The 56,480-nt window shown below is 73.2% G+C and carries 50 protein-coding genes, 1 tRNA gene, 1 pseudogene and 1 riboswitch (1 of these 53 running past the window's edge); of the genes and pseudogenes, 24 read left to right on the top strand and 28 right to left on the bottom strand.

The annotated features are described in order from the left end of the window. The 4 genes in view from sufC to ACZ61E_RS24610 are tightly spaced (at most 11 nt apart) and all read left to right on the top strand, a layout consistent with a single transcriptional unit that may run on beyond the window. Window positions 1–432: the 3' portion of a Fe-S cluster assembly ATPase SufC gene (gene sufC, locus ACZ61E_RS24625; protein ID WP_469702020.1), read on the top strand. The gene continues 333 nt to the left of window position 1, outside the view; the window shows 432 of its 765 coding nt (coding positions 334–765); the start codon falls outside the window, past its left edge; its stop codon occupies window positions 430–432. Beyond that, on the top strand, window positions 429–1,703 hold the full coding sequence (locus ACZ61E_RS24620) for a cysteine desulfurase (protein WP_469702019.1): 1,275 nt from the start codon (window positions 429–431) through the stop codon (window positions 1,701–1,703). Before sufC ends, ACZ61E_RS24620 begins: the two co-directional genes overlap by 4 nt. A gap of 11 nt (window positions 1,704–1,714) precedes the next feature. Beyond that, window positions 1,715–2,179, top strand: coding sequence for a Fe-S cluster assembly sulfur transfer protein SufU (gene sufU, locus ACZ61E_RS24615; protein WP_469702018.1), 465 nt, complete (start codon window positions 1,715–1,717; stop codon window positions 2,177–2,179). Further along, window positions 2,176–2,514 carry a metal-sulfur cluster assembly factor gene (locus ACZ61E_RS24610; RefSeq protein ID WP_078077928.1) on the top strand — a complete coding sequence of 113 codons (339 nt, stop codon included), beginning with the start codon at window positions 2,176–2,178 and terminating at the stop codon, window positions 2,512–2,514. The genes sufU and ACZ61E_RS24610 overlap by 4 nt, the downstream gene beginning before the upstream one ends. A 78-nt stretch (window positions 2,515–2,592) precedes the next feature. Here the strand turns inward: ACZ61E_RS24610 and ACZ61E_RS24605 are convergent, their stop codons facing one another. Continuing rightward, window positions 2,593–3,603: a DUF7847 domain-containing protein gene (locus ACZ61E_RS24605; RefSeq protein WP_469702017.1), complete on the bottom strand. Its 1,011-nt coding sequence runs from the start codon at window positions 3,601–3,603 to the stop codon at window positions 2,593–2,595. A 329-nt stretch (window positions 3,604–3,932) separates the two neighbouring features. Here ACZ61E_RS24605 and ACZ61E_RS24600 point away from each other — a divergent pair, with 329 nt between their 5' ends. From ACZ61E_RS24600 to ACZ61E_RS24570, 7 genes are all read left to right on the top strand, one after another. Continuing rightward, window positions 3,933–4,259, top strand: coding sequence for a DMT family transporter (locus tag ACZ61E_RS24600; RefSeq protein ID WP_469702016.1), 327 nt, complete (start codon window positions 3,933–3,935; stop codon window positions 4,257–4,259). Then, window positions 4,259–4,873 carry a TetR/AcrR family transcriptional regulator gene (locus ACZ61E_RS24595; RefSeq protein WP_469702015.1) on the top strand — a complete coding sequence of 205 codons (615 nt, stop codon included), beginning with the start codon at window positions 4,259–4,261 and terminating at the stop codon, window positions 4,871–4,873. Before ACZ61E_RS24600 ends, ACZ61E_RS24595 begins: the two co-directional genes overlap by 1 nt. Before the next feature lie 4 nt (window positions 4,874–4,877). Then, on the top strand, window positions 4,878–5,123 hold the full coding sequence (locus ACZ61E_RS24590; RefSeq protein ID WP_469702014.1) for a hypothetical protein: 246 nt from the start codon (window positions 4,878–4,880) through the stop codon (window positions 5,121–5,123). Between the two features lie 87 nt (window positions 5,124–5,210). Beyond that, a complete protein-coding gene (dapD, locus tag ACZ61E_RS24585; protein ID WP_469702013.1) occupies window positions 5,211–6,200 on the top strand; it encodes a 2,3,4,5-tetrahydropyridine-2,6-dicarboxylate N-succinyltransferase in 990 nt (329 codons plus the stop codon). A 64-nt stretch (window positions 6,201–6,264) separates the two neighbouring features. Next, window positions 6,265–6,912, top strand: coding sequence for a DUF4232 domain-containing protein (locus tag ACZ61E_RS24580; RefSeq protein ID WP_469702012.1), 648 nt, complete (start codon window positions 6,265–6,267; stop codon window positions 6,910–6,912). A 13-nt stretch (window positions 6,913–6,925) separates the two neighbouring features. Continuing rightward, entirely contained in the window at window positions 6,926–7,447 is a 522-nt protein-coding gene (locus ACZ61E_RS24575; RefSeq protein ID WP_469702011.1) for an SMI1/KNR4 family protein, read from the top strand. A gap of 75 nt (window positions 7,448–7,522) precedes the next feature. Then, entirely contained in the window at window positions 7,523–8,224 is a 702-nt protein-coding gene (locus ACZ61E_RS24570) for an antibiotic biosynthesis monooxygenase (RefSeq protein ID WP_469702010.1), read from the top strand. A 151-nt stretch (window positions 8,225–8,375) separates the two neighbouring features. Here ACZ61E_RS24570 and ACZ61E_RS24565 read toward each other — a convergent pair whose 3' ends face one another. Next, entirely contained in the window at window positions 8,376–10,202 is a 1,827-nt protein-coding gene (locus tag ACZ61E_RS24565) for an endonuclease/exonuclease/phosphatase family protein (protein ID WP_469702009.1), read from the bottom strand. A gap of 221 nt (window positions 10,203–10,423) precedes the next feature. Between ACZ61E_RS24565 and ACZ61E_RS24560 the strand changes: the two genes are divergently transcribed. Further along, entirely contained in the window at window positions 10,424–11,965 is a 1,542-nt protein-coding gene (locus ACZ61E_RS24560) for a hypothetical protein (protein ID WP_469702008.1), read from the top strand. Window positions 11,966–12,031: 66 nt separating this feature from the next. On the opposite strand, the gene ACZ61E_RS24555 is transcribed toward ACZ61E_RS24560, so the two are convergent. Then, on the bottom strand, window positions 12,032–12,799 hold the full coding sequence (locus tag ACZ61E_RS24555; RefSeq protein ID WP_469702007.1) for an SDR family NAD(P)-dependent oxidoreductase: 768 nt from the start codon (window positions 12,797–12,799) through the stop codon (window positions 12,032–12,034). 356 nt (window positions 12,800–13,155) lie between these two features. On the opposite strand from ACZ61E_RS24555, the gene ACZ61E_RS24550 reads away from it, so the two are divergent. The 3 genes from ACZ61E_RS24550 to ACZ61E_RS24540 all read left to right on the top strand — a co-directional run bounded on the left by ACZ61E_RS24550 (window position 13,156) and on the right by ACZ61E_RS24540 (window position 15,244). Next, window positions 13,156–13,225: transfer RNA gene (locus ACZ61E_RS24550), tRNA-Lys, on the top strand. A 94-nt stretch (window positions 13,226–13,319) separates the two neighbouring features. Next, window positions 13,320–14,900: a TROVE domain-containing protein gene (locus ACZ61E_RS24545; protein ID WP_469702006.1), complete on the top strand. Its 1,581-nt coding sequence runs from the start codon at window positions 13,320–13,322 to the stop codon at window positions 14,898–14,900. Between the two features lie 116 nt (window positions 14,901–15,016). Beyond that, window positions 15,017–15,244, top strand: a complete 228-nt coding sequence (locus tag ACZ61E_RS24540; protein ID WP_469702005.1) for a hypothetical protein — start codon at window positions 15,017–15,019, stop codon at window positions 15,242–15,244. A gap of 89 nt (window positions 15,245–15,333) precedes the next feature. Here the strand turns inward: ACZ61E_RS24540 and ACZ61E_RS24535 are convergent, their stop codons facing one another. Then, on the bottom strand, window positions 15,334–16,605 hold the full coding sequence (locus tag ACZ61E_RS24535; RefSeq protein WP_469702004.1) for a TerD family protein: 1,272 nt from the start codon (window positions 16,603–16,605) through the stop codon (window positions 15,334–15,336). 91 nt (window positions 16,606–16,696) lie between these two features. After that, a complete protein-coding gene (locus tag ACZ61E_RS24530; RefSeq protein WP_469702003.1) occupies window positions 16,697–17,521 on the bottom strand; it encodes an NAD-dependent epimerase/dehydratase family protein in 825 nt (274 codons plus the stop codon). 251 nt (window positions 17,522–17,772) lie between these two features. Here ACZ61E_RS24530 and ACZ61E_RS24525 point away from each other — a divergent pair, with 251 nt between their 5' ends. Both ACZ61E_RS24525 and ACZ61E_RS24520 read left to right on the top strand, forming a co-directional pair. Then, a complete protein-coding gene (locus ACZ61E_RS24525; protein WP_469702002.1) occupies window positions 17,773–18,780 on the top strand; it encodes a 5-dehydro-4-deoxyglucarate dehydratase in 1,008 nt (335 codons plus the stop codon). Continuing rightward, window positions 18,777–19,961 carry a hypothetical protein gene (locus tag ACZ61E_RS24520; RefSeq protein WP_469702001.1) on the top strand — a complete coding sequence of 395 codons (1,185 nt, stop codon included), beginning with the start codon at window positions 18,777–18,779 and terminating at the stop codon, window positions 19,959–19,961. The genes ACZ61E_RS24525 and ACZ61E_RS24520 overlap by 4 nt, the downstream gene beginning before the upstream one ends. Here the strand turns inward: ACZ61E_RS24520 and ACZ61E_RS24515 are convergent. The 5 genes from ACZ61E_RS24515 to ACZ61E_RS24495 all read right to left on the bottom strand — a co-directional run bounded on the left by ACZ61E_RS24515 (window position 19,947) and on the right by ACZ61E_RS24495 (window position 25,370). Next, on the bottom strand, window positions 19,947–21,176 hold the full coding sequence (locus ACZ61E_RS24515) for an MFS transporter (protein ID WP_469702000.1): 1,230 nt from the start codon (window positions 21,174–21,176) through the stop codon (window positions 19,947–19,949). The genes ACZ61E_RS24520 and ACZ61E_RS24515 overlap by 15 nt on opposite strands. Before the next feature lie 289 nt (window positions 21,177–21,465). Beyond that, window positions 21,466–22,116 carry a response regulator transcription factor gene (locus ACZ61E_RS24510; RefSeq protein WP_469702040.1) on the bottom strand — a complete coding sequence of 217 codons (651 nt, stop codon included), beginning with the start codon at window positions 22,114–22,116 and terminating at the stop codon, window positions 21,466–21,468. A gap of 35 nt (window positions 22,117–22,151) precedes the next feature. Beyond that, window positions 22,152–23,456 carry a sensor histidine kinase gene (locus ACZ61E_RS24505; RefSeq protein WP_469701999.1) on the bottom strand — a complete coding sequence of 435 codons (1,305 nt, stop codon included), beginning with the start codon at window positions 23,454–23,456 and terminating at the stop codon, window positions 22,152–22,154. After that, a complete protein-coding gene (locus ACZ61E_RS24500) occupies window positions 23,453–24,487 on the bottom strand; it encodes a hypothetical protein (RefSeq protein ID WP_469701998.1) in 1,035 nt (344 codons plus the stop codon). The genes ACZ61E_RS24505 and ACZ61E_RS24500 overlap by 4 nt, the downstream gene beginning before the upstream one ends. A gap of 112 nt (window positions 24,488–24,599) precedes the next feature. Then, the gene (locus tag ACZ61E_RS24495) at window positions 24,600–25,370 is read right to left on the bottom strand and encodes an IclR family transcriptional regulator (protein WP_469701997.1); all 771 of its coding nucleotides are present in this window, start codon (window positions 25,368–25,370) and stop codon (window positions 24,600–24,602) included. Between the two features lie 150 nt (window positions 25,371–25,520). Between ACZ61E_RS24495 and ACZ61E_RS24490 the strand changes: the two genes are divergently transcribed. The 4 genes and pseudogenes from ACZ61E_RS24490 (at window position 25,521) to ACZ61E_RS24475 (ending at window position 29,645) form a co-directional block, all read left to right on the top strand. After that, complete coding sequence (locus ACZ61E_RS24490; protein WP_469701996.1) at window positions 25,521–27,062, top strand: aldehyde dehydrogenase (NADP(+)); 1,542 nt, start codon at window positions 25,521–25,523, stop codon at window positions 27,060–27,062. Window positions 27,063–27,231: 169 nt separating this feature from the next. Then, window positions 27,232–27,501, top strand: a pseudogene (locus tag ACZ61E_RS24485) (GTP-binding protein); the annotation flags it as partial. Between the two features lie 280 nt (window positions 27,502–27,781). Beyond that, window positions 27,782–28,516 carry a DsbA family oxidoreductase gene (locus ACZ61E_RS24480; protein ID WP_469701995.1) on the top strand — a complete coding sequence of 245 codons (735 nt, stop codon included), beginning with the start codon at window positions 27,782–27,784 and terminating at the stop codon, window positions 28,514–28,516. Between the two features lie 70 nt (window positions 28,517–28,586). Further along, window positions 28,587–29,645 carry an aminotransferase class V-fold PLP-dependent enzyme gene (locus tag ACZ61E_RS24475; protein ID WP_469701994.1) on the top strand — a complete coding sequence of 353 codons (1,059 nt, stop codon included), beginning with the start codon at window positions 28,587–28,589 and terminating at the stop codon, window positions 29,643–29,645. 70 nt (window positions 29,646–29,715) lie between these two features. Here ACZ61E_RS24475 and thpD read toward each other — a convergent pair whose 3' ends face one another. The 5 genes from thpD to ACZ61E_RS24450 form a co-directional block, all read right to left on the bottom strand. Further along, on the bottom strand, window positions 29,716–30,612 hold the full coding sequence (gene thpD, locus ACZ61E_RS24470; RefSeq protein ID WP_469701993.1) for an ectoine hydroxylase: 897 nt from the start codon (window positions 30,610–30,612) through the stop codon (window positions 29,716–29,718). Window positions 30,613–30,618: 6 nt separating this feature from the next. Beyond that, the gene (locus tag ACZ61E_RS24465) at window positions 30,619–31,017 is read right to left on the bottom strand and encodes an ectoine synthase (protein ID WP_469701992.1); all 399 of its coding nucleotides are present in this window, start codon (window positions 31,015–31,017) and stop codon (window positions 30,619–30,621) included. A gap of 165 nt (window positions 31,018–31,182) precedes the next feature. Beyond that, entirely contained in the window at window positions 31,183–32,451 is a 1,269-nt protein-coding gene (ectB, locus tag ACZ61E_RS24460) for a diaminobutyrate--2-oxoglutarate transaminase (protein WP_469701991.1), read from the bottom strand. Between the two features lie 60 nt (window positions 32,452–32,511). Next, window positions 32,512–33,105, bottom strand: a complete 594-nt coding sequence (gene ectA, locus ACZ61E_RS24455; RefSeq protein ID WP_469701990.1) for a diaminobutyrate acetyltransferase — start codon at window positions 33,103–33,105, stop codon at window positions 32,512–32,514. A gap of 323 nt (window positions 33,106–33,428) precedes the next feature. Further along, window positions 33,429–34,541 carry a pyridoxal-phosphate-dependent aminotransferase family protein gene (locus tag ACZ61E_RS24450; protein ID WP_469701989.1) on the bottom strand — a complete coding sequence of 371 codons (1,113 nt, stop codon included), beginning with the start codon at window positions 34,539–34,541 and terminating at the stop codon, window positions 33,429–33,431. A gap of 145 nt (window positions 34,542–34,686) precedes the next feature. Between ACZ61E_RS24450 and ACZ61E_RS24445 the strand changes: the two genes are divergently transcribed. Beyond that, window positions 34,687–35,778 carry an amidohydrolase family protein gene (locus ACZ61E_RS24445; protein WP_469701988.1) on the top strand — a complete coding sequence of 364 codons (1,092 nt, stop codon included), beginning with the start codon at window positions 34,687–34,689 and terminating at the stop codon, window positions 35,776–35,778. A 315-nt stretch (window positions 35,779–36,093) separates the two neighbouring features. After that, a complete protein-coding gene (locus ACZ61E_RS24440; protein WP_469701987.1) occupies window positions 36,094–36,999 on the top strand; it encodes an SCO1860 family LAETG-anchored protein in 906 nt (301 codons plus the stop codon). Between the two features lie 273 nt (window positions 37,000–37,272). On the opposite strand, the gene cobC is transcribed toward ACZ61E_RS24440, so the two are convergent. The 6 genes from cobC to cobM are packed head-to-tail and all read right to left on the bottom strand — an operon-like array spanning window position 37,273 to window position 43,731. Further along, a complete protein-coding gene (gene cobC / locus ACZ61E_RS24435) occupies window positions 37,273–38,379 on the bottom strand; it encodes an Rv2231c family pyridoxal phosphate-dependent protein CobC (RefSeq protein WP_469701986.1) in 1,107 nt (368 codons plus the stop codon). Beyond that, window positions 38,330–39,280: a sirohydrochlorin chelatase gene (locus tag ACZ61E_RS24430; protein WP_469701985.1), complete on the bottom strand. Its 951-nt coding sequence runs from the start codon at window positions 39,278–39,280 to the stop codon at window positions 38,330–38,332. The genes cobC and ACZ61E_RS24430 overlap by 50 nt, the downstream gene beginning before the upstream one ends. Continuing rightward, complete coding sequence (locus ACZ61E_RS24425) at window positions 39,277–39,891, bottom strand: precorrin-8X methylmutase (protein ID WP_469701984.1); 615 nt, start codon at window positions 39,889–39,891, stop codon at window positions 39,277–39,279. The genes ACZ61E_RS24430 and ACZ61E_RS24425 overlap by 4 nt, the downstream gene beginning before the upstream one ends. Continuing rightward, entirely contained in the window at window positions 39,888–41,651 is a 1,764-nt protein-coding gene (gene cobJ, locus ACZ61E_RS24420; RefSeq protein ID WP_469701983.1) for a precorrin-3B C(17)-methyltransferase, read from the bottom strand. Before cobJ ends, ACZ61E_RS24425 begins: the two co-directional genes overlap by 4 nt. After that, window positions 41,648–42,931, bottom strand: coding sequence for a precorrin-6y C5,15-methyltransferase (decarboxylating) subunit CbiE (cbiE, locus tag ACZ61E_RS24415; RefSeq protein WP_469701982.1), 1,284 nt, complete (start codon window positions 42,929–42,931; stop codon window positions 41,648–41,650). Before cbiE ends, cobJ begins: the two co-directional genes overlap by 4 nt. Further along, a complete protein-coding gene (gene cobM, locus ACZ61E_RS24410; RefSeq protein WP_469702039.1) occupies window positions 42,928–43,731 on the bottom strand; it encodes a precorrin-4 C(11)-methyltransferase in 804 nt (267 codons plus the stop codon). Before cobM ends, cbiE begins: the two co-directional genes overlap by 4 nt. A 185-nt stretch (window positions 43,732–43,916) precedes the next feature. Between cobM and ACZ61E_RS24405 the strand changes: the two genes are divergently transcribed. Further along, the gene (locus tag ACZ61E_RS24405) at window positions 43,917–44,681 is read left to right on the top strand and encodes a ZIP family metal transporter (RefSeq protein ID WP_469701981.1); all 765 of its coding nucleotides are present in this window, start codon (window positions 43,917–43,919) and stop codon (window positions 44,679–44,681) included. Window positions 44,682–44,707: 26 nt separating this feature from the next. Here ACZ61E_RS24405 and cobI read toward each other — a convergent pair whose 3' ends face one another. The 7 genes from cobI to ACZ61E_RS24370 form a co-directional block, all read right to left on the bottom strand. After that, window positions 44,708–45,463 carry a precorrin-2 C(20)-methyltransferase gene (cobI, locus tag ACZ61E_RS24400; protein ID WP_469701980.1) on the bottom strand — a complete coding sequence of 252 codons (756 nt, stop codon included), beginning with the start codon at window positions 45,461–45,463 and terminating at the stop codon, window positions 44,708–44,710. Continuing rightward, entirely contained in the window at window positions 45,460–46,923 is a 1,464-nt protein-coding gene (locus ACZ61E_RS24395) for a cobyrinate a,c-diamide synthase (RefSeq protein ID WP_469702038.1), read from the bottom strand. The genes cobI and ACZ61E_RS24395 overlap by 4 nt, the downstream gene beginning before the upstream one ends. Before the next feature lie 32 nt (window positions 46,924–46,955). Next, window positions 46,956–47,555, bottom strand: coding sequence for a cob(I)yrinic acid a,c-diamide adenosyltransferase (gene cobO / locus ACZ61E_RS24390; protein ID WP_469701979.1), 600 nt, complete (start codon window positions 47,553–47,555; stop codon window positions 46,956–46,958). Continuing rightward, window positions 47,555–49,615, bottom strand: a complete 2,061-nt coding sequence (locus tag ACZ61E_RS24385) for a putative cobaltochelatase (RefSeq protein WP_469701978.1) — start codon at window positions 49,613–49,615, stop codon at window positions 47,555–47,557. The genes cobO and ACZ61E_RS24385 overlap by 1 nt, the downstream gene beginning before the upstream one ends. A 76-nt stretch (window positions 49,616–49,691) precedes the next feature. Then, window positions 49,692–53,414: a cobaltochelatase subunit CobN gene (cobN, locus tag ACZ61E_RS24380; RefSeq protein WP_469701977.1), complete on the bottom strand. Its 3,723-nt coding sequence runs from the start codon at window positions 53,412–53,414 to the stop codon at window positions 49,692–49,694. Beyond that, entirely contained in the window at window positions 53,411–55,024 is a 1,614-nt protein-coding gene (locus ACZ61E_RS24375) for a cobyric acid synthase (protein ID WP_469701976.1), read from the bottom strand. Before ACZ61E_RS24375 ends, cobN begins: the two co-directional genes overlap by 4 nt. Beyond that, window positions 55,021–56,007, bottom strand: coding sequence for a cobalamin biosynthesis protein (locus tag ACZ61E_RS24370; RefSeq protein WP_469701975.1), 987 nt, complete (start codon window positions 56,005–56,007; stop codon window positions 55,021–55,023). Before ACZ61E_RS24370 ends, ACZ61E_RS24375 begins: the two co-directional genes overlap by 4 nt. 120 nt (window positions 56,008–56,127) lie before the next feature. Beyond that, window positions 56,128–56,274: riboswitch (cobalamin riboswitch) on the bottom strand. Window positions 56,275–56,480: the final 206 nt, after the last annotated feature.

Below are 56,480 nucleotides of genomic sequence, written 5' to 3'. Positions count from 1 at the left end.
ATGCGCGGCGAGGCACCCAAGCTGCGTACCTGGGTGAAGGAGGTCAAGACCGCGATGGAACAGCTCCAGATGGACCCCGCGTTCGCCGAGCGCAACGTCAACGAGGGCTTCTCCGGCGGTGAGAAGAAGCGCCACGAGATCCTTCAGCTCGAACTGCTCAAGCCCAAGGTCGCGATCCTCGACGAGACGGACTCCGGTCTGGACGTCGACGCGCTGCGGGTGGTCTCCGAGGGCGTCAACCGCGTCCGGGAGAGCGGAGAGGTCGGCACGCTGCTGATCACGCACTACACGCGGATCCTCCGCTACATCAAGCCCGACTTCGTGCATGTCTTCGCGCAGGGCCGTATCGCCGAGTCCGGCGGTGCCGAACTCGCGGACAAGCTGGAGAACGAGGGCTACGAGGCGTACGTGAAGGGTGGCGTATCCGCGTGACACAGCCGTCAGGCCTCCTCACCGGGCCGGACCGACTGCTCGACGAGGCGGTCCGCAAGGACTTCCCCCTGCTGGACCGGCTGGTCCACGACGGGAAGAAGATCGTCTACCTGGACAACGCGGCGACGTCCCAGAAACCGCGCCAGGTACTCGACGCCCTCAACGGGTACTACGAGCAGCACAACGCCAACGTGCACCGCGGCGTCCACGTGCTCGCCGAGGAGGCCACGGCGCTGTACGAAGGGGCGCGCGACAAGGTCGCGGCCTTCATCAACGCGCCCAGCCGCGACGAGGTGATATTCACCAAGAACGCCTCCGAGTCGCTCAATCTCGTGGCGAACATGCTGGGCTGGGCCGACGAGCCCTACCGGGTGGATCACGAGACCGAGATCGTCATCACGGAGATGGAGCACCACTCCAACATCGTGCCGTGGCAGCTGCTCGCGCAGCGCACCGGAGCGAAGCTGAAGTGGTTCGGCCTCACCGACGACGGCCGGCTCGACCTGTCGAACATCGACGAGGTCATCACCGAGAAGACGAAGATCGTCTCCTTCGTGCTGATCTCGAACATCCTGGGCACGGTCAACCCGGTCGAGGCGATCGTCCGCCGCGCGCAGGAGGTCGGCGCGCTGGTGCTGATCGACGCCTCGCAGGCGGCCCCGCACGTCGCGGTGGACGTACAGGCGCTCCAGGCCGACTTCGTGGCCTTCACGGGTCACAAGATGTGCGGCCCGACCGGTATCGGTGTCCTGTGGGGCCGCCAGGAGCTGCTGGAGGACCTTCCGCCGTTCCTCGGCGGCGGCGAGATGATCGAGACCGTGTCGATGCACTCCTCCACGTACGCCCCGGCGCCGCACAAATTCGAGGCGGGGACGCCCCCGATCGCCCAGGCGGTCGGCCTCGGCGCGGCCGTGGACTATCTGAGCGCGATCGGCATGGACAGGATCGCCGCGCACGAGCACGCCATCACCGAGTACGCGGTACGGCGGCTGCTGGAGGTCCCCTCCCTGCGGATCATCGGCCCGTCCACGGCCGAGGAGCGCGGTGCCACGATCTCCTTCACACTGGGGGACATCCACCCGCACGACGTGGGGCAGGTGCTGGACGAGCAGGGCATCGCCGTCCGGGTCGGTCACCACTGCGCGCGGCCGGTCTGCCTGCGGTACGGAATTCCGGCGACCACGCGGGCGTCGTTCTATCTGTACTCCACACCGTCCGAGGTCGACGCCCTGGTCGACGGGCTGGAGCACGTCCGTAATTTCTTCGGATGAGGGACTGACCGGTGAAGCTGGATTCCATGTACCAGGAAGTCATCCTGGATCACTACAAGCACCCCCACGGGCGCGGTCTGCGGGACGGCGACGCCGAGGTGCACCACGTCAATCCGACGTGCGGTGACGAGATCACGCTCCGCGTGAAGTACGACGGCTCGCGCATCGCCGACGTGTCGTACGAGGGCCAGGGCTGCTCCATCAGCCAGGCCAGCGCGTCCGTCCTGAACGACCTGCTGGTCGGCAAGGAGCTGGCGGACGCGCAGAAGATCCAGAGCACCTTCCTGGAACTGATGCAGTCCAAGGGAAAGATCGAACCCGACGACGCGATGGAGGAGGTGCTGGAGGACGCCGTGGCGTTCGCCGGCGTCTCCAAGTACCCCGCCCGGGTGAAGTGCGCGCTGCTGAGCTGGATGGCGTGGAAGGACGCGACGGCCCAGGCACTGGGCGACACCGCGCAGAAGGAGAGGGCATGAGCGAGAACGAGACCGTGACGATGAAGCCGGCCTCCGAGGAGGAGGTCCGCGAGGCGCTGTACGACGTCGTCGACCCCGAGCTGGGGATCGATGTCGTCAATCTGGGCCTGATCTACGGCGTCCACATCGACGAGTCCAACGTCGCCACCCTCGACATGACACTGACGTCGGCGGCCTGTCCGCTGACCGACGTGATCGAGGACCAGGCGAAGTCGGCGACGGAGGGCATCGTCAACGAGCTGAAGATCAACTGGGTCTGGATGCCGCCGTGGGGTCCCGACAAGATCACGGACGACGGCCGCGAGCAGCTGCGCGCGCTGGGCTTCAACGTCTGAGCCGACGGCCACACCGAACGGTGCGAGCGGGCCCCACGATCCCGGTGATCGTGGGGCCCGCTCGTCGTGCGCGGGGGTTCAGGGGCCGACGGGGGGAGCGGCGGGCGCGGCCGCCGCCGCCGCGATCAGCTCCGGCGCCAGGTCCTCCTTACGGATGCGCTGGTCGACGTAGAGGAGACCGAGCACCAGCTGGGGGAAGGTCGTCGAGAAGATCTGGCCGACGAGCCGGCCGACCAGCGCCAGGACCAGATAGCCGCTCACGGCGACGAAGACCTGGCCGAAGGTCGGCTCGTCACCGAAGTCTCCCGTGTCGAACGCGCCGGGGAAGAGCCTCGTCACGTTGAACACCTGCTGGAGCGCCAGACCCGCGACCGAGGCGATCACCGAGGCCAGCAGCGAGATGCCGCAGATCCGCCACCAGGCGCCGCGGACCAGTCCGGCCGAGCGGCGCAGCGCGCCGACCGGGCCCCGCGACTCTATGACGACGACCGCCGGGGCGAGACTGAACAGCACCCACAGCCAGACCGCCGGGGGGCCGACCACCAGAGCGCCCGCGAAGGCCAGCGGGATCAGCAGGCCGGCCGGGTCCCAGCCGCCCGTGGCGACGACCGTGACCATGGTGGACACGACGCCGGTGATGAACAGCAGCACCGGGATCACCATGATCAGCCCGCTGACGAAGACCGTTCCGATGACGGCGGGCACCCGCGACAGTGCCCGCAGCAGGACCGCGCCCACCCGGACCGGCCTGCCGAGCACCGCCTCCTGGACGATCGCCGGGCAGCAGGTCTGCATCATCGCCGTCGCCAGCAGCATCACCGCCGTCACCACGATCCAGACACCGGCGAAGGCTACGATCAGCGGCCGCACGTCGTCCCAGGAGGGTGCGGAGTGCCCGGGGTCTCCGGCGACGGCGGACAGTCGGTCGCCGACGGCGGCGTACGCGACGGCCAGCGCCCCGCAGGCCACCAGCAGCGCGACCCCGTACACGGCCACGGCGACACCGAGCAGTTGCCGCCAGTAGCGGCCCAGCGTGGAGAACGCGCCGCCGAGTATCTCGCCGAGGTCGAGCGGGCTCAGCGGTATCACGCCCGGCTTCGGCCCCCGGGGGCGCGGCCGGCCGCCCCCGCCGGGCGGGCCGCTTCCGTACGGAGGCGGTCCCCAGCCCTGCGGAGGCTGCCCTCCGTACGGAGGCGGTCCACCGCCGTACGGTCCGTGTCCGCCCGGCGGCCCGCCGTCCCCCGCGCCGCCGCCCCACCCCTGGTCCCGCTCCACCGATCAGCTCCGATGTGTGTCCGACTTCCGGCCGGGACACGGTAGCCGCTCCACCGGTTCCACCGGCTCGGTTCCACCGGCTCCACCAGGACTCCGGCCATTTCTGTGTACGGGTGTACGCAACCATACGTACACTCGTACACATGGGACTGGGACACGGATTGCTCGCCGTCGCCATCGCGGCGGAGGTGGCCGCCACGACGGCCATGAAATACAGCGAGGGCTTCACCCGGCTCTGGCCCTCACTGGGCGCCGTCGCCGGCTACGTCCTGGCCTTCGCCCTGCTCGCCCAGACGCTGAAGACCCTCTCCGTCGGCACCGCGTACGCGATCTGGGCCGGTGTCGGCACCGCCGCCGTCGCCGCCATCGGCATGGTGTTCCTGAGCGAGGCGGCCACCCCCGCGAAGCTCGCCGGTATCACGCTCGTCATCGCCGGTGTCGTACTCCTGAACGTCGGCGGGGCCCACTGATGGCCCGGCGGTACGACCCCGAGCGGCGGCAGCGCATCATCGACGCGGCGATCCGGGTCGTCGGGCGCGGCGGGATCGCCGGGCTGAGCCACCGCACCGTCGCCGCCGAGGCCGATGTGCCGCTCGGCTCCACGACGTACCACTTCGCCTCCCTGGACGAGCTGCTGGTCGCCGCGCTGCGGCAGGCCAACGAGGGCTTCGCCACCGTCGTCAGGGAGAGCGACGGCCTCGCCCGCCCCGACTGCGACATCGCGGACGAGCTGGCCCGGATCACCGGGCGCTGGCTGGCGGCGGACCGCACCGGCGTCGAGCTGGAGTACGAGCTGTACCTCGCCGCCCTGCGCCGCCCCGCGCTGCGCCCGGTGGCCGCCGAGTGGTGCGACGGGGTCATGAGGATCCTCGCGGACCGCGTCGACACCGTGACCGCCCGCGCGCTGGTCGCGCTGATCGACGGCGTCTGCCTCCAAGTGCTGCTCACCGGCGGGCAGTACGACATCGGCTACACACGGGAGATGCTCGGCCGGATCCTCGCCCGGTCGTCGCCGCCGCTGTCCCCTCCGCCGTTCACTCCGTCCTCGGCGGCGGCCGGCGCGCGGGCGGCCCCGGTAGATTGACCGCATGACCACCCCGCCCGCCACGCCCGCCCCGGAGTCCGGACCGGAGCACGCGGCCGTCATAGGTCCCGAGATCACCTACGCGGAGTGCCGCCAGTGCGGCACGCTCATCGCCGGGCTCGACGGCCGCTACAGCTGCGGAGTCTGCGGCTGGGTGAACCACCACTCCGAGGGGCACCGGCTCCTCCCGCGCGCCGAGGACGACACCACCCGCGCCGCCGGCGACAGGAACGACAACCGGCTCGGCTGAACCGCGAACGCCCCCTCGGGCGGGACCCGGTGCCCGTACGCCGAGACCGGTTGGCCTCCGCCCGCGGGCGCCCGTTAGGTTTCGCTCATGACCGACACGACTGCTACTCGCACCACCGGCGCCGTCGCCGCCGGGCTCGCCACCCTCACCGAGGACGGCACCGTCCTCGACACCTGGTACCCCGCACCCGTGCTCAGCGACGAGCCGGGCCCCGCCGGTACCGAGCGGCTGACCGACGACCGCGCGGCCGAACTGCTCGGCGACGCCGCGCGCAGGGCCGTCGGACCCGATCCGCGCCGCGGGGTCGAGGTCGTCGCCGTCCGTACGGTCATCGCCTCGCTCGACGACAAGCCGCTGGACGCGCACGACGCCTACCTGCGTCTGCATCTGCTCAGCCACCGGCTGGTGAGGCCGCACGGCCAGAGCCTCGACGGGATCTTCGGTCTGCTCGCCAACGTCGCCTGGACCTCGCTCGGCCCGGTCCCCGTCGACACGCTGGAGACGGTGCGCCTCAACGCCCGCGCGGAGGGCCTGCACCTCCAGGTCACCTCCGTCGACAAGTTCCCGCGCATGACCGACTACGTCGCCCCCAAGGGCGTCCGGATCGGCGACGCCGACCGCGTCCGCCTCGGCGCGCACCTCGCCGAGGGCACCACCGTGATGCACGAGGGCTTCGTCAACTTCAACGCCGGCACGCTCGGCACCTCCATGGTCGAGGGCCGGATCTCGGCCGGTGTCGTCGTCGGCGACGGCTCGGACATCGGCGGCGGGGCCTCCACCATGGGCACCCTGTCCGGCGGCGGCACCGAGCGCATCGTCATCGGCGAGCGCTGCCTCATCGGCGCCGAGGCGGGCGTCGGCATCCCGCTCGGCGACGAGTGCGTGGTCGAGGCGGGTCTCTACATCACCGCCGGCACGCGCGTGACGCTGCCCGACGGGGAGATCGTCAAGGCCCGCGGACTGTCCGGCGCCTCGAACATCCTCTTCCGCCGCAACTCGGTCACCGGCAAGGTCGAGGCCCGCCCGAACAACGCGGTCTGGGGCGGTCTGAACGACGTCCTGCACAGCCACAACTGACGCCGCGCGGGGGCTCGCGCGTACGCTTACGCCTCCGCGCGCACCACGGGGGGACGGGGATCCGATGAACGGGCGACAGCGCCCGGCCGCGCTGCTGGCCGGGGTGTCCGTCCTGCTGCTGACGGCGGCGGGCTGTGCGGACCTCAGGAGCGAGATCGAGGCGGAGACCGGCGCGGGCGCCGCCCCGGCCGCGCCCGCGCAGTCCCCGCCGCCGACCGCGGCCCCGCCCTCCTCGCCGCCGTCGTCCCCGCCCGCCGCGACGCCGGCGCGCCCGGGGTGCCCGCCCTCGGGCCTGGACGTCGTGATCGGGGGCGAGGACGCCGCGATGGGCCACCGCGTGGTCACCCTCCGGCTCTGGAACTGCGGCGACGCGCCCTACCCGGTCAAGGGGTATCCCGGCATCGAACTCCTCGACGAGGCCCGCGAGCCGGTCGATGCCGAGGTCACCCACGAGAACGACCACAGCTACACCGGCAGACGCGACGACCGGCCCCGGCAGCTGACGCTCGCGCCCAACGCCACCGCGAGCGCGGTACTGCACTGGAACAACCGCGTCACCTCCGTGGACGGCGCCCCCACCCCCGGTGCCCATGTCCTCGTCACCCCCGCCCCCGGCGAGGAGCCCGTCTCCCTGCCGCTCCCCATCGACCTCGGCACGGAAGGCACCCTGGACGTGACCTCCTGGGCGGCCGATCCTGTCAGTGGCCGGTGATCCAATGGACCCCATGGACACCGAACGCGCCGACCCCGCCGACCTCGACTCGCTGCGCGCGGCCTTCCCGCCCGAGCTGCGCAGACCCCCGCTGGGCTGGGACGCCGTCCACGCGTTCGAGCGGGAGCAGGGCGTCGTGCTGCCGGAGCCCTACCGCACGATGGTCGCCGAGATATGCGACGGCAGCGGTGAGGGGCCGGCGGACGTCGACGGGCTGATACCGCTGAGGCAGCTGCCCGCCGACTGGGGCGCCGACGGCGCACAGCGCGCGCCCGCGAAGCCGTTCCCGCTCACGGAGGCGTGGGTGTGGGAGGACGACCCCAGACCGTACGAGGAGCTGGAGCCGCTGATCGACGAGGTCGGCAGCGACGGCAGCATCGTGCTGGGCACGGACGGCTGCGGGCTCTACTGGCATCTGGTCGTCACCGGGTCGCAGCGCGGCCGGATATGGGCCGTCAGCGATGTGGGCGCGGCGCCCGCAGAGGACGAGCCCGGATTCGCCGACTGGGTGGCGCACTGGGCGAAGTCGCGTTGACTTCAACCGCACTTCATATTTGAGCATGGTGAGCCAAGCCGTACCACTCCGGTGCGGCGACGAGGAGGGATCACCATGTCCGTGCGGGTCAGCACCGTCCCTGAGATCACTCGTCCGGGTGTCGGCGCCGTCAAGGTGAGCACCTGGTACGTCGGCACGCCCGAACGGCAGCGCGCGGCGGTGGAGGCGATCGGCGAGGCATGGGGACGCCGGGACTGGCCGGACGGTGGCCTCCTGTCGTACAGCGTCATGGTCGGCGAGGACGGCAGGACGCTGCTGCACTACTCGCAGTGGCGCGACGAGGCGGCCTACCAGGACTTCGTGCGGGCGGGCCGGGACGAGCGCAACGCGGAGATCGACGCGGCGGTGCCGGGGATCGAGCGGCTCGGGCTCGGCTCGTACGAGCTGTACCGCAGCGGGGCTGCCGAGGGAGACACCCGCGAGCCCGGCTGTGTGGTGATCGTGGACGTCGAGTTCGACGGGCCCGACCCCGTGCGGCAGCGGGAGTGGACGGACACCGTCTTCGCGGCCCTCGACAGCGACCGTTACGAGCGGTCGGCCGGGATCGCGGCGCACTTCCACGCGAGCACGGACGGCACGCGGGTGCTCAACTACGCGGAGTGGGAGGACACGCGGGGCCACATCCTGGCGCTCAAGGCGCCCGGGGACGGCGCCGGTTCGGGCTCGGAGCAGTGGGAGAAGGTGCGGACCTTCCCGGGCCTGGTGGGCAGCACGGTCAACAGGTACACCCCGGCGATCAGCCTCGCCGCGGGCTGACGGACGGCTCGCCCCGGCCGCGTGGGGGGGCATGCGGGTCGCGCGGAGGGAGCGGTGGGGGGGGGGGGGGGGGGGGGGGGGGGGGGGGGGGGGGGTGGGGGGGGGCGCCCCCCCCCCCCCCCCACCGCCGTTCAGGCAGACGCGGCCCCGGTCACGGGCGGAAGCGCAGCACCTGCGGGTCGTGGTCGCTGTTCTGGTCGGCGAACTCGGCGTTGATGTGGACGCTGTCGTAGTCGAAGTCGTCGACCGCCGGGCTCGTCAGGATCTGGTCGAGGACCTGGCTGTTGCCCTGGTAGACGTACGAGTAACGCTCCGGGGCCGGCAGGGACTTGATCGCCGGGTACAGCGCGCCGTCGGCGGTGAGCGCCTTCGTGGTGGCGGAGAACTCGAAGTCGTTGATGTCGCCGACCACCAGGACGCGGGCGCTCCGCTGGATCTTGAGGAGGTCCTTCACGAAGGTGTTGACGGCCTTCGCCTGGAGGTGCCGCTGAACCTCGGAGATCCGGTTCGGCGGCTGGTGGTGCGAGACCAGGCTCTCGTCGCCGCCCTTGGAACCGAAGTGGTTGGCGATCACGACGACCGGCTTCCCGCGGAAGGTGAACTCACCGGCCAGCGGCTTGCGGCTGTCCTTCCAGGCGGCGTTCGTGGGGTCGATCCGGCCGGGGGAGAGGCTCAGACCGGCCTTGCCGTCCTGCTGTACGGCTTCGGTGGCGGTGGTCGCGTCGCCGCCCGCGCGGTCGGTGAAGGAGACCCGCTCGGGGTTGAAGAGGAAGACCTGGCGGATGTTGCCGCCGGGCTCGCCGCCGTCCGTCTTGTCCTCCGGGTCGACGGTGCGCGCCTCGTACGCCGGACCGCCGGCCGCCACGATCGCCGCCGTGAACTTGGCGATCGTCGCACCGGCGGAGACGGTGCCGTCGTCCGTCGCGCCGTTGTCGTCCTGGATCTCCTCCAGCGCCAGGATGTCCGGCGACGACAGGTTGGTCACGACGGCGCCGGCGAGCGCGTCGAACTTCTCCTGCGGGTCGGACGGGTCGAGGTTCTCGACGTTGTACGTCGCCACGGCCAGCTCGTCCCGGCGCTGCGCACGCGTCGTCTCGGGCTCCGCGCCGCCGCCGGTGACCTCGCCGAGCGTGCGGGCGGTCAGCGTGTAGCCGCCGAACTGGTTGAAGTCCAGCGGGCCTTCGGTGCCGCCGGACAGCACGTCACCGACATCGGCCTTCGGGAATGGCCGCTCGGCGGCCGGGGCCAGCTGCTGGATCTGGATCCTGCCGGTGTTCTGGTCGTCGTAGCCGCCGTAGACCGTGCCGCCGCGGCGGTTGTCGTTCTCCTTCGGCTTGACCGTCACCCACAGCTCCGAGTACGGGTCGGTGGCGCCGACCACGCGCGAGGTGCCGACGCGGACGTTCATGCCCTCCAGCGACTCGTAGTAGTCCAGCGCGTAGCTGCGGGGCTTCAGCGTCAGGCCGTTGATGCTGTTGCCCGTCGCGGCGGTGCCCTTCGGGGTGTACGCGGCCGGTACCGACTTCGCCGAGATCGTCACCGGCGCGGGCAGTTCGTTGCCGGAGGAGACGACCGTGACCCTCGGCGACGAGAGCTGGGTGAGGGACTGGTTGCCGGATGCGGCGCCGCCCGGGACGTACTCGGTGACCGTGCCGGACACCTTGACCGAGTCGCCCACGGCGACCGTCGGCACGGCGTTGGTGAAGACGAAGATGCCCTCGCTCGTCGCGGCGTCCTTGTCGGGGTTCGGGTCCTGGAACCAGAAGCCCCGGGAACCGTAGGTCCGTACGCCGGTGACGATGCCGGGCACGTCGGCCACGGGGGTGCCCACGAGCGGCGATATCCGGCCACTGCCCTGGATGCCGTGGATCCTGACCTCGGCGGCGGACGCCGAGGAGGATCCGGCGAGCAGACCGGCTGCCAGCGCGGTGGCGACGAGGGCCGAGACGGCGGCCGTTCTCGGTACGGATGAAGGCATTACGGGACTCCGGGGGTGAGAGAGGGTGACGGAGTGGAGCGAGCTTCCACCCGTGGTTCCACGTGTGGTTCTACGCGCGTCAATCTCTTGCGTGGGCGCATGTGTTGTCAAGGGTGTGCGGGTGTACGCCCGTTGTCGGCCAAGTGAACCGGGTGGGATGGGGTGAAATACGTCTACGCTTGGGCGCCCTGGACCCCGCAAGGCGCAAGGAGAATCACCAGATGTCCGGAGACCGCCCCACCCTGCCGCCGGTGCGGCTGCCCTCGGACGCGGAGCTGGCGCGGGACGCGCTCGCCGTACCGCTGCTCGCCAGGGCCGTGCGTCTCGCCCGCTGGGCCGGGCCCGGGACGCGCGTCGGTGCGGGCGGTGAACTCGTCGAGGAGCAACTGCCCGCGGCGGCCGAGGTGCTGGGGCTCACCGGGAACGGGAGTCCCGACCCGACGGAGAGTGACGAGGCGCTGGCGGCCCAGGCGCGGGCGGAGGCCGAGGCCGAGGCGAGCGAGGCGTGGCGGGTGGCCGTGGACACCGGACTGGTCGAGGTCGAGGACTCCTCCGGTGAGGCGGAAGCGGCGGACGGGGCGGCCGGCACGGACGGAGATGACGACGGGGAGGGCACCGTCAGCGCCGGTGCCGCCCTCCAACTCGTCACCTCCGGCAGCCCGCAGGACGTCCTCTCGCTCTGGCTGGACGCCCTGGACGTCGTCTTCGCCGACGCGACGGCACCCGTCCTGGAGGATCTGGCCGGTGCCATCGGCGACGACGGTGAGATCGACCTCGACGCCCTGGACTGGGACCCGGAGGCGGAGGCCGAGTTCCTGGAGGGCGTCCTCGGGAACCTCTATCTGCTCACCGTCGGCGAGGGCGGGACGGACCCCGTCCCCGTACCGCTGCCGGTCCTCGCCGCGTCCATGATCGTCCCCGACGACATGGGGGAGCCCACCGACGACGTGCTGGAGCAGGTGTCGGACGCCATGATGCGGCTCGACGACCAGTTCGCCCTGCTGGAGCCGATCGGGCTCGTCACCTATGTGCCCGTGGACGAGGCCCTGATGGTCGACGACGCCGAGGCCGACGCCGTGCCGTCCGGCGACGACGAGGACGTGTCCCGGTACGGCGTGGTCACGCTGACCCCGCTCGGTCTGCACGGGATCAGGTCCCGGATGCGGGACGCGGGCGTCGAGGCGCCCGCCGTCGGCGACCTCGCCGACAAGGGCGCGGACGCGCTGCTCGACGGCGTCGCGCACTTCCCCGAGCCGGCCGCGCGGGCGGAGACCGAACAGTGGCTGGCCCACCGCGAACCCGCCGGGGCCGCACGCGAACTCCTCGCCGCCGCCAAGGGCGCCGACCCCGGCGCCCCGCTGCGCCGGCTGCACTGCCAGCAGTCCCTCGCACTCGTCGGCGTCGAGGCCGAGCCCGCGGTGCGCGAGGTCCTGGACGACGGGGAACTGGGCGGGCTCGCCCGCGTCTGGCTCGCGGAGCTGGGAGCCACCGATGTGCCGCCGCCGTCCGAGTCGATGATCTTCTGGCTGGCGATCGACACGATCGCGGCCCAACTCGACGCCGAGGGCGAGCCCCTGGAACTCCAGGAACTGGTGGAGGGGCTGGTCGGCCAGCACAGCGGCTTCTTCGACGCGGCGTGGCGGGTGGACCACCCGGCGACGGCGGACGTGCTGGAGGCGATGGGCCGGCTGCACCGGGACCGCAAGGCGGCGAAGGACGCCCGCAAGGCGGCGTTCAAGGCGAGGTCGCGCAACGGGGGCTGAGGCGGCGGAGTCCGGCGGCGGGGGCGGCCCGCCACCCACGCCGCCGCCGGCGTACCGGGTGGTGCCTCAACTCCGCAGGTGGGAAGCGCCGTTGAGGTCGAGCACCGCACCCGACGACCACTGCGCGCCGGGCGAGGCCAGCCACAGGACCGCCGCCGCGATCTCCTCCGCGCTCGCCACCCGGCCGAACGGGCTCTGCGCCCGGATCGCCTCGCCCTCCGCCCCGGCCAGCCGGCCGGCCACCCGTTCCGTGTCGAAGAAGCCCGGCGCGACGGAGGCGACACCGATGCCGTACGGCCCGAGCGACACCGCCAGCGACTGGCCCAGCGCGTGCACCGCCGCCTTCGTGGCGCCGTACGCGGGATGGTCCGGCTCGCCGCGGAAGGCGCCGCGCGAACCGATGTTGACGATCCGGCCGCCCACGCCGCGGTCGATCATGGACCGTGCCGCGCGATGGCTGAGCAGCGCCGTGCCGAGCACGTTCACCGACAGATGGCGCTGCCAGGTCGCCGCCCAGTCCTCGTACGAGGTGGTGGCGAGCGGATGAGGCTCGTTCACCGCCGCGTTGTTCACCAGCACGTCGATGCCGCCCAGCGCCTCCCGCGCCGTGTCGGCGATCCGGGCCGCGCCCTCGGGGTCCGACAGGTCACCGCCCAGCAGCGCGTGGCCGGTGCCGTCGAGCGAGTCCAGCGTGTGGCGCGCGTCCCGCTCACGGGTGCCGTAGTGGACGGCGACACGGTCGCCGTTGGCGGCGAAGGCGCGGGAGACGGCGCGGCCGAGACCTCGGGAGGCCCCGGTGACCAGGACCCGGCGGCCGGTCTGCGGGAGGTTCATGGGGGCGGGCCTTTCGGATGGGGGGCGGGGAGCGGTGCCGGTACGGGCGGGTGCCGTGCCGGCGTGTGTTGCGCCGGGGTGTCCGGCCGGCCGGCCGCGCGGACGCCGGGGCGCGGGGCGGTCGGCCGTCACACCTTCGGCGGTCCACACCGTCCGACGCCACCCCCCCCGTGCGCGGTCGATCACTGCGACGCGCAGAGGGTGTCCCGAGGTTGCGGCGGCCGTTCGGTACCGGCCGGGAATCCCGACCGTACGAATCCCAACCGTACGGGGCCCGCGCCCTCTCCCGCGCGGCGCCTCCCGTGACGCGGTGAAAACCCGTGGCGACCCGTCGGCCGCTCTCCTAAAGTCATATTCGTCCAGGTGCGAAGGCGGGACCTACTTCCACTCTTAATGGGGAGGTCGCGGGTTCGAGTCCCGTCATCGGCTTCCGAGCCGGTGTAGCTCAGTCGGCAGAGCACCTTTGTCGGTTCCGCCGGCCTTGATCTCTGGACTCTTCATCGAATTCGGGGGAATTCCCATGGCACGTTTCAATTCGCGTCTCGCGGTGTTCCGCGGCACGTCGCCCGTGCGGTCGGCCGGCCGTACCACCCGGACCCATCAGGGCGGTACCGGACACCTCCGCGACGCCAAGTCCGAGCTGTTCCTCCTCGCCGTCGCCAACTTCGTCTCCCAGCAGACCTTGTACGAGTCCGGGGACGACCGCGACAACCGCTACCTCACCCTCGTACGCCGGCTGGCCGTGGAGGACCCGCGCTGGACGGCCGGTCTCCTGGGCTGGCTGCGCCGCGACGGGAACATGCGGACCGCCGCCCTCGTCGGCGCCGCCGAATACGTGAAAGCGCGTCTCGAAGCGGGCGCCGGCACGGGCCCCTCGAACCGTCAGGTCGTGGATTCCGTTCTGCTGCGCGCGGACGAGCCCGGTGAATTGCTCGGTTACTGGACGTCCCGTTACGGACGCGGGATTCCCAAGCCCGTCAAGCGGGGCACCGCCGACGCGGTGAAGCGGCTTTACAGCGGTAAGTCGCTGCTCAAGTACGACACCGCGTCGAAGGGTTACCGATTCGGGGACGTACTCAATCTCGTGCACGCGTCGCCCGACCCGGCGAAGCCGTGGCAGGGCGAGCTGTTCCGTTACGCCCTGGACCGCCGGCACCACCCGGACACCGCCGTTCCCCCGGCGTCGAACCGCACCCTCGCCGCGCACCGGGCGCTGATGGAGCTGCCCGTCGCCGAGCGGCGCGCCGTCGTCACGGCTCCCGGCGCGGCCGGGCGCCTGGCCGAGGCGGGCATGACCTGGGAGATGCTGGCGGGCTGGCTCCAGGGCCCGATGGACGCGGCGGCGTGGGAGGCCGTCATCCCGTCCATGGGGCCGATGGCGCTGCTGCGCAACCTGCGGAACTTCGACGAGGCCGGGGTGAGCGACGAGGTCGCCGCCCGGGTCGCCGCCGAACTGTCGGACCCGGCGGTGGTTGCCCGGTCACGCCAGTTCCCGTTCCGCTATCTCGCCGCCTACCAGCACGCGCCGTCGCTGCGCTGGTCCCATCCGCTGGAGCGGGCGCTCGGTCACTCGCTGGCCAATGTGCCCGCGCTGCCTGGCCGCACGCTGATCCTGGTCGACCGTTCCGGCTCGATGTGGTCCCCGCTGTCGGACCGCTCCCGGCTGAACAGGGCGGACGCCGCGGCCGTCTTCGGGACGGCGGTGGCGGTGCGCGCGGCCGACGCGGACCTGGTCGAGTTCGGTTCGACCAGCGGCAGGGTGAAGTACCGCCGGAGCGAGTCCGTGCTGAGGATCCTGGAGCGCTTCGGCGATCTGGGTGGCACGGACACGTCGGGGGCGGTCCGGGCGCACTACCGGGGCCATGACCGGGTGCTGATCGTCACGGACGAGCAGGCGGCGTACCACCACGGCGGCGACCCGACCGAGCAGGTCCCCGAGCGTGTGCCCGTCTACACCTGGAATCTGGCCGGATACCGGGCCGGGCACGGTCCCTCGGGGACGCCGTACCGGCACACTTTCGGCGGTCTCTCCGACGCCGCGTTCCGGATGGTTCCGCTGCTGGAGGCGGGTCGGGACGCTCACTGGCCGTGGGCGGTCTGACCGCCGGACGGGGGTTCCGATGAGGGCCGTGGGGTCGCTGGGGAACGAGTGATCCCGCGGGCCCGTCGGCGGCCGGGCATGGCGCGCCGGGGGCCGTTGGGCGCATACTCCAGGTAATGACAAAGTCAGCCGGTTCCCGGCGCCACCTGCCGTCCAGTCCCTTCAACCGCCAAGACCCGGCCTCACCTCCGCCCGAGCACTTCGACGTGGGGGACCGTGTCTCCCACGACCAGTTCGGGTTGGGCAGAGTCATCGGAGTCGAGGGCGAGAACGCCGTGCTCATCGATTTCTCGGGCCGCCAGGGCAGGATCCTGAGCCCCTTCTCCAAACTGACCAAGCTCTGAACACCCGGGCCTGCGGGCCGCCGCGATCGTTCTGACCGCGGCGGCCCGTGAAGGCGTGTCCGGATCCGGACACGGCTCCGGGCCGGTGCTCAGAGGGCCTTGGCCGCAGGCTTGACCATGCCGCGGACCGTGCGGGACTTCACGAACTCGCCCACGGCCGTCATCTCCCACTCACCCGAGTACTGACGGATCAGCTTGGCCATGATCACGCCGGTCTGCGGTTCGGCGCCGGTCAGGTCGAAGCGGACGAGTTCCTCGCCGGTCCGCGCGTCGAGCAGCCGGCAGTAAGCCTTCGCCACCTCGTTGAACTTCTGGCCGGTGAACGAGTTGACGGTGAAGACCAGGCCCGTGGCCTCGGCCGGCAGCCGCCCGAGGTCGACCACGATCGTCTCGTCGTCCCCGGCGCCCTCACCGGTGAGGTTGTCGCCGGAGTGCTTGATCGAGCCGCCCAGGATGGTCAGCTTGCCGAAGTAGCAGCTGTCCAGGTGGTTGCGGTTCGGTCCGTAGGCGATCACGGAGGCGTCGAGGTCGATGTCCTTGCCGCGGAAGGCGGGCTCCCAGCCGAGACCCATCTTGACCTGGGTCAGCAGCGGGGCGCCGCCCTTGACGAGGGACACCGTCTGGTTCTTCTGGAGGCTGACGCGGCCCTTGTCCAGGTTGATCTTCCCGGCGCTCTGCGGGGGGCCCGGGGGAGCGGACGGCGGGGCCGGCGCGGCGGGCGTGACCGGGGGCGTCGCGACGCGGGGGTCGGCGATCGTGGGGGACGGAGCCGGGGGCGGGACGGGCGCGGCGGGCGGCACCGGCGCGGCCGGTGCCACGGGCGCCTGCGGTGCCTGGGGGGCGGCGGCCGGCGCCGCGGGCTCCTCGACGGAGACCCCGAAGTCGGTGGCGATACCCGACAGCCCGTTCGCGTAACCCTGGCCGACCGCGCGGACCTTCCACGCGCCGTTGCGCAGATAGACCTCCACGACCACCAGGGCCGTCTCCGAACCGAGATTCGGCGGGGTGAAGGTGGCGAGCGCGGCGCCGTCGTCGGCGTTGCGGACGGTCGCGGTCGGCTCGATGCCCTGGAAGGTCTGTCCCGCCGCGTCCGGGCTGGCCGTGACGACGATCTTCTCGATACCGGCGGGGACGGCGGAGGTGTCCACCACGATCGCGTCCGGGGCCGTACCGCCGCCGGACCGGTAGGTCACACCGGGACCGGCCGGCTGGTTGTAGAAGATGAAGTCGTCGTCGGAGCGCACCTTGCCGTCGGCGGTGAGCAGCAGGCCCGATACGTCGAGCCGCACCGGTGCGGCGACGTCCACCGCCACGCGGGTGGCGGAGAGAGGGATGTTCGAGCCGGGGGTCATAGCTGTCATGCCAGGCGTAACGAACGACCCCTCTTTGCCGTTCCCTTACTCTCGCCCCGCTCGCCCGGACGGGTCAGCACGGATGTGCCGACGGCGCGGGTCAGTACGGCCACTGCGGCGGGTGGGTGCAGAAGTGGCCGCCCAGATGGGCGTGGTCGGGGTTCCCGGGGTCCAGTTCGCCCTGCTCGGCGAGGAGTTTCCCGGCGTACTGCTCGGAGTCGTCCTGGGGCTCGTACCCGAGCGCGCGGGCCGTCGACAGGTCCCACCACAGACGGGTGTTGGCGGACGAGCCGTAGACCACGGTGTGTCCGACGTCCTCGGCGGTGAGCGCGGCGTGGAAGAGGCGCGCGCCGTCGCCGGGGCTCATCCAGACCGAGAGCATCCGTACGGAGGTCGGCTCCATGAAGCAGGACCCGATCCGCACGGAGACGGTCTCCAGTCCGTGCCGGTCCCAGTAGAGCTGCGCCAGGTCCTCGCCGAAGCACTTGGACAGGCCGTAGAAGGTGTCGGGGCGGCGCGGGGTCCCGATCGGGATCAGCGCCCGCGAGTCCAGCGGGTGGTCACCGCGCGGCCGGGGCGTGAAGCCGACGGCGTGGTTGCTGGAGGCGAAGACCATCCGCACGGCGCCCTCCTCGCGCGCCGCCTCGTACAGGTTGTACGTCCCCTCGATGTTGGCCCGAAGGATCTTGTCGAACGACGCCTCCAGCGAGATGCCGGCGAGGTGGATGACGGCGTCGACGCCCTGGACGGCCTCGCGCAGGGCCTGCTTGTCACCCAGGTCCGCGGTGATCGCGTCCGGCTCGCCTTCTATGGGAGTGGCGTCGAAGAGCCGGAGTTCGTACCCGTACGCGGGCAGGAGACCTCGCATCAGGGTGCCGAGGCCGCCTGCTGCGCCGGTGAGCAGAACGGTTCGCGGTCGGGGCATGGGCCAGATCTCCTCGGACGTACTCGGCCGGACTCAACTCCATGGATCGCATTCACATCCATGGGCACGCTAAGGAGCGTCCCGGTCACCGTCAAGTGTCGCGCGGAGGCGGGAAATCCGCTCCTGGGTTGCGGTTTTCCGTCTTGACCGGCGCCGCGCGGCTGCCCTAGCGTGGCGCCGTTCATAAACGTGGACGCAGATCAGAATTGTGCACGAATATGTGTGCTCGCCGCACGGCCCAGGGAGCGCCAGTGACCTCAGCCCCGCTCGCCGCCCGCCTCAACCGAGTCGCCGGACCACTGTTCTTCCCCGTCACCGCCTACGGTCCGGACGGCGCCGTCGATCTCGACGCGTTCCGCGCGCACATCAGAAGCGGTGTCGACGCGGGAGCCGCCGCTGTCTTCGCCTGCTGCGGCACCGGCGAGTTCCACGCGCTGACCCCGCAGGAGTTCGGAGACTGCGTGCGGGCCGCCGTCGAGGAGACCGCGGGAGCGGTCCCCGTCGTGGCCGCCGCCGGTTACGGTACGGCAATCGCGGTCGGGTACGCGGAGATCGCCGAGGCCGCAGGGGCCGACGGACTGCTCGCCATGCCGCCCTACCTGGTGGTCGCCGACCAGGAGGGGCTGCTGCGCCACTACACGGCGCTGGCCGGGGCGACCGGTCTGGAGACCATCGTCTACCAGCGGGACAACGCGATCTTCACCCCCGAGACCGTCGTCAGGCTCGCCAGGACCGAGGGAGTCATCGGCCTCAAGGACGGCCACGGCGACCTCGACCTGATGCAGCGCGTCCTCAGCGCCGTACGCGGCGAGGAGCCCGGCCGGGACTTCCTCTACTTCAACGGCCTGCCGACCGCCGAACTCACCGGCCTCGCCTACCGGGGCATCGGCATCACCCTCTACTCCTCCGCCGCGTTCGCCTTCGCGCCCGAGATCGCCCTCGCCTTCCACCGCGCCCTCACCTCCGGCGACGACACCACCGTGAACAGGCTCATCGACGGTTTCTACCGGCCGCTGGTCGAACTGCGCTCCAAAGGACGCGGATACGCCGTCTCGCTCGTCAAGGCGGGCGTCAGACTGCGCGGTCACGACGTCGGAGAGGTACGCACACCACTGAGCGAACCGCGGCCCGCGCACATCAAGGAACTGACCCAGATCATCGAACGCGGCTACGCGCTGATCGGTGACGGTGACGGTGACGGTGACGGCGGCAGCGGCAGTGCCGACGGCGGCGCCGGAGAGCCGGGGGAGCGCGCGTGAAGACCTCCGCGTTCCTCTACCCCTGGGACGTCCTGGGCGACCCCGACGCCCCCGCCCGCACCGCGGACCTCGGTGTCCGGCAGGTGAGCCTCGCCTCCGCCTACCACTCCACCCGCGCCCTCACCCCGCGCCACCCGCGCCACCGCGTGGTCACGGCCGAACACGCCGCCGTGCTGTACCCGTTGGACGAGGAGCGCTGGGCCGGCGCCGAACTGCGCCCGTACGCCGCCGGTGACTGGGCTCCCGGCGACGCCTACGGCGAGGCCGCCGCCGCGCTCGCCGCCGCCGGACTCGATGTGCACACCTGGGTCGTCCTCGCCCACAACTCCCGCCTCGGCGCGGAGAATCCGGGCGTCTGCGTGGTGAACGCCTACGGCGACCGCTACCCCTGGGCCCCTTGCGTCGCCCGCCCCGCCGTCCGTACCCATGTCGTGTCCCTCGCGGCGGAGGCGGCCGTACGGCCCGGCGCGGGCGGTACGGAGCTGGAATCCCTCGGCTGGTACGGACTCGCGCATCTGCACGCCCACGACAAGACCGGCGGCGTCCCGCTCGACGAGGCCGCGCAGTACCTGATGTCGCTCTGCTTCTGCTCCGTCTGCCGCGCCGGATACCGGTCGGCGGGCCTCGACGCCGACGAGCTGAACGCCGCCGTCCGGCGCGCCCTGGAACCCGTCTGGAGCGGCGCCCGGGGCACCGGCGGTCCCTCCGGATGGCCCGCGGTCGAGGACCTGCTCGGCGCCGATCTCGCAGCCGCCACCCTCGACCGGCGCCTGGAGACGGCCCGCACGCTCCAGGAGGAGACGGTCGCCGCCGTACGCGCGGCGGCGGGCCCCGGCTTCCAGGTACTGCTCCACGCCGACCCCCACCCCCACCGCACCGGCGCCAACGCCGGGGTCGACCCCGCGCACATCCTGGGCGTCGCCGACGGGGCCGTCGTGCCGTGCACCGGCGGCGCGGCGGAGGCGATGCTCGCACCGTTCGCCGCCCACCGCCGCGAAGCCACCGTCCTCGCCGCGAACTTCACCGTCGTCACGGGCATGGGCGGCAGCCCGCGCACCCTCGCCGACGACGCGGCGCACGCGCGCTCGCTCGGCGCGACCGAACTGCGGCTGTACCACGCGGGCCTGGCCTCCGACGCGGACCTGGCCGCCGTCACGGCCGCGCTCTCAGCTCTCGGCTGAGGCCCGTACGGGCAGTCCTCCGCAGAAGGCGAGGCCGGCCGCCGTCAGCAGCCCGATCACCCCGGTGACCGGCAGGAGCACCGTGATGTCGACGAACGCGACGAGTCCCGCGCCGAGCGCGAGGGACACCGCGTTCGGCACGTGGATCAGGGTGTTGGCGGTGGCAGCCGTCCGCCCGAGCACGGCGTCCGGCGTCTCGCGCTGCACCGCCGTCAGCGCCACGACCAGCACGCACGGCAGCCCGGCCCCCACCGCCACCGCGCTCGCCAGCACCACCGCGTCGTACGGCAGCGCCCGCAGCCCCACGGCGGCGGCGAAGAGCGCGATGCCGCCGGCCGCGAACACCCGCTCCGGCATCCTGCGCATCAGCGGGCCCGCCACCAGCCCGACGGCGACCGAGCCGGCGCCCTGGAGCGCGTAGAGCAGACCCACGTACGCAGGGGCGTGCCCGAGCCCCGTGTCGACCACCGCGTAGATCGCGGCGCCGTTGAGCCCCGCGAGCAGCATCGTGACCGACCCCGCCAGCACGAGCGGACGCAGGACCGGCGAGTCCCGCAGCACCCGGCCGCCCTCCGCCGTACGGGAGAGCCAGCTGCCGGCGCGGTCCGGCACGGGCCTGTCCTCACGTACCCGCATCAGCGCGAAGAGGCCGGCCGCCAGCACGAACGTGGCGGTGTCCAGCAGCGCGACCGTGCCTCCGCCGTACGCCGCGTACAGCCCCGCGCCCGCGAGCGGCGCGAGGAGCTTCATGCCCTCGTTGGCCGTCATCCGCAGCCCGTTGAAGTCACCCAGCAGCCGCTTGTCGATCGCCGTGGCGACCAGGGCCGCCTCGGCGGCGTCCTGCACGACACCGCTGACGCCGTAGACGGTCAGCACGGCGAACAGGATCCAGACCCGGTCCGCCGAGTCGACCAGGAGAAGCAGCGGCAGCAGCGCGGCCATGACGAGATTGCAGAACACCAGCAGCGGTCTGCGCCGCCACCGGTCCGCGATCGCCCCCAGCAGCGGCCCCACCAGCGTCGGCGCCCACATCGCGAAGACCGTCAGGGCCGCCAGACTGTCCGACCCGGTCAGCGACTTGACCCAGATCCCGCCGACCAGCCACATGGCCGATGTGCCGAATCCGGACACGACCACGCCGGACAGATACAGCCCGGCGTTCCGGTCCCGGAGGACCGTGCCCCTTCCCCGGTCCTGCCCCGTCCCCGTCCCCATCGGCACATCCTGGCACGGGCGGCACGGGCGGCACGGAGGGCCCAGGGGCCGTGCCCGGCCGCCGGACGCGGTCACGACCGCCGCGTACAGCTCGCCTTCCGTGTACGTGCGCTGGTATCTCAGGGTCGTCACTGTCCGGCGTCCTGGCGGAGCCGTGACGGGGGAGCCGGCCACGACGATGCCGCCCAGCGGCCGGGCGCACCGGTCGACGGGCGTGCGTCGACCGCGTCCGTGGTCCGCGAGGGCCCTGCCCTGGTGGGCCCGCACCCAGGTGGCCCGCACCCATGCGTCACCGGGGGCTGATGAAGCCCGACTCGTAGGCCGCGATCACCGCCTGTGTACGGTCCCTGACACCGGTCTTCGCCAGCACCGCCGCCACGTGCGACTTCACCGTGGCCGGGCCGACGCCGAGCCGCCCCGCGATCTCCGCGTTCGTCAGCCCCGTCGCCATCAGCCGCAGCACGTCCGCCTCACGGTCGGTGAGCCGGCCCGCCCAGCGCGGCGGCGCGGGACGCCTGCGGGCGTACTCGGCGGCCAGTCCCCGCAGGGCGGCCGGGTAGAGCAGCGAATCGCTCCGCGCGACCAGCCGGACGGCCTGGACGAGATCCTCCGCCGCGGCCCGCTTCAGCAGGAACCCGGAGGCGCCGACGCGCAGGGCCTCGTACACGTAGCTGTCGTTCTCGAAGGTCGTCACGACGACGACGCGCGGTACGGGGGCGGACGCCGGTGCCGGTGCTGGTGCTGGTGCCGGTGCTGGTGCGGCGAGGATCTGCTCGGTCGCCCGGATGCCGTCGACCTCCGGCATCCGTACGTCCATCAGCACGACGTCGGGGCGTACGGCGCGCACCACGGACACCGCCTCCGCGCCGGTCGCCGCCTCGCCCGCGACCGTGATGTCCGGCTCCGCCTCCAGGATCACGCGCAGGGCCGTACGGACCATCCGCTCGTCGTCGGCGAGCACCACCCGGATCCCGGTCACGGCCGATTCCCCCGGACACCCGCGTCGGCGGTCGGCGGGAGGGCGACGGACAGCCGCCACAGCCGCCCGTCCGGACCCGCCTCGGCGTGCCCGCCGAGCAGCGTGGCCCGCTCGGTGACGCCGCGCAGCCCGCGCCCGCCCCCGGGGCGGACCACCGGCGCGGTGGTGGGCAGCGGATTCTCCATCGTTATCCTCAACTTCTCGGTGCTCAGGGCGACATGGAGGGTGACAGGCGCGCCCACGCCGTGCCGGAGGGCGTTGCTCAGCCCCTCCTGAACGATGCGGTACGCCTCCCGCGACACCGGCTCCGGCACCGTCGTGATGTCCCCCTCGACGGTCAGCGCGACCAGGACGCCGCTGTGCGCCAGCAGCGTGTCCAGCGCGTCCAGGGCCGGCCCGCGGGGCGGTTCGTGCTCGTGCTCGTCGTCCCGGCGCAACAGGCCCAGTACGGAGTCCAGTTCACCCACCGTGCGCCGGGTGGTCTCCTCGATCGCGGCGAGCGCCTCCCGTACGAACTCCCTGTCCCCGGGGTCGCCGCTGTCCAGGACCCGCCGGGCCGCGCCCGCTTGGAGGGTCACCGCGCTCAGCGCGTGGCCGACCGAGTCGTGCAACTCGCGGGCCAGTCTGTTGCGTACGGCGAGATCCGCCGCCCGGCGTTCGGCCGCGGCCAGCCGGTCCGACGGTGTGGGGCCGAGCAGCACCGGCGCCAGCCGGGCCAGCAGCGCGCCCGCCGCCGCCGCGCACGCGGCCAGCGCCACGAGCGACAGGACCCCGCCGAGCGGCGCGAGGGCGACGGCCGGGTCGTGCCGGAAGACGCGCGGCATCCCGAGCCGGCTCTCCCGCAGCGCCGGCGACAGCGGCAGCACCAGCAGCGCCACCGCGAACGGCGGCAGCGCCAGCGACATACCGCTGATGATCCCGCCGAGGCCCACATGCAGCGTGAACCAGCCGGCCGTCCGCACCCTGGCCGCCCGCGAGCCGGCGGGACCGTCCGCCAGCGACCCTTCCGGAAGCCCGCACATCGCCCGCGCGGCGGCCACCGACAACGGCCGGGCGAGCGGGAACAGCGCGCTCGCGGCGGCGATCGGCAGCGCGGCGGCGAACGCGCCGAACTGAAGCGCGAGGGAGCCCGAGAACATGGTCCCGGTGCCGATGAGCGGGCCCACGATCACGGTGCCGAGCAGCCAGTACGGCATCAACAGGGCGCCGCCGAGGATCAGATGGGTCCAGCGCAGCCGCGCCCGCCCGCCGACGAGCGTGCGGAGCAGGGGCACGGCCGACCGCCGGAGCGCGGCTGTCATGCGGCGCGGCGCCTCAGTACGGAGACGACACTGCTGAGCAGCAGGAACCCGGCGACCATCGACACAGCGTAGGTCAGCACCATCGCGGGGGTGTGCGGACGCGTCCCGTCGTCCGGCATGAGCGACGCCAGCAGCAGCCAGCCGCCCCAGCAGCCGAGCACCCCCGACCCGACCCAGGCACCGGCGGTGGCGGCCTTCATGGGCAGCCGGCCGCCCCGGCGGAACGCCGCCGTCAGCGTGGCCGCCACGGCGAGGACCGCGAAACCGGCGCTGACGCCTTCGAGGACGTAGAAGTTCCTCGTCCGGTCGGCGAGCCGGTCCGCGCTGAGGCCGGCGGTCGATCCGGACGCCCACAGAAGATGCGCCGCACCCGGGAGGACGGCGAGGAGCGAACCGGCCACCGCCGTCGCCCGTGCCGTCCCCGCGCGCCCGGCGGACGCGTCGCCCGGACCGGGGTTCCCGGCGGCCCCGGCCGTCCCGCCGACCGTGCCCTGCCACAGATGTCCCCACCGCCGGTGGGCGTACCGCGCGAAGAGCACGCCCAGGGCGAGGCCCTGGACGATGAACCCGGCGTAGACGACCCCGAAGACCCACTCGTGGAGGAACGGCTCGTCGGCGGCGGGCGGCCGGGTGCCGGAGCCGGTGAGGGCGGTGACCGCGAGCTGGAGCGGGTAGCCGGTCATGATCGGCGCGAGCAGCCCCGTGGCGACCCACATCGGCAGGGCGAGCAGCCAGGCGGGGACCCGTCGCCCCCACGGCCGGGTGAGCAGCAGTGCGAGGACCACCACGGCGCCGACGAGGACGACGGACAGGCCGTTGGCGACGGCCATCGCCATCCGGTTGTCCAGCAGCGCGCTGCCGTCCGGGATGCCGACCCGGCTGCCGGCTATCCAGAGGATCTTGAGCGTGATGTAGGGGAGGCACGAGGCGATCGCGACGGCGCGTAGCGCCCGTACGCCGCGGCCGGGCGGTTGCTCCGGTGCCGGAGCGGATGTTCGTTCCCGCGCGGAGGCGGTGGGTGTCGGCGTCATGTCACCCACGCTCCCGGCCCGCGGCCCCCGGCACCTCCTGCGCCATGACGATCCCGCTCCGCCGCACGGGGGAGGTCCGGGGGCGGCCGGGCGGAGGGAGCGATGCCGTGGGTCAGAGCCTGCGCGTGGCCAGCGTCAGCCGGTCCCGGGCGTCGAACAGCGCGTCCTTGATCATCTGTTCGTGCGCCGGGGTGAGCCGCGCCACCGGCACCGAGCAGCTGATCGCGTCGCGCGCCGGGGTCCGGTACGGGATCGCGATGCCGAAGCAGCGCAGGCCGAGGGTGTTCTCCTCACGGTCCACGGCGTACCCCTGCTCGCGGATCGTGTTCAGTTCCCCGATGAGCTGCTCGCGGTCGGTGATCGTGTGCTCGGTCAGCGGGGCCAGCGTCTCCGGCAGCATCTTGCGCACCTGCTCGTCGCTGTGCGTCGCGAGCAGCGCCTTGCCGAGCGAGGTGGAGTGCGCGGGCAGCCGGCGGCCGACACGGGTGAAGGGGCGCAGATAGTGCTGGGACTGGCGGGTGGCGAGATAGACCACGTTCGTGCCGTCGAGCCGCGCCAGGTGGATCGTCTCCGTGGTGTCGTCGGAGAGCCGGTCCAGCGTGGGCCGGGCGGCGGCCACCACCTCGTCACCGTCGATGTACGACGTGCCGACCAGCAGCGCCCGGACGCCGATGCCGTACCGCGTGCCCGTCGCGTCGGTCTCCACCCAGCCCAGCTCGACCAGGGTCCGCAGCAGCATGTAGAGGCTGGACTTGGGATAGCCGACGGCCTCCTGTACCGCGGCGAGCGAGTGCATGCCCGGGCGCCCGGCGAAGTACTCCAGCAGTTCCACCGTCCGCACAGCGGACTTGACCTGTGCCCCACCCGTTTCCGCAGCCGACATTGTCCCTCGCCCCTATCTTGACCACTCTTGACCACACAGAACGCACGGAAATAGAGTCCCCTTGGATTCATCATCAGGAACTTTGTTCAGAATACCGAACAGCGCCTCGGTGATGACAGCGGACGGCACAGGAAGTGGAAGGAAGCCGCGGTGGCAGCAGCACCAGTCTGGAGTGTCGACCCCCGAACCGGGAAGCCGCGTGAGCAGGTCGCGGTCGAGGCCACGGCCGAGGAGGTCGACCACGCGGTACGTCGCGCGTACGCCGCCCGGCCCGCGCTCGCCGACCGTACCGCGCGTGCGGCGCTTCTGCGTACGGCGGCGGACATCCTCGACGAGTCCGGCGCGTACGTGATCGAGGCGGCTGACGCCGAGACCGCCCTCGGGCCGGTCCGGCTCACCGGTGAACTCGCCCGTACGACCGCGCAGTTGAGGGCCTTCGCCGATGTCGTGGACGAGGGCGCGTTCCTCGACGTACGCATCGACCACGCCGACGCCGACCGGACACCGCCCTGGCCCGACCTGCGGCGCTACAAGGTGCCGCTCGGTGTCGTCGCCGTCTACTCGGCGAGCAACTTCCCCTTCGCCTTCTCGGTCCCCGGCGGCGACACCGCGAGCGCGCTCGCCGCGGGCTGCCCCGTGGTCGTCAAGGTGCACCCCGACCACCCCGCCACCTCCGAGATCTGCGCCTCGGCGCTGCGCAGGGCCGCGGAGCGGGTCGGCCTCCCCGAGGACGTCGTGGTCCTGGTGCACGGCTTCGAGGCCGGTGTGGAGCTGGTGAAGCACCCGCTGGTCGCCGGCGCCGGGTTCACCGGCTCCGTACGCGGCGGACGCGCCCTCTTCGACGCCGCGGCGGCCCGGCCCACACCGATCCCCTTCCACGGCGAACTGGGCTCGCTCAACCCCGTCGTGATCACCGAGGCCGCCGCGGCGGAACGCCCCGAAGGGCTCGGCGCCGGACTGGCCGGCTCCATGACCCTCGGCGAGGGCCAGTTCTGCACCAAGCCCGGCTTCGTACTCGTCCCGGCCGGCGACGCGGGCGACAGCCTGCTCAAGGCGCTGACGACCGCCGTCAGCGAGACCGAGCCCGGCGTGATGCTCGACCACCGGATGCGCGACGCCTTCGTGTCGGGCGTACGGGAACGGGCCGGACTGCCCGACGTGAAGGCCCCGATCACGCCCGGACCCGGCGGTGACCACACGGTCAGCGCGGGATATCTGACCGTCCCCGCGGCGCGGCTCGCCGCCGAGGGACCGCACGACCTCCTTCTGGAGGAGTGCTTCGGCCCCGTGACGGTCATCGCCCGCTACGACTCGGACGAGGAGATCGGCGCCGTCCTGTCCCGTCTCCCCGGCAACCTCACCGCCACCCTGCACCTCACCGACGGCGAGGCCCGGGACGCCGGCTCCGGCGCCGCGCGGCTGCTCGCCGAACTGACGCCGCTCGCCGGCCGCGTCCTCGTCAACGGCTGGCCCACCGGCGTCGCCGTCGCCCCCGCGCAGCAGCACGGCGGCCCGTACCCGGCGTCGACCTCCACATCGACATCCGTCGGCGCCACCGCGATCGAGCGCTGGCTGCGCCCGGTCACCTACCAGTCCACGCCCGCCGCGCTGCTCCCGCCGGAGCTGCGCGACGACAACCCGGCGGGGCTGCCGCGCCGGGTCGACGGCCGCGCGGAGCGGGGCGCCCTGTGAGCAGCGCCTTCCGGTAGAAGGCACGCCACCGAAACCACCCCCGCCCCGTCCGGTTGATCATGTGCCGGACGGGGCGGGGTTTGCTGTACCCCCGACGTCGACCGCGCCGTCTTGCCGACCGGCTGCGCCCCGCGCCAGAGCCACGCCCACGGCACCTTGGAACAAGAACATGTCGAACACGGGCGGAGACTTCCGCCTGCTGACACCGCTCGTGCTGAGGGACGCCCTGCGGCGCGCGGGCACGATCGTGTGCGAACCGGCGAACCACTTCCGCCTCGACGTACCGGCCGACGCCTTCGGCGCCGTCCTGCCCGCGCCGGCCCGGCTGCGCCCCGTACCGCACACCCCCTCGGCGCACGGGGCGTCGTACGTGGTCGAGGGCGAGATCCCGGCGGCGGAGACACACGCACTCGAACAGCTCCTGCCGACGCTCACCAGCGGCGAGGGTGTCCTGGAGACGGCGTTCGACCACCACCGCCCGGTCCAGGGCACGCCACCCACCCGCTCCCGAACCGACCACGACCCGCTCAACCGCAAGGAGTACCCGCTCGGCGTGGTGGCCGGGTCTCGGCGGGGGCGGCACGGTGAGCGCCTGTCCCGACCGCCGGTCCGGCGCGGGCCGGGTCTCCCGCACCGGCGGGAATGGCACACCCGCCCCCTCGGTTGCCGTAGTGGCGGAGGGTGTCTCCGCACGACCCGGACCGGAAAGAAGCGGACACATGCGTGTGGAGATCTGGAGCGACATCGCCTGCCCCTGGTGCTACATCGGCAGGGCCCGGTTCGAGAAGGGACTCGAATCCTTCGCACACCGGGCCGACGTCGAGGTGGTGCACCGTTCCTTCGAGCTCGACCCCGGGCACGCGAAGGGCGAGGTCGCCCCGGTGATCGACATGCTCGCCGCCAAGTTCGGCCGGTCCCGGCAGGAGGCCCTCGCCATGGAGGAGCAGGTCGCCTCGCACGCGCGCTCGGAGGGGCTCGGCTACCGCGTCGGCGACCGGGACCACGGCAGCACCTTCGACATCCACCGGCTGCTGCACCTGGCCAAGGCGCGCGGCCGGCAGGACGAGTTGCTGAGCCTCGTCTACCGGGCGAACTTCGCCGAGGAACGCTCGGTCTACGACACCGGGACGCTGGTCGACCTCGCGGTGGAGGCCGGTCTGGACGAGGCCGAGTCGCGTGTGGTCCTCGGCGACCCCGAGGCGTACGCCGACGAGGTACGGGCCGACGAGCGGGAGGCGGCGGAACTCGGCGCGACCGGGGTGCCCTTCTTCGTCCTCGACCGCCGCTACGGCGTCTCGGGCGGCCAGCCGGCCGAGGTCTTCACCCAGGCGCTGGAGGAGGCGTGGCGGGGCCGGGCGATCACGCCCCTCGCCGGTGCCACGGAGGACGGACAGGGCGCCGCCTGCGACACCGACGGCTCCTGCGAGATTCCGCAGGCCGAGGCCCGTTCATAAGGATCGCTTGGGTTCACCCGTAAAACACGCGCGATTGACTGGGGGGAAGCGCGGGTCCCAGGGTGAGGGCATGGAGACTTTGGGTGGCGCCGAGTTCGTGCCGGAGACGACGTATCTGAACACCTCGACCTGCGGTCTGCTGCCGCGCCGGGCCGTCGAAGCGGTGCGTGCGCTGGCCCTGAGCAGCGCGACCGGGCAGCCGGACGGCGCGGGTGACTTCGGCGTGGTCGAGGCCGCCCGCGCCTCGTTCGCCCGGCTCGTCCGGGTCCCCGCCGACCGGGTCGCCGTCGGGACGGCCGTCGCCGTCCATGTCGGACTGATCGCCGCCTCCCTCCCGCCGGGCAGTGAAGTCCTGCTGCCGGAAGGGGAGTTCAGCTCCGTCGTCACCCCCTTCACCGTGCGCGGCGATATCAGGCCGCGGTACGTGCCACTGGAGTCGCTGGCCGCCGAGGTGCGTCCCGGGACCGCCCTGGTGGCCTTCTCCGCGGTGCAGTCGAGCGACGGGCGCACGGCCGATCTCGCCGGGGTGCGGGCCGCGGCGGCGGCGCACGGCGCCCGTACGCTGCTCGACGCCACCCAGGCGGCCGGCTGGCTGCCGATCGAGGCGGGGCAGTACGACTACACGGTCACCGGCGGCTACAAGTTCCTCGTCTCCCCGCGCGGGACCTCCTTCCTCACCGTCTCCGAGGAGGCGCAGGAGACCCTGGTGCCCATCCTCGCGGGCTGGGTCGCGGGCCGGGACATGTGGGCGAGCACCTACGGCCCCGTCGGGGAACTGGCCGTCTCCGCCCGGCGGTTCGACCAGCCGGTGCCCTTCCTCGCGTACCACGGCGCCGAGCGGTCCCTCCCGCTCCTGACGGACATCGGCATCGAGACGATCCACGCCCACAGCACCGCGCTCGCCGCGCGCTTCCGGGCGGGGCTGCGCGAGATCGGGCACGAGCCGGCCGGCACGGGACACGCGGACGGGTCGGCGATCGTCGCCGTCGCGGGGCTCGGCGACCGGCAGGAGGCGCTCGCGCGGGCGGGGGTGGCCGTGGCGGTCCGCGCGGGCAATCTGCGCGCCGCCTTCCATCTGTACAACTCCACGGCGGACGTGGACCGCGCTCTCGACGTCCTCGCGGGCTGACATCCCCCGCGCGGACGCCGGACGGGGCCGGTCGTGACGACCGGCCCCGTCCCTTGTCGCGTGCGCGTCCTCAGCGGACCGGGGTGAAGTCCCGGGCGCCGATGAACGAGGGTCGCGGGGCGGGCGCCGCGAAGGGCTCGACCGCCGCGTTCTCCACGCTGTTGAACACGATGAAGACGTTGCTGCGCGGGAACGGGGTGATGTTGTCACCCGAGCCGTGCATGCAGTTGCAGTCGAACCAGGTCGCCGCGCCGGCCCTGCCCGTGAAGAGCTTGATGCCGTGCTGCTCGGCGAAGCCGGTGAGCGCCTCGTTCGACGGCGTCCCCGCGTCCTGCATCTTCAGCGACTGCTTGTAGTTGTCCTTCGGCGTCTCGCCCGCGCAGCCCAGGAAGGTCTTGTGCGACCCGGGCATGATCATCAGCCCGCCGTTGGTGTCGTAGTTCTCGGTCAGCGCGATCGACACGGAGATGGTCCGCATGTTCGGCAGACCGTCCTCGGCGTGCCAGGTCTCGAAGTCCGAGTGCCAGTAGAAGCCCGAGGCGCCGAAGCCGGGCTTCACGTTGATGCGGGACTGGTGGACGTAGACGTCCGAGCCGAGGATCTGCCGGGCCCGCCCCACCACGCGCTCGTCGCGCACCAGACCGGCGAAGATCTCGCTGATCTTGTGGATCTCGAACACCGAGCGCACGTCCTGGGACTTGGGCTCGATGATCGAGCGCTCGTCCTCCCGTACCGCCGGGTCGGTGATCAGCCGGTCGAGTTCGGCGCGGTACAGCGACACCTCGTCGGGGCTGATCAGCTGGTCGACGGTGAGGAACCCGTCCCGCTCCAGGCCCTGGAGGTCGGCCGCGGAGACCGGGCCCGGGGTGCCGGGCGGTGACCAGACGACGGGGTCCTGACGCGGGGTGGTCACCTCACCCACGCCACGGGTCGGGTACAGGTCGGTGCGTGCAGGGGCGGTGGTCATCGTGGTTCAGCCCTCCTCGGTCAGCAGCGGGTAGACGCCGTTCTCGTCATGGTCCTCCCGCCCGGTCACAGGCGGGTTGAAGACGCATACGCAGCGGAAGTCGGTCTTCGGCCTGAGCGTGTGCTTCTCGTGGCCGTTGAGCAGATACATCGTGCCGGGGGAGATCCAGTGGGTCTCGCCGGTGTCGTCGTTGGTGAGCTCGGCCTCGCCCTCCACGCACAGCACGGCCTCGATGTGGTTCGCGTACCACATCGACGTCTCGGTGCCCGCGTAGAGCACGGTCTCGTGCAGCGAGAAGCCGACCTTCTCCTGGGCGAGCACGATGCGCTTGCTCTCCCAGGTGCCCGACGCGGACCTCACATGGCGGTCGGTGTTCTCGATGTCCTTGAACGATCGGACGATCACGGTGAATAGGACCCTTCTGTGGTGCGGTGTCTTCTGCGGGTTCCCCCAGGGGCCCGGCTCAGACCGGGCCCCTGGGGGACACCTTCGGATCAGACGGTGGAACGGCCGGCGGCCGGACGGCCGGTGGTGGGCCCGGCGGCCCAGCCGCCGGAGGGCGGCGGCCGGTCAGGCCGTCTCGCGCACGGCGCGGGCCAGGGTGCGCAGACCCTCGTCCAGCTCCTCGGGCGTGACGGTCAGCGCGGGCAGCAGCTTCACGACCTCGCTCTCCGGGCCGGAGGTCTCCAGCAGGAGACCCAGTTCGAACGCCCGGCGGCAGATCGCGCCGGCGCGCGGCTTGTCCTGGAACTCCATACCCCAGACCAGACCGCGGCCACGGAAACTCACACTGTCGGGCTCGCACTCCTCGACGATGGCCAGCAGCGCGCGCTCGACCTGCTCGCCGCGCGCCAGGGTCTGCTTCTCCATCTGGCCGTCGGCCCAGTACGTGTTCAGCGCGGCGGCGGCCGTGACGAAGGCCGGGTTGTTGCCGCGGAACGTGCCGTTGTGCTCGCCGGGCTCCCAGATGTCCAGCTCCGGCTTGAAGAGCGTCAGCGCCATCGGCAGGCCGTAGCCGCTGATGGACTTCGACAGCGTGACGATGTCGGGGGTGATGCCGGCCTCCTCGAAGGAGAAGAACCCGCCGGTGCGCCCGCAGCCCATCTGGATGTCGTCGACGATCAGCAGCATGTCCTGGCGCTCGCACAGCTCGGACAGCGCGCGCAGCCACTCGGGGCGGGCGACGTTGATGCCGCCCTCGCCCTGCACCGTCTCGACGATCACGGCGGCGGGCTTGTTGAGCCCCGAGCCCTGGTCGCCGAGCAGCCGCTCGAACCAGAGGAAGTCCGGGACCTGGCCGTCGAAGTAGTTGTCGAACGGCATCGGGGTGCCGTGGACGAGCGGGATGCCGGCCCCGGCCCGCTTGAACGCGTTGCCGGTGACGGCGAGCGAGCCCAGCGACATGCCGTGGAAGGCGTTGGTGAAGGACACGATCGACTCGCGGTTCTTCACCTTGCGGGCCAGCTTGAGGGCCGACTCGACGGAGTTGGTGCCCGTGGGGCCGGGGAACATCACCTTGTACGGCAGATCACGGGGACGCAGCACCACGTCCTGGAACGACTCCAGGAACGCGCGTTTCGCCGTGGTGGCCATGTCCAGGCCGTGTGTGATGCCGTCGCGCTCGATGTAGTCGATCAGCGCGCGCTTCAGTACGGGGTTGTTGTGCCCGTAGTTGAGCGAACCGGCACCGGCGAAGAAGTCGAGGTAGCTGTGGCCGTCCTCGTCGGTGAGGCGGCTGCCCTGCGCGCGGTCGAACACGGCGGGCCAGCCGCGGCAGTAGCTGCGCACTTCGGATTCAAGGGTCTCGAAAACGCTCAGGACGGGCGGGGTGATGGTCACAGCGGTCTCCTGCCGAAGGGGTGTGGGAGGGAGGCGGAGGGGCGGGGGGTTCGGGGGCGCTCAGGTCGTGAGCGGGCCGATCCGGTACAGCACCTCGGGCTGGTGGCCCTCGTCGGGGAAGAGTCCCCCGTCGAAGAGCACTTCGCGCTCCAGGGTCGCGCCATGACGCTCGGAGTAGGCGTGGAACATACGGTCCGACGCGATGTTGTCGGGTGTGACGGTGGTCTCGACAGAGGTGACCCCCTGCTCCTCGGTGACCCGCCGGGTGAGTGCGTCCAGCAGGGTTCCGGCGAGGCCCTTGCCGCGGTGGTCGCGGTCGACGGCCACCTGCCAGACGACCAGGGCCTCGGGGCGCTCGGGCCTGATGTAGCCCGTGACGAAGGCGATGGGAGCCCCCTCCGGGCCGGCATCCGGGCCGGGCCCCGCGTCGGTGCCGGAGGAGGAGACAGCGCGGGTGTCGCGGGCCACGACGGACGTCGCGGCGAAGTCACGGCACCACAGCAGATAGCTGTACGAGGAGTTCAGGTCCAGTACCTCGGAGTCCCGGGCGATGCGCCAGATCGCGGCTCCGTCCTCCACTCGTGGGGCGTCGATCCGGAAGGACCGTGTGAATTCGCTTCGGGCACCTGCAAGGTCTGCGTGGGCGGCAGTCATGTTTCTTTAATTTACCGAGCGAATTCAGAAATCGCATCGGCAGCAGGGGTTGGGCAGGGGCCTGATCTGTGTTATCACGCGGGCGTGTGCGCCACTGCCCCGAAGGGGTGATCTGCCCATGTTTGTCCCGTAGATTTCGGGCGAGACGGGCATGCTTGTGTACTCGGTCACATATGCGTAACGCTCTCGACGCGCCCCGGAATTACCTGGCGGGCATTGTTGAAACCTGAGCGTTTAGGATCAAAAAAAGCGGGCAGACGAATACGGGAAGCTACGCGGGTTGAATGCATTCCCGTATTCTCGAATTAATCCTGCCGTTGATTTCAGGATGCGTCGGCGGGCCAGCTGTCGGACACTGCCTTCTCGGCCGCCGCGAGATCCACCGCGGCGCCGGTCCGGGCGAGCGCGGCCCCGAGGGCCGCGAGCGAGGCCCGCACCGCGCCACGGGTGGCGTGGGAGCCGTAGTGATTGACCCGGATCATCTCCTTCGACAGCGCCCCGCCACCCGCGATCAGCGGCAGCGAGGAATCGGCCGCGAGGGCGTCCGCCACCAGCCCCGCGGCGTCCACCCCGGCCGGAGTGCGCAGCGTGGTGGCCACCGGCGCCGCGTCCCGCACGGAGTACACGAACGGCTCAAGCCCGCCGCCGAGTGCGACGGCGCCCGCGCGGGTGGCCGCGGCCGCCGACGCGTGCGCCGCCATCCGGGTGACGAGCCCCTCGCTCTCGATGCGCTCCAGACACGCGTCCAGGGCCAGCATCTCCAACTGGGCGGGCGCGTGGGGCAGGGCCTTGCGGCCGGTGTCGATCCAGCGCTCCTTCCAGTCCAGGAGCGAGAGGTACGAGCGGCGCGGCGCCCCCGGATTCGCCGCCAGCCGCTCCCACGCGCGGGCGCTCACCGACACGGCGGAGACCCCGGCCGGGCCTCCCATGGCCTTCTGCGCGCCGATCACGCACAGATCGACGCCCCAGGCGTCCGGGAGGAGCGGCTCGGCCGCCACCGACGCGACGGCGTCCAGCATGAACAGGGCCCCGTGGGCCCGGACGGCCTCGCCGATCTCGGCCACGGGGTTGGTGTTGCCGGTGGCCGCCTCCGCGTGGACCAGCGACACGAAGTCGATCTCCGGGTGCTCCGCGAGCGCCCGCTCGACCTGCTCGGCGCCGGCCGCGGCGTGGAAGGGCACCACCAGGTCGACGACGGTGGCGCCGCAGTCACGGAGCCAGTCGCCGAAGGTCTGCCCGTACGGACCGGTGACGACGTTCAGCGCGGTCGAGCCGGCGCGGGCGCCGCCACGGACGCAGCCCTCCAGGGGAAGCAGCGCCTCACCCTGGGTGATCACCACGTCCTGTTCGGTGTCGAGCAGTGCGGCGACCCGTCGCTCGACGGCCGCGAAGTGGGCGGGGGTGAGGGGGGCGAGGTCCAGCAGCGGGTGGGTCACGGAGCTTGCTCTCTTCGGGTCGGGCGGATGTGTCCGGCGGCGAGGCATGTGCTCGCCGGCCGACGGGAAGCGTTCCACGCGCCGCTCGAACGGTGTTCGGACACTCCCTCGTCGAGGGTACTCAGCGCCTCGTACAGTTCGGGCCATGAGTGATCGCGCGGTGCTGCATGTGAAGGGGCGGGTGCTCGTAGGCCCTGACGACGTCAGGGACGAGCTGTGGGTCGTGGACGGGCGGACGAGCTACGAACGCCCCTCGGGCGCGCGTGACGTCCGTACGGTCCACGGCTGGGCGGTGCCGGGTCTGGTCGACGCCCACTGCCACGTCGGTCTGGACACCCACGGCCCGGTGGACGAGGCGACCAGCGAGAAGCAGGCCCTCACGGACCGGGACGCCGGCACGCTGCTCCTGAGGGACGCGGGCTCGCCGTCGGACACCCGCTGGATCGACGGCCGTGACGATCTGCCGAAGATCATCAGGGCGGGCCGGCACATCGCGCGCACCCGCCGCTACATCCGCGACTTCGCCCATGAGATCGAGCCGGGCGACCTCGTCGCCCACGTCGCGCGAGAGGCCCGGCGCGGCGACGGCTGGGTCAAACTCGTCGGCGACTGGATCGACCGCGAGGCGGGCGATCTGACCGCGTGCTGGCCGCGCGCCGAGGTGACGGCGGCGATCGCGGAGGCGCACCGGCTCGGCGCACGGGTGACGGCGCACTGCTTCGCCGATGTCGCGCTGCGCGATCTGGTCGAGGCCGGGATCGACTGCGTCGAGCACGCGACGGGCCTGACCGACGAGCTGATCCCGCTCTTCGCGGAGCGCGGTGTCGCGATCGTCCCCACGCTCGTCAACATCGCGACCTTCCCGGACCTGGCGGCCGGCGGCGAGACGAAGTACCCGCGCTGGTCGGCCCATATGCGACGGCTGCACGCGCGGCGTTACGACACGGTCCGCGACGCGTACGACGCGGGGATCCCGGTCTTCGTCGGCACCGACGCGGGCGGCTCCCTGGCGCACGGTCTGGTGGCCGACGAGGTCGCCGAGTTGGTGAAAGCCGGTATTCCGCCGCTGGAGGCGCTGTCGGCGACCGCGTGGAGTGCGCGGGCCTGGCTGGGCCGCCCGTGCCTGGAGGAGGGCGCTCCGGCCGATCTGGTGGTCTTCGACGAGGACCCGAGGGCGGATGTGCGGGTGCTGGCGGAGCCGCGGCGGATCGTGCTGAACGGGCGGGTCGTGGGCTGAGGTTGGCGTGCCGGGGGCGGAGGGGGCTGAGGAGGCGCGTTGACGGCGTCGTGCCCGCCGCGCGCCCCGTGTACGCCTGCCGGAACAGGCTCCCGCGCCACCCCGCACCCCCCGTGCGGGTTGCGCGGAGGAACGCCCGTACCCGTCGATTCGAACGGTGGCGCGGAAATCCCACTTTGGAGTGAACTCACCCCAGGTGTCCACCAGTTCACTCTCGGTGCGTAAGGATTCCGGTGTCTCGGTCGCCACCCGCCGCACACGTGTCCCCGTGCCGGCCGGTCGGCGACGTCAAATCTCTGTGGGGGTTCCACCATCTTGAACAGCGATGTCTTCCGCATGCCCGCGCGCCGTTCCGCAGCCCTGACCGCCGTCGCGGCCCTGGTGGCCGGGCCCGTCGTGCTCGCCGCCCCGGCGCAGGCCACCGGAGGAACCGGAGCGGACGGCGGCGGAAAGGGCAAGGCGGGCGCGGTCGTTCTGCGGACCGGCCTCGACGTCTCCCTGCTCGACAAGTCGGTCCAGGTGCCGCTGCGCGCGGCGCTCAACGAGGTGGCGGCCCCGGCCGACGCGGACAGGACCGCGCTCACCGTCGAACTCGACGGTGTCGACGGGGGCAGGCCGTTCACCGTGCTGCGCGCCGACGTCGCCACCGCGCGGGCCACCGCAGGCGAACGGAGGGCCGAGGGGTACGCCGACATCGCCCACGCCAAGGTGCATGTGCCGGGGCTGCCGCTGCTGTCGCTCATCGAGGTGGAGGAAGTCACCTCCAAGGCGGTCTGCGAGGCGGGAGCGAAGCCCGTCGCCGAGTCCAACCTGCTCGGCGCCGTCACCGTCCTCGGGAAGAAGGTCACGCTCTCCGCGGGCGGGCCGACCCGGGTCGAGGTGCCGGGCGTCGGCGAGGTGACGCTCGACCTGTCGCGGACGCGGACCACGTCCCGTACGGCCGCGGCGACCGCGCTCGAACTGCGGGTCTCGGTGAACCCGCTCGAACTGAACGTCGCCGACGTCCAGGGCACCGTCACACTCGCCGAGGCGACCTGCGAGGCGCCCGCCGCACCGGAGAAGGAGGGCGTCGCACCGCAGACCACGGGCGAACCGGCGCCCGAGAACCTGGCCGAGACGGGCGGCAGTTCCACGACGCCGTACCTGGCGGGTGGGGCCGTGCTGCTGCTCGCCGTGGGCGGGGGCTCGCTGGCGCTGGTGCGGGCACGCGCCAGGCACTGAGCCGCCGCGCCCGCCCTCCGGGCGGGAGTTGACCGCACGGGGTGCCGTACCGGGGAGGGCCGGGCGGTTGGGTGCCGATCCGGCGGCCGGGCCGGGGTGCGTCGCCCGTGCTTGGGCCGCCGGTCGCCGCCTCGGTCGGGGACGGGTGCGTCGCGTCGGCTGCTGGGCGGGGGGTGATCACGCGGGGTGCGGTGCCCGTGACAGTTCGGTGCCGATCCGGCGGGCGGGCCGGGGCGCGTCGTATCGCCCCCCTCGGAGCGTCCGGCCGCGACTTCAAGCGCGGGCATCCGGCAGGGAACGGTGCAGCGCGCGCAGGAATCGGTCCGTCGTTGCCCGGTTCCGTACGGCGATCCGCAGCCAGCGTGGCCCGAGGCCCGGGAACGTGTCGCCGCGGCGGACCGCGAAGCCCTCCGCGCGCAGGCGCTCCCGTACGGCCGCGGCCGACTCCGTCGCCACGAGGACGAAGGGGCCGGCCGCCGGTTCCACGGCGCGTACACCGTCGAACGCGGCCAGTCCGGCCAGCAGATGCGCCCGCTCCGCCGCCGTACGGCGCGCCGCCGACTCGGCCTCCGCGAGCGCGGCGGGCGTCACGCACGCCTCGGCGGCGGTGAGCGCGGGCGTCGAGACCGGCCAGAGCGGCTGGGCCGCGGCGAGCGCCGCGACCGTCGCCGGATCCGCCAGCACGTAGCCGATCCGCAGACCGGCGAGCCCCCAGGTCTTGGTCAGGCTGCGCAGCACCACGAGCCCCGGCACGTCCCGGCGCCCCGCCAGCGTCTCCGGCTCGCCGGGCACGGCGTCCATGAACGCCTCGTCCACGACCAGCGTCCGCCCCGGACGCGCCAGTCGCAGGAGGTCGTCGGCCGGGTGCAGCACGGACGTCGGATTCGTCGGATTGCCGACGACCACCAGGTCCGCGTCCCCGGGCACGGCGGCCGGGTCCAGCCGGAAGCCGGCGCCGGCCTCCAGCAGGACCCGCCGCACCGTGTGCCCGGCGCCGCGCAGCGCCGCCTCCGGCTCCGTGAACTGCGGATGCACCACGACGGGCCGGCGCGCCCCGAGCGCGCGGGCGAGCAGCACGAACGCCTCCGCGGCGCCCGCCGTCAACAGCACGCGTTCCACCGGCAGCCCGTGCCGCGCGGCGACGGCGGCCCGCGCGGCCCGCCCGTCGGGATAGGCCGCGAGACCGGTGAGCGAGGCGGCGATCCGCTCGCGGAGCCAGTCCGGGGGAGTGCCGGGACGGACGTTGACCGCGAGATCCGTCAACTCCGCGCCGTCGTCCCGCACTTCGGCGTCGCCGTGGTGACGCAGGTCGTGCGGGCCGGCCGGTGTCTCAGTGCGCGTGCGCATGACTGCCGTGGCCGTGGCCGTGGTGATGGCCATGATCGTGTCCGTGTCCGTGGTCGTGGCCGTCGTCGTCCGGATGGAAGTGCGGCTGCTGCGGAGCCCCCACCTTGTCCGCGAAGCCCGGCAGCGCGACGCGGTAGACGCACGAGTCGCAGTTCATCCGCAGATCGCCCCGTACCGCCTCGCGGTAGCGCTCCATGACCAGATCGAGCAACTCCTCGGTCGGCCCCACCACATCGGCCGACACCACCTCGGTCTCCGGATGCGCCGCCGCCCACTCCCGCGTCTGGCGCACCACGCGCTCCGGCAGGATCCCGGTGAACAGGAAGTACGGCAGGACAACGATCCGCCGCGCACCGAGCCGTACGCAGCGGTCGAGCCCGCTCGGCACGTCCGGCGCGGCCAGCGACACGAACGCCGTCTCCACGCCCGCGTAACCGCGACCCTCCCAGAGAAGCCGCGCCGCCTTCAGCACCTCCGCGTTGGCGTCGGGGTCGGTCGAGCCGCGCCCCACGAGCAGGACGGTCACTTGCGACCTGTCGCCGTCGTGACCCGCCAGCCGTGCCAGCGCCTCGTCCAGCCGGCGTTCGAGGACGGTGAGCAGCGCGGGGTGCGGGCCGAGCGGCCGGCCGTAGCTGTACGAGATGCCCGGGTGGCGCTCCTTCTCGCGCTTCAGCGCGGCCGGGATGTCGCCCTTGGCGTGACCGGCGGACACCAGCATCAGCGGGACCGCGGCGAACCGGGTCACGCCCCGTTCGACGAGTTCGGACACGGCGTCGCCGATGGGCGGCGCGGACAGCTCGATGAAGCCGCCCGCCACGGGTAGTTCGGGGTGGCGCCTGCCCAACTCCCTTACGAACTCCCGGAAGGCCTCGGCGCCCCCCGTGTCCCTGGTGCCGTGGCCGGCGATGAGCAGTGCGGGTCCGGGGGTGGTCACGCGTCCTCCTTGGCGAGCTGGTGATGGGGCGGGTCGTACGGGTGGTAGAGCAGGGCGTTGAGCGCGGCGGCGGCCACGGCCGAGCCGCCCTTCTCCGAGATGTTGGACACCGAGGGCAGCCCGCTCCCGCGCAGCGCCGCCTTCGACTCGACGGCGCCGACGAAGCCGACCGGCAGCCCGATCACGAGCGCGGGCGCGGCGTCCAGGAGCAGCAGCTCCTCAAGTGCGGTGGGGGCGCAGCCGATCACCCAGACCGCGCCCGTTCCCACCTGTTCGTACGCCAGGCGCACCGCGTGCGCGGAACGGGTCAGCCCCGGGCCCGACACGGCCTCCTTGAGACGGCAGACCGCGGTGCGACGGGTGATCCCGGCGGCGACCATCTCCACATCGGCGACGACCGGCGCGCCCGTGTGCAGCGCGCCGTGCGCGGCGGCCAGTGCGGGTTCGTCGCAGACGAGATCGGTCACATAGGCCGGATCGGCCGCCGAGTGGACGACACGCTCCACGACCGCGCGGGTCAGCGGCGCGAGGTGCGAGGTGTCGACGCGGGCGCGCAGCCTGCGGTACGACTCCTCCTCGATGGGATGGACGACACGCTCCCGCTGGTTCACCGGGCTCCTTCCGTCTGCCACCGGTAGCCCCGTGGTGTCACCATGCGGCCCGCGATCTCACGCGTGGCCGTGTTGCCCACCGTCACCACCGTCATCATGTCCACCGTCGCCGGGTCGAGCCCGGCGAGCGTGGTGAGGTGGCTGGTGCCGTCGGGGCGGGACGCGTTGCGTACGACGCCGACGGGTGTCGTCCCCGTACGGTGCTCCGCCAGCAGGGCGAGCGCCTTGGGCAGTTGCCAGTCCCGGCCCCGGCTGCGCGGGTTGTAGAAGGTCACCACGATGTCGGCCTCGGCGGCGGCGCGGACACGGCGCTCGATGACCTCCCACGGAGTGTGCAGGTCGCTGAGGCTGATCGAGACGTGGTCGTGCCCGAGGGGCGCGCCGAGTATCGCGGCGGCGGCCAGCGCGGCGGTCACGCCCGGCACACCGACCACCTCGATGTCGTCGGTGGCCTCGGCGAGCGCCGGCGACGCCATGGCGTACACGCCCGCGTCGCCGCTGCCGACGAGGGCCACCGCGTGGCCCGCCCGCGCCTCGGCCACCGCCGTACGGGCCCGCTCCTCCTCGCGCCCGAGCCCCGACTCGACGACACGGGTGCCCGGCCGCAGCAGGTCCCTGATCTGGTCGACGTACTGGTCGAGCCCGACGAGCACCGAGGCGCGCCGCAGTTCGGCGGTCGCGCGGGGTGTCAGCAGGTCGCGCGCGCCGGGGCCGAGCCCGACGACGGCGAGCCGCCCGCGCGGCGGGCGGCGTACGACGGCGCACGTGGCCATCGCGGCCCGTCCCACGGGGTGCGACTTCCGCTTCGGTACGAGGAGTTCACCGCCGCGCCCGGCGGCGAGCGCGGCGGCCTCGGCGACCGACGGGGTGCCGACGGCGGCGAGCGGCGCGCCGGACGGGTTGGGCACGGCGATCGCGGCCAGTACGTCCGCCGGATACGTCCGCACGGGCACCCCGAGCCTCTCGGCCGCCCCGACGATGCCGGGCTCGTCCGCCTTGGCGTCGACGGTCGCCAGCTCCACGACGCTGAGCACGGAGAGACCGGCGTCCCGCAGCGTGTCCCGGACGAGCCCGTCCACCTCGTCGACCCCGACACCCCGGCTGGCGCCGACCCCGACGACCAGCGACGGCGGCCGGACCACGGCGTCCGCCACGCCGAGATCCACGGCCCGGTCGCTGACGAGCAGCCGCGGCCCCCGACCGCCGGTCCCGTTCGCCGCCACCCCGTCCTCCGCCGCCCCGCACGCGTCCGGCGGGGCCGCCCGCCGTACGTTCGGGGGAAGCGGGGGCAGGGGCCACACCGCGTCCCTGTGCAGGGTGACCGGGGCGCCGTCCAGGATCGCGCGGGTCACCGTTGCCACCGCGCCCTCCGTGGGGAGGCCCAGCGTGTCGAGGCCGGGGATGCCCGTGGCGTCCGTCGCCGTCGTGATCACCGGGGTCGCGGCGAGGACCGAGGCGACCTCCGTGGCCAGGGAGTTGGCCCCGCCGCCGTGGCCGCCGACGAGCGACACCGCGTAGCGGCCGGCCTCGTCCACGCACACGACGCCCGGGTCCGACGCCTTGTCGGTCAGGAGCGGGGCCAGCAGCCGTACCGTCGCCCCCGTGGCCAGGAAACACACCAACTGTTCGCACTCGGCGAACGCGCGTTCCACCGCCTCGCGTACCGGACCCCGGTAGACGCGGGTGCGGCCGGGCCACGCCGTGGCCAGGCGGTCGCGGGCCGCGGTGCCCGCCGCCGTGGCGGAGATCAGGCCGATCATCTGGTCGCTCCTCGCTGGGGACGGAGATCCGCCGGGGGGCGGTCGCCCCACAGCAGGAAGACGGGGTTGGTGCCCGCGAGCCGGGTCACCTCGCCGGGCAGCGGCGCGAGCCGCGAGGAGTGCAGCAGGACGCCACCGGTCGCGAACCCGGCCGACGACAGCGCGTCCCGCACCGCACCCACCCGGTCCAGCGCGGCGACCGCCACCACGACCGTCCGGCGGGCCCGGCCCGCGCACGCCGTGACGATCGCGGGCAGTGCACGGCCCCCGCCGCCGACGAACACCGCGTCCGGATCGGGCAGTTCGTCCAGCGCGGCGGGTGCGGACCCGTGCACGGTCTGGACGTCCACCCCGTGCGCCAGGGCGTTCGCCCGCACCCGCCCGGCGCCGTCGGACGACTTCTCCACCGCCACCACAGCCGCGCCGAACCGCGCGCACTCCACGGCCACCGACCCCGAGCCCGCGCCGACGTCCCACACCAGATCGCCCGTCCTCGGCCCGAGCCTGGCCAGCGCCAGCGCGCGCACCTCGAACTTGGTGATCATCGAGTCCCGGTGCGCGAACTCCTCCTCGCCCAGGGCCCAGCGCGCCGGCCCCGGCCCGCGGCCCGCCACCGTGCGCGGCTCCGGGGCGTGCGCCGCCGTCCGCGCGTCGTCCAGGCAGAGCACCACACTGAGCGGCTCCGGCCAGACGCGGGCCGCCGCGTCGGCCGGTGACACGTGTTCGATCCGCTCGCCGTCCCGGTCGCCGAGCGCCGAGGCGACGACGAGCTTGCGCCGGAGCCCGGTGTCCGCGAGCGCGGCGCCCAGTTCCGCCGGTCCCGCCCCCGGACCGGTCAGCACGGCCACCTTGGGATGCGCGCGGCAGACATTGACCGCCGTACGGAGGTCGCGCCCGTGCGCGCTGACGACGACCGCGTCGTCCCACGGCAGGCCGACGCGGGCGAACGCCACGGCGACCGAAGGGGCGGCGGGCCGTACGTCCAGGGCCCCCGGCCCGAAACGGCCGGCCAGCGCCCTGACGATCCCGAACAGCCCCGGATCGCCGGAGGCCAGCACCACGACGCGGCCCGCGCCCTCGTCGGCGCGGTGCCGCGCGATCACGTCCAGCGCCGGCGCCAGTGGTCCGAGCACCACCCGGGAGATCCGCTCGGGCAGTCCCGCCGCCGCGGCCTCCTTGAGATGCCGTCGCGCGCCGACGACCAGCGTCGCCTCCGACAGCGCGCGCAGGGACTCCGGGCAGAGCGGTGTCCCCGTCCCCGTACCGATGACCGTGATCACCGCGCGGCGTCCCGGGCCCGCTCCTCGCGCAGAGCCTTGCGGGCGGCGGGCTCGGCCCGCCGGAAGCCGTGGAAGTGCCCCGGGTGGTAGAGGTGCGAACGGGTCCCCGAGGCGGACAGCGCGGGCCCCACCAGGAACAGCGTGTGCTTCCAGAGCCTGTGCTCCTTGACGGTCTCCTCCAGCGTGCCGAGGGTGCAGCGCACGACCAGCTCCTCCGGCCAGGTCACCTGGTGGGCGACGACGACCGGGGTCGACGTCGGATAACCGCCCTCCAGGAGCTCCTGGGCGAGCTGCCCCGACCGCGCGGCCGAGAGGAACACCGCCATCGTCGTGCCGTGCCGTGCGAACTCCCGCACCTCCTCACCGGGCGGCATCGGCGTCTTCCCGCCGCCCAGCCGGGTGAGGATCACCGACTGCGCGACCTCCGGAATGGTCAACTCCCGCCCCGCGACGGCGGCGACCGCCGAGAACGACGAGACCCCCGGCACGATCTCCACCTCCAGACCGAGTGCGGCACAGCGGTCGGCCTGCTCCTGCGTACCGCCCCAGAGGGACGGGTCACCCGAGTGGATACGGGCGACCTTCAGCCCCTCGCGCACCGCCCGCTCGTACACGGCGACGACGTCCTCCAGGGAGAGCGCGGCCGAGTCGAGGATCTCGGCGCCCTCGCGCGCGTGGTCGAGCACCTCGGCCCGCACCAGGGACGCCGCCCAGATGACGACGTCGGCGCCGGCGATGGCACGCGCGGCACGGAAGGTCAGCAGGTCGGCCGCGCCGGGGCCCGCCCCGACGAAGGTCACCCTGCCGGTGGTACCGCCCGCGCCGGTGCCGCCGGTGCCGGTCGTGGCTCCGGCGGCGGCGACGCTGTCGGTGTCTGTGTGGCTCTGGGTCATGAGCGGCTGTCCTCGCGGGTCAACGGGGCGGGGGAGCGGAAGGGGTGAACATGAACGTGCGGACCGGGGGTCCCATCGGTTAGCAAGGGCGCATGGCGGTGTTCGTCGCGCTCGGCGCGTTCCTCATGACGCTCTTCGGCGGCTGGACGGCGCAGCGCGTCACCGACCGCCGTCATCTGGTGCTCGGTCTGGCCGGCGGGCTGATGCTCGGCGTCGTCGGCCTCGAACTGCTGCCCGAAGCCATGGAGGTGGCCGGCGAGGACTTCCTCGGCGTGCACCGCGCGCTCCTGCTGTTCGTCGGCGGATTCCTCTTCGCGCACGTCGTGGAACGGCTGCTGGCCGTACGCCGGGCCGCGCACGGCGCGCCGGACGGCGCCGGCCCCCACGGCCGCGGCGCGCCCGCCGGAAGAATGGAGCGGACACCTGAGGTGGGACTGACGGCGGCGGGCGCCATGGTCCTGCACAGCCTGATGGACGGCATCGCGCTCGGTGCCGCGTTCCAGGTCGGCGGCGGAGTGGGCGCGACCGTCGCGCTCGCCGTCATCACCCACGACTTCGCCGACGGGTTCAACACCTACACGCTCACCAGCCTCTACGGGAACGACCGCCGCAAGGCCTTCGCGATGCTCTTCGCCGACGCGCTCGCGCCCGTCGTCGGCGCCGCGTCCACGCTGCTGTTCACCCTTCCGGAGGAACTTCTCGGCAGTTACCTCGGCTTCTTCGGCGGCGCGCTGCTGTATCTGGCCGCCGCCGAGATCCTCCCCGAGGCGCACCACGAGCACCCGGCGCTGTCCACACTGCTGTGCACCGTGGGCGGCGTGGCGTTCATCTGGCTGGTGGTGGCGCTGGCCGGCTGATCCGGCCCGGCCGGTGCCGGGCGCGCTCACAGCTTGCCCCCGCGCCCGCCGTCACGCCGCGCGGGCGCGATGAGCGTCGAGAGATACGGCAACGGTCCCCGCTCCAGCTCCGACGCCGGCCGGATCGACTCCTCCGGCAGCCCGAGCGCCGACCCCCACACCGCGCCCTCCGTACGGCCGGTCTCCCGCAGCGCCGTGGCGACCTCGCCCGCCAGCCGGCCGAACTTGTAGGCCACGACCGTGCCGGGGCCGTTCAGCGCGTCCTTCAGTACGGAGGTGCCTGCCGTCATCGGCACCAGCGTCAGCGGTTCGGTCCCCTCGGCCAGCACGACCTCGCCGCGCGCCGCGAGGTCCTGCATCGCGGTGATCCCGGGGACTGTCTCCACGACCGTCCCCGGCACCAGCTCACCGATCGTCTGGGCGAGATAGGTGAAGGTCGAGTACACGTTCGGGTCGCCGATCGTGGCGAACGCCACGCTTCCGTGCGGATGCGCGCGCAGCAGGTCGGCGACGCGCCGGCCCGCGGCGTCCCAGGCGGCCTCACGGCGGGCGCGGTCCGCGCGCTCGTTCAGCGCGAAGACGATCCGTACGACGCGCCCGGCGCCGACGTGGTGCAGCACGGTCGCCTCGGCCCGGCCGGGCTCCCCGCCGTCCGTGCCGTCGGCCGCCGCCATCACGGGAACGACGACGACGTCGGCCTCCCGCAGACACCGCACGCCCTTCACGGTCACCAGCTCCGGGTCACCGGGCCCCACACCGACCCCGACGAGTCTGCCGCTCATGCCGTGCACCTTTCGACGAATCTCCGTGCCGTACCGGGCGCCGCCGCCCAGTGCGTGTGCAGATAGCTGGCGTGCACCCCCCGCTGTACGAAGCCCTCCACCCGGCGCTCGGGCCGCACCAGCCCCCAGGCAGGTGCCGCACCTGCCCCCGGCTCCAGCACCGTCCGGTGGAACTCGTGACCCCGCAGCCGGGTCCCGGCGGCCGCGAGGACGCTGTCCCCGACGGCGACGGCTTCCCGGTACCCGAGCGTCAGCCGCTGCGACATCCGCGCGTCGGCGTCGAGCACCCCGCACATGGGCGCCCCGTCGAGCGACCGCGCCAGATACAGCAGCCCGGCGCACTCGGCGGCCACGGGCGCGCCGGAGCGCGCCAGTTCGGCGACGGCCTTGCGGAGGGGTTCGTTGGCGCCCAGCTCGGCGGCGTACACCTCGGGGAAGCCGCCCCCGATGACCAACCCCCCGGTTCCGGGCGGCAGTCGCTCGTCCCGCAGCGGATCGAAGACGACGACATCGGCACCGGCGGCGCGCAGCAGCTCGACGTTCTCGGCGTACGAAAAGGTGAACGCGGCCCCGCCGGCGACAGCCACGGTCAGCCCCGCAAACCCAGCCCGCCCGGCGTTTGAGGGCACCGCCGAAGGCGGTACGGGGTCGGGGTCCGGGGCGGAGCCCCGGTTGTGGGAAGGGGCGGGCAGGGGAACGTCCCCGCGCAGCGGCCCCGCACCCGCCGCCCGCACCGCGTCACCCGGATCCCACACCCCCACCTCCAAAGAAGGCGCGCTCCGCGCCAGCGCGAGCAGCCCCTCCACGTCGCACCCCGCCCGCACCCGCTCCGCCAGCCCCCGCACCACCGACACCGCGTCCTCGCGCCGCTCGGCCACCGGCACCAGCCCCAGATGCCGCGACGGCGTCTCGATCTCCGCCGCGCGCCGCAGCACCCCCAGCACCGGCACGCCCGACTCGTCCAGCGCCTCGCGCAGCAGCTCCTCGTGCCGGTCGGACCCGACCTTGTTGAGGATCACCCCGCCGATCCGCACCTCCGGGTCCCACGAAGCGAATCCGTGCACCAGGGCCGCCACGGACCGGGACTGCGACGACGCGTCCACCACGAGCACCACCGGCGCCCGCAGCAGCTTCGCCACCTGGGCGGTGGACGCGAGTTCGCCCTGCCCGGCGGCGCCGTCGTACAGCCCCATCACGCCCTCGACCACGGCCAGGTCGCAGCCCGCCGCGCCGTGCGCGAACAGCGGGCCGACCAGCTCCGTACCGCACAGATACGCGTCGAGGTTCCGGCCCGGCCGCCCCGTGGCGAGCGTGTGGTAGCCCGCGTCGATGTAGTCGGGCCCGACCTTGTGCGGCGACACGGCGAGACCGCGCCCGGCGAGGAGCGCCATCAGTCCGGTGGCGACCGTGGTCTTGCCGCTGCCCGAGGCCGGCGCGGCGATGACGAGACGGGGCACCATCACCGTCGAACGGGGCGGCACAGGGACGGTCTTCACCACTCGATGCCCCTCTGCCCCTTCTGCCCCGCGTCCATCGGATGCTTGACCTTCGTCATGTCGGTGACCAGATCGGCGAGTTCGACCAGCGCCTCCGGCGCGTTCCGCCCGGTGATCACGACATGCTGTGTCCCCGGCCGCTCCCGCAGCACGCGTACGACCTCGTCGGTGTCCACCCAGCCCCAGTGCATCGGGTAGGCGAACTCGTCCAGCACGTACAGCCGGTACGTCTGCGCCGCCAGGTCCCGCTTGACCTGCTCCCAGCCCTCACGCGCCGCTTCCTCGTTGGACAGCTGGCGGTCGCGCTGCACCCAGGACCAGCCCTCGCCCATCTTGTGCCAGGCGACCGAACCGCCTTCGCCGCTCGCCCCCAGGACCCTCAGCGCGTGCTCCTCGCCGACCTTCCACTTCGCCGACTTGACGAACTGGAACACCCCGATCGGCCACCCCTGCGTCCAGCCGCGCAGCGCGAGCCCGAACGCCGCCGTCGACTTGCCCTTGCCGATGCCCGTGTGGACCACGACCAGGGGGCGGTTGCGGCGCTGCCGGGTGGTGAGCCCGTCGTCCGGCACGGAGGCCGGCTGTCCCTGCGGCATCAGGCCGCCCTCCGCTTCGAGCCCCGTGCGTCCCGGGCGGCGCCCTGGACGTCCCTGACCAACCCCGCGACGCTGTCCGCGCGCAGCTCGTCGAGCGTGACGGCGGCGCCGCCCAGATCGGCCGCCAGGGCTGCCGCCAGCCCGAGCCGTACCGGCCCCGACTCGCAGTCCACGACCACCGACGCCGTGCCCTCGGCGGCGTGCAGCCGTGCCGCGCGCCCACCGAGCGCCACCGGGTCCGGCCCGCCCGTCGCCCGCCCGTCGGTCACCACGACGAGCAGCGGGCGCCGCGCGGGATCGCGCATCCGCTCCACCCGCAGTACGTCGTGCGCCTTCAGCAGCCCGGCGGACAGCGGGGTGCGCCCGCCCGTGGGCAGTGACTCCAGCCGTGCGGCCGCCGCGTCGACCGACGAGGTCGGCGGCAGCGCCACCGTGGCCCGGCTCCCGCGGAAGGTGACCAGACCGACCTTGTCGCGCCGCTGGTAGGCGTCCAGGAGCAGCGACAGCACCGCGCCCTTCACGGCGGACATGCGCTGCCGCGCCGCCATCGACCCGGAGGCGTCCACCACGAACAGCACCAGATTCCCCTCGCGCCCCTCGCGGGCCGCCTGCCGCAGATCGTCGCGCCGCACCACCAGCCCCCGCCCCGAACGCCCGCGCGCCCGCTGGTGCGGGGCGGCGGCCAGGACGGTCGCGGCCAGGTGCAGCTTGGTGAGCGTCCCCCGGGGCCGCCTGGCGCCCGTCGTACGGCCGTGGTCGGTACGGGCCCGTGAACGGCGCCCCGCCGCGCCCTCACCGAGGCCGGGCACGCTGAGGACCTTCGTACGGAAGGGCTCCGCTGACCGCACGGCGGACCGCTCACCGCCACCGGATCCCGGCGGCGGCCCCGTCCCGTCGCCCGGCTCGCCGCCCGCGCCCGGCTCCGCCGGGCCGGACGGGTCCCGGGGAGCCTCGGGCGGCCCGTCCTGCGGCGGACGCCCGCCGCCGCCGGGCCCGTCCGGATCCGGATCGTCCTCCGGGGAGCCGTCCCGGTCGCCCTCGCCCTCCCCGCCGCCGTGCTCCGCCAAGGTGTCGTCGAGCTTCTCCTCGTCCAGCCCCGGCGCGTCGAAGGGGTTGCGGCGCCCGCGGTGGGGGAGTGTCAGCAGGGCCGCCTGCCGTACGTCCTCGGCCAGCACCACCGTGCGGCCCGCCCACGCGGCGAGCGCCGCCGCCGTCCGCGCCATCACGATGTCGGCCCGCATGCCGTCCACCTCGAACGCCGCGCACGTCGCCGCGATCTGCCGCAGCGCTCCGTCCCCCAGGCGCACCTCGGGCAGCAGCGCCCGCGCGGCCACGACGCGCGCCCGCAGCCCGTCCTCCTCCCCGGCCCACCGCGCGGTGAACGCGGCGGGGTCCTCGTCGTACGCGAGCCGCCGCCGCACCACCTCGACCCGCTGATCCGGCTCGCGCGACGCGGCGACCTCGACGGTCAGCCCGAACCGGTCGAGCAACTGCGGCCGCAGCTCGCCCTCCTCGGGATTCATCGTCCCGACGAGCAGGAAGCGGGAGGCGTGCCGTACGGAGACACCCTCACGTTCCACGTAGGAGGCGCCCATCGCGGCGGCGTCCAGCAGAAGGTCCACCAAGTGGTCGTGGAGGAGGTTGACCTCGTCCACGTAGAGCACGCCCCGGTGCGCGTCGGCGAGCAGCCCCGGCTCGAACGCCTTCACGCCCTCCGCCAGCGCCCGTTCGATGTCGAGCGCGCCGACCAGCCGGTCCTCCGAGGCGCCGACGGGCAGTTCGACCATCCGCGCGGGCCGCGCCGCCCCGCCGCCGCCCTCGTGCGGCCCGTCGGGACACGCCGGGTCCGGAGCCCCCGGATCGCACGAGAACCGGCACCCGGCGACGACGGACACCTCCGGTATCAGCGCGGACAGCGCCCGTACCGCGGTGGACTTGGCGGTTCCCTTCTCGCCGCGCACCAGCACCCCGCCGACGGCGGGGGAGACGGCGTTGAGCAGCAGCGCGAGCCGCAGATCGTCCTGCCCGACGATCGCGGTGAAGGGGTAGGGCGTACTCACAGTGCCTCCATGGCATGGGTCGGCGTGTTCGGCGCTTCCGGTGTTCGGGGGCCGGCTCCGTTGTCCGGGACCGCGGTCATTCGCCGCCGCCCTCCAGATCGCCCTCCAGCTCCAGGTACGTCGCCCGCAGCCGCTCCAGCGTCTCCTCGTCCGGCTCCGCCCACAGCCCGCGCTCCGCCGCCTCCAGCAGCCGTTCGGTGATCCCGCGCAGCGCCCACGGGTTGGAGCGCCGCATGAACTCCTGGTTCTCCGGCGCGAAGACGTACTCCGCCGACAACTTCTCGTACATCCAGTCGTCCACGACCCCGGCCGTCGCGTCGTACCCGAAGAGGTAGTCCACGGTCGCCGCCATCTCGAACGCGCCCTTGTACCCGTGCCGCCGCATCGCCGCCATCCAGCGCGGGTTGACCACCCGCGCCCGGAACACCCGGTGCGTCTCCTCGCCCAGCGTGCGGGTGCTGATCCGGTCCGGGGTCGCGCTGTCACCCACGTACGCCTCGGGCGACTCACCCGTCAGATGCCGCACCATCGCGACCATGCCGCCGTGGTACTGGAAGTAGTCGTCCGCGTCGACCAGATCGTGCTCCCGCGTGTCGACGTTCTTCGCCGCCACCTTGATCCGCCGGAACGCCTTCTCCATGTCGCCGCGCGCCGCCCGCCCGTCGAGCCCGCGCCCGTACGCGTAACCGCCCCACACCGCGTACACCTCGGCCAGGTCCGCGTCCGACCGCCAGTTCCGCGCGTCGATCAGCGGCAGCAGCCCCGCCCCGTACGCGCCCGGCTTGGACCCGAAGATCCGCGCCGTCGCCCTGCGCCGGTCGCCGTGCTCGGCCGTGTCGCGGTCCGCGTGCGCCCGTACGTAGTTGGACCCGGCGGGCTCGTCCAGCTCGGCCACCGCCCGCACGGCGTCGTCGATCAGCCCCACCACATGCGGGAAGGCGTCCCGGAAGAAGCCCGAGATCCGCACCGTCACATCGATCCGGGGCCGTCCCAGCTCCGCCAGGGGCACGATCTCGAAGCCGCTGACCCGCCGCGACGCGTCGTCCCACACCGGCCGGCAGCCCAGCAGCGCGAGGATCTCGGCGATGTCGTCGCCCTGGGTGCGCATCGCGGACGTCCCCCACACGGTCAGCCCCACCGACGCCGGATAGGCGCCCGTGTCGGCCAGATACCGGGCCACCAGTGAGTCCGCGAGCGACTGGCCGACCTCCCAGGAGAGCCGCGACGGAATGGCCTTGGGGTCGACGGAGTAGAAGTTGCGGCCCGTCGGCAGTACGTTCACCAGACCGCGCGTCGGCGACCCGGACGGGCCCGCCGGGACGAAACCGCCGTCCAGCGCGCGCAGGACGTTGCCGATCTCGTCCGTCGTACGGGCCAGCCTCGGCACCACCTCCGTACAGGCGAAGCCCAGCACGGCCACCGCCGACGGCAGTTCGTGCCCCAGCACCTCCCCGACGAGCGGCGCCGCCGCCGACAGCTCCCAGCCCCGCTCCTCCATGCCCTCCGCGAGCCGCCGGCAGAGCTGCTCCAGCAGATCGATCGCGTCGGCCGCCGACCTGGCCGGGCCCGTGACCAGGTCCGTCAGCTCCACCGGCACCTTGAGCGGCGCGCCGGGCTCGCCCAGCAACTCCTTCTCGACCAGGCCGAAGTGCTCGGCGAGCGCCGCCCGCAGCCCCGGCAGCGCGTTCGCCTCGCCGCCCCACACCTGCGAGGCACGCAGTACGGCGAGCACCAGGTTGACGCGGGCCCCGTCCCGGGGGCCGCCGCCCAGTACGTGCAGGCCGTCCCTGATCTGGACGTCCTTGATCTCGCACAGGTAGCCGTCGACGTGCATGACGAACGAGTCGAAGTCGTCGTCGTCCGGCTGCTCGTCCACATGCAGGTCGTGGTGCAGTTCCGCGGCCTTGACGAGCGTCCAGATCTGCGCGCGGACCGCCGGAGCCTTCGCCGGGTCGAGATCGCTGACCAGCGCGTACTCGTCGAGCAGTTGCTCCAGCTTGGCCAGGTCCCCGTAGGTGTCGGCGCGCGCCATCGGCGGCACCAGATGGTCCACGACGGTGGCGTGGCCGCGCCGCTTGGCCTGGGTGCCCTCGCCGGGGTCGTTCACGATGAACGGGTAGATCAGCGGCAGTTCGCCGAGCACCGCGTCCGGGCCGCAGCCCGCCGACAGACCGAGCCCCTTGCCGGGCAGCCACTCCATCGTGCCGTGCTTGCCCATGTGGATGATCGCGTCCGCGCCGAAGCCGTTCTCCGCGGCGGCCGTCTCCAGCCAGCGGTACGCCGCCATGTAGTGGTGCGACGGCGGCATGTCCGGGTCGTGGTAGATCGCGATCGGGTTCTCGCCGAAGCCGCGCGGCGGCTGGATCATCACCACGACGTTCCCGAACCGGAGCGACGCCAGCACGATGTCGTCGCCGTCCACGTACAGCGAGCCCGGCGGCTCACCCCAGTGCTCCAGCATGCCGGCCCGCAGCCCCGGGTCCAGCCGGTCGAACCAGGCGCGGTAGTCGGCCAGTGGCACCCGCGCGGGCGCCACCGCCAACTGCTCCTCCGTCAGCCACTCCACGTCGTGGCCGCCGGCGGCGATGAGCCGGTGGATCAGCTCGTCGCCGTTGTCGGGGTGCCCGTCCGCGCCGTCCCCCACCGCGTAACCGGCGTCGCGCAGGGCGTCCAGCACCCGTACCGCCGACGCGGGGGTGTCGAGACCGACCGCGTTGCCGACGCGTGAGTGCTTCGTCGGGTACGCGGTGAAGACCACCGCCAGCCGCTTGTCCGCGTTCGGCTTGTGCGCCAGCCGCGCGTGCCGCACCGCGATCCCGGCGACCCGGCCCGCCCGCTCGGGGTCGGCGACGTACACCGGAACCCCGTCCGGGCCCTCCTCCTTGAAGGAGAAGGGCACCGTGATCAGCCGTCCGTCGAACTCCGGGATCGCGACCTGCATCGCCGCGTCCATGGGAGACAGCGCGGCGTCCGACGCCTCCCAGGCGGCCCGCGACGACGTCAGGCACAGCCCCTGGAGGACGGGCACGTCCAGCTCCGCCAGCGCCCCGATGTCCCACGCCTCGTCGTCGCCGCCCGCCGACGCGTCCGAGGCGCGCGTGCCGCCCGCGGCGAGGACGGTGGCGACCAGCGCGTCCGCCGACCCGAGCCGCTCGTACAGGGCCGGGTCGGCGCCGCGCAGTGAACCGCAGTACAGAGGGAGGGCGTTGGCGCCCCGCTCCTCGATCCGGTCGCACAGCACGTCCACGAAGGAGGTGTTCCCGGAGAGGTGGTGCGCGCGGTAGAAGAGGACCGCGACCGTGGGCCGCCCTTCCACCGGGGCGCGCTCGCCGTGCACACCCCACTCGGGCATCGTGCGCGGCGCCTCGAAGCCCTCGCCGGTGAGCAGCACGGTGTCGGAGAGGAACCGGGCCAGCTCCGCCAGATTCTCCGGCCCGCCCTCGACCAGATAGCGCAGGGCCTCGGCGACCACACCGGCGGGCACCGACGAGTCGGCCATCAGCTCCGCGTCCGGTACGGACTCGCCGCCCAGCAGTACGGTCGGGACACCGGCCGCGGCGAGCGCCGCCAGACCGCCCTCCCAGGCGCGCTTGCCGCCGAGCAGGCGCACGACGGCGACGCGCGCCCCGGCGATCAGCCCGGGGAGGTCCCCTTCGGGGTCGATCCGGTTCGGGTTGCCGATGACGTACGGGGCGCCCGAGGCACGGGCCGCCAGCAGATCCGTATCGGCGGTGGACAGCAGCAGCACACCCGGGGGAGGCGCGGCCGGGGAGGGGCTGTTGACAGGCGCGGTGGTCATGGCGCTCCAGGTGCGACGAAGGGAAGTCCTGACGGGGCGCCCGACTCGATCAGCCGCAGCAGCGCGTCCGTGTCCGCGTGCTCCTCGATCAGATCGCCGAGGAGATCGAGCTGTTCCTCGCGCAGCGAGGCGAACGAGGTGTCGGGTACGGGTACGAAACGGCGCCCCGCCGCCGTGGCCACGGCGCGCAGGAAGGCGCGCCGGAAGCCGTCGCTCTCCAGCGACCCGTGCCAGTGCGTACCCCACACCTGGCCCGAGCGGCACCCGTCGAGACGGCGTCCGCCGCTGTCGACGAGGAACGGCTCGCCGCCTTCCACGGAGGCGACGCCGTGGTGGATCTCGTATCCCTCGACGCGCTCGCCCAGCGCCTCGCCGACGGGCCGCGCCAGGGTCTTCTCACGGGCGAACTCGACCCGTACGGGCAGCAGTCCCAGCCCGGCGACGGCGCCCGCCCGGGACTCGACGTCGTCCTCGATGTGCTCGCCGAGGAGCTGGTAGCCGCCGCAGACACCGAGGACCGGGCCGCCCCCGGCGGCGCGCCGCAGCAGCGCGTCGGCGAGACCGCGCTCGCGCAGCCAGGCCAGCGCCCCGACCGTGCCGCGCGTGCCGGGGACGATCACCAGGTCGGCGTCCGCGATCTCCTCGGGGCGGTCCACGAACCGCACCACGACGCCCGGTTCGGCCGCCAGCGCGTCCACGTCGGTGAAGTTGGACATCAGCGGCACCGCGCAGACGGCGACCCGCAGCACCTCCTCTCCGTACGGAGGCGCCACCACCGACTCGCGTACGGCGCCGCGCAGCGAGACCCGCAGGCCGTCCTCCTCGTCGATGCCCAGGCCGTGCCGGAAGGGCAGCACACCGTACGTGGCGCGGCCGGTGAGTCCGCGCAGCATCTCCAGACCCGGCTCCAGCAACGACACGTCGCCGCGGAACTTGTTGACGAGATAGCCGGCGACCAGCGACTGGTCCCCGGGGCTCAGCAGCGCCGTCGTACCGAAGAAGGACGCGAAGACACCGCCTCTGTCGATGTCCCCGACGACGACGACCGGCAGCCGGGCCGCCCGCGCGACGCCCATGTTGACGATGTCGGTACGCCGCAGATTGATCTCGGCCGGACTGCCGGCGCCCTCGCAGATCACCGCGTCGTACGTGCTCCGCAGCTCCTCCAGACAGTCGGTGACGGTGCCGAGCAGCGTCTCCTGGCGGCCGGGGCCCGTGCCGTCGCCGTGGTAGCCGCGGGCGCTCAGCTCACCCACCGGCCGTCCCATCAGCACCACTTGGCTGCTGCGGTCGCCGCCCGGTTTGAGCAGGACGGGATTCATCAGCGCCGTCGGCTCGACCCGCGCCGCCTGGGCCTGCATCGCCTGCGCCCGGCCGATCTCGGCGCCCTCGCGCGTCACGAACGAATTCAGCGACATGTTCTGTCCCTTGAAGGGCGCCACCTTCACGCCCCGGCGTACGAGCCAGCGGCAGATGCCCGCCGTGACGACGCTCTTCCCGGCGTCGGAGGTGGTGCCCGCGACGAGCAGCCCGCCGCCGCGCCGACGGCCGCGCCCGCCGCCCGTCGGCTCCGCGCCCCTCTGCTCCGTGCCTCCCGGCTCCGTACTCATCGGGCCCTCCTCTTACGGAGGTTGCCGGCCAGCAGGCGTCCGGCCACGCAGACGCCGAGCGCCAGCGCGCCGACGCGGCGCGACAGCCGGACCGCCCGCTCGATGTCGGCCGGCTCCACCCGCCGTCCGCCGCCGCCCAGGACCGGCCGGTGCTCGACCCGTCCGCCGTACGCGAGGGTGCCGCCGAGCCGTACGCCCAGCGCGCCCGCGAACGCCGCTTCCACGAGGCCCGCGTTGGGGCTCGGATGGCGGCCCGCGTCGCGCCGTACCGCGCCGAGCGCCCGCGCGGGCGCGCCGCCCGCCACCGCGGCCAGCGCCGCCGTCAGCCGGGCCCCGGGCCAGCCGGCCACGTCGTCCAGCCGCGCCGATGCCCAGCCGAAGCGCAGATGGCGCGGCGAACGGTGACCGACCATCGCGTCCAGCGTGTTGACGGCGCGGAACGCGACCAGTCCCGGCACCCCGCCCAGCGCGCCCCAGACGAGGGCGCCCACGACGGCGTCCGAGGTGTTCTCGGCGACGGACTCCACCACGGCGCGGGCGATCTGCCGCTCGTCCAGGCCCTGCGGGTCCCGCCCGCACAGCCGCGGCAGCCGCTCCCGCGCGAGTTCCACGTCACCTGCCGCCAGCGCTCCGGCGACGGCGCGCGCCTCGCGCCCCAGCGACGTACCGCCGACCACGGTCCAGGTGACGGCGGCGGTCAGGACGACGGAGGCGGCGGTACGGTCCCGCAGCCCGCGCGAGACGAGGGCGGCCACCCCGGCCGTACCCCCGGCGCACACGACGGCGTGCAGCGCGCCCCACCCCCGGTGGTCGTGCCACAGCAGACGCTCGACGGCGTCGGCGGCCCGCCCGAAGCCGGCGACCGGATGGCCGCGCCGGGGGTCGCCGACGAGCAGGTCTGCCAGCAGACCGGCGGTGGCGCCGTACGCGAAGACGCTTCCCGGGGCCGGTACTCCGCGCCCCGCCGAATACTCGGCACGCATCGCTCAGTCCGCCGATACGCCCCGGGACGCTCGTGGGGGTCTGGTACTCACAGCACTGGACGCGACAGCTGTAGCGCAGCCGGGCATGGCGACATGTCCTCACTCAGGGTCCGCGCCCCGGTTCGACGTGATGCGGCGACAAGAGTTCCTGGCTCCGGGAGACATGGCTGTCTCCCGTCACAGTGGCGGGACCGCGCCGGATTCGCACCGGCTTCCTCTTCGCTGTCGCCGTATTGGCCTCGGCAGTCCACCACGCGTGCGAATCCCCGTCAACCGGGCTTTGACCTGCGACGGGGCAGTGTGCTGAGGCCCACACGCCGCGGGCGGCCCGAGAGAACGGGAACGCGACCGAGGGGGGGGGGGGGGGGGGGGGGGGGGCCCCCCCCCCCCCTCCCCCCCCCCTCTTTCTCCTTTTGCGGGGGCCGGGGGGTGGGGGGGGGCCTTCAATGAACACCAACAACAAAAAAAACAAA

This window comes from Streptomyces sp. NPDC104581, assembly GCF_055583685.1.
The sequence above is the reverse complement of the archived record's forward strand: the minus strand, read 5'-3'. Positions and strand labels throughout refer to the sequence as shown.

Coding starts and splice junctions, on each gene's coding strand:
- ACZ61E_RS24395 (WP_469702038.1), bottom strand. CDS start 46,923: ATGGTGCCCCGTCTCGTCATCGCCGCGCCGGCCTCGGGCAGCGGCAAG.
- thpD (WP_469701993.1), bottom strand. CDS start 30,612: ATGACCACCGCCCCTGCACGCACCGACCTGTACCCGACCCGTGGCGTG.
- ACZ61E_RS24445 (WP_469701988.1), top strand. CDS start 34,687: ATGAGTGATCGCGCGGTGCTGCATGTGAAGGGGCGGGTGCTCGTAGGC.
- ACZ61E_RS24405 (WP_469701981.1), top strand. CDS start 43,917: ATGGCGGTGTTCGTCGCGCTCGGCGCGTTCCTCATGACGCTCTTCGGC.
- ACZ61E_RS24370 (WP_469701975.1), bottom strand. CDS start 56,007: ATGCGTGCCGAGTATTCGGCGGGGCGCGGAGTACCGGCCCCGGGAAGC.
- ACZ61E_RS24610 (WP_078077928.1), top strand. CDS start 2,176: ATGAGCGAGAACGAGACCGTGACGATGAAGCCGGCCTCCGAGGAGGAG.
- ACZ61E_RS24480 (WP_469701995.1), top strand. CDS start 27,782: ATGCGTGTGGAGATCTGGAGCGACATCGCCTGCCCCTGGTGCTACATC.
- ACZ61E_RS24565 (WP_469702009.1), bottom strand. CDS start 10,202: ATGCCTTCATCCGTACCGAGAACGGCCGCCGTCTCGGCCCTCGTCGCC.
- ACZ61E_RS24545 (WP_469702006.1), top strand. CDS start 13,320: ATGGCACGTTTCAATTCGCGTCTCGCGGTGTTCCGCGGCACGTCGCCC.
- ACZ61E_RS24570 (WP_469702010.1), top strand. CDS start 7,523: ATGTCCGTGCGGGTCAGCACCGTCCCTGAGATCACTCGTCCGGGTGTC.
- ACZ61E_RS24505 (WP_469701999.1), bottom strand. CDS start 23,456: ATGACAGCCGCGCTCCGGCGGTCGGCCGTGCCCCTGCTCCGCACGCTC.
- cobO (WP_469701979.1), bottom strand. CDS start 47,555: ATGCCGCAGGGACAGCCGGCCTCCGTGCCGGACGACGGGCTCACCACC.
- dapD (WP_469702013.1), top strand. CDS start 5,211: ATGACCGACACGACTGCTACTCGCACCACCGGCGCCGTCGCCGCCGGG.
- ACZ61E_RS24475 (WP_469701994.1), top strand. CDS start 28,587: ATGGAGACTTTGGGTGGCGCCGAGTTCGTGCCGGAGACGACGTATCTG.
- ACZ61E_RS24600 (WP_469702016.1), top strand. CDS start 3,933: ATGGGACTGGGACACGGATTGCTCGCCGTCGCCATCGCGGCGGAGGTG.
- ACZ61E_RS24590 (WP_469702014.1), top strand. CDS start 4,878: ATGACCACCCCGCCCGCCACGCCCGCCCCGGAGTCCGGACCGGAGCAC.
- cobN (WP_469701977.1), bottom strand. CDS start 53,414: ATGACCACCGCGCCTGTCAACAGCCCCTCCCCGGCCGCGCCTCCCCCG.
- ACZ61E_RS24580 (WP_469702012.1), top strand. CDS start 6,265: ATGAACGGGCGACAGCGCCCGGCCGCGCTGCTGGCCGGGGTGTCCGTC.
- cobC (WP_469701986.1), bottom strand. CDS start 38,379: ATGGCCATCACCACGGCCACGGCCACGGCAGTCATGCGCACGCGCACT.
- ACZ61E_RS24555 (WP_469702007.1), bottom strand. CDS start 12,799: ATGAACCTCCCGCAGACCGGCCGCCGGGTCCTGGTCACCGGGGCCTCC.
- ACZ61E_RS24540 (WP_469702005.1), top strand. CDS start 15,017: ATGACAAAGTCAGCCGGTTCCCGGCGCCACCTGCCGTCCAGTCCCTTC.
- ACZ61E_RS24535 (WP_469702004.1), bottom strand. CDS start 16,605: ATGACAGCTATGACCCCCGGCTCGAACATCCCTCTCTCCGCCACCCGC.
- ACZ61E_RS24560 (WP_469702008.1), top strand. CDS start 10,424: ATGTCCGGAGACCGCCCCACCCTGCCGCCGGTGCGGCTGCCCTCGGAC.
- cobI (WP_469701980.1), bottom strand. CDS start 45,463: ATGAGCGGCAGACTCGTCGGGGTCGGTGTGGGGCCCGGTGACCCGGAG.
- ACZ61E_RS24515 (WP_469702000.1), bottom strand. CDS start 21,176: ATGGGGACGGGGACGGGGCAGGACCGGGGAAGGGGCACGGTCCTCCGG.
- ACZ61E_RS24375 (WP_469701976.1), bottom strand. CDS start 55,024: ATGAGTACGGAGCCGGGAGGCACGGAGCAGAGGGGCGCGGAGCCGACG.
- ACZ61E_RS24575 (WP_469702011.1), top strand. CDS start 6,926: ATGGACACCGAACGCGCCGACCCCGCCGACCTCGACTCGCTGCGCGCG.
- ACZ61E_RS24510 (WP_469702040.1), bottom strand. CDS start 22,116: ATGGTCCGTACGGCCCTGCGCGTGATCCTGGAGGCGGAGCCGGACATC.
- ACZ61E_RS24595 (WP_469702015.1), top strand. CDS start 4,259: ATGGCCCGGCGGTACGACCCCGAGCGGCGGCAGCGCATCATCGACGCG.
- ectA (WP_469701990.1), bottom strand. CDS start 33,105: ATGACTGCCGCCCACGCAGACCTTGCAGGTGCCCGAAGCGAATTCACA.
- cobJ (WP_469701983.1), bottom strand. CDS start 41,651: ATGATCGGCCTGATCTCCGCCACGGCGGCGGGCACCGCGGCCCGCGAC.
- ACZ61E_RS24500 (WP_469701998.1), bottom strand. CDS start 24,487: ATGACGCCGACACCCACCGCCTCCGCGCGGGAACGAACATCCGCTCCG.
- ACZ61E_RS24530 (WP_469702003.1), bottom strand. CDS start 17,521: ATGCCCCGACCGCGAACCGTTCTGCTCACCGGCGCAGCAGGCGGCCTC.
- ACZ61E_RS24495 (WP_469701997.1), bottom strand. CDS start 25,370: ATGTCGGCTGCGGAAACGGGTGGGGCACAGGTCAAGTCCGCTGTGCGG.